This window comes from Amycolatopsis sp. 505, from assembly GCF_031625235.1.
Lineage (GTDB): Bacteria > Actinomycetota > Actinomycetes > Mycobacteriales > Pseudonocardiaceae > Amycolatopsis.
The window spans coordinates 285,668-340,518 of sequence record NZ_JACKQP010000007.1; the positions used below are offsets into that span (position 1 = coordinate 285,668).

Here is a 54,851-nt window from a genome sequence, read left to right on the forward strand (position 1 = left end):
TGGCTGCGCGGCCCGTCGGCGCAGCGGGCGATCATGGACCGGACGTTCCGGCGCCCGGCCGATCCGGCGGTGCCGCGCACCGGGCCGCTGGCGGCGCCGATCGGGAACCCGCTTTACTTCCCGGACCACCAGGAGGTGCTCGACCGGCTGCTGCAGGCCTACGACCGCGCGCGCACCGGCCGTCAGGTGATCTTCGTGCTGGACTACTCGCTGTCCATGGCCGGGCCGCGGGTGGCGGCGCTGCGCCGGGCGTTCGCGGCGCTGACCGGGTTCGACCGCTTCTACGCCGGCGAGACCGTGACGATCATCCGGTTCGCCGGCGAGGTCCTGGAGGAGCGCACGGTCACCGTGTCCCGCCGGGAAGACGCCGACGCGCTGCAGGCGGTCGTGGGTTCGGCGGACCTGCGGCCGTACACGGCGATCTGGGGTGCGCTCGAGCACGCCTACCGGATCGCGAAGCCGGGGGCGTCGATCGTGCTGATGACCGACGGCGAGAACAACGCCGGCCCGGGCCTGGACGGGTTCCTGGCCGGCCGGCACGACGCCGGGCCGGCGTTCGCAATCCGGTTCGGCGAGGCGAACCCGGCCGAGCTGGGCCGGGCCACCGCCGCGACCGGCGGGCGCGTCGTCGACGGCACCGCGGAATCGTTGACGGAGGCGGTGAGGGAGCTTCGTGGATGTCGATAGGGCCATGCTGTGGTCGGTGCTCGGCTGGTGGGGCGTGCTCTGGGTGGTGACCGCGCTGGCCGCGGTGCTGGCGCTCGTGGTGCTGGTGCTCGGGGTGCTGAGGCGCAGCCGCCCGGTGATCCTGCCCGGCCTGCCGTTCTACCTGGACGAGCCGCGGGTGATCGAGCTGTGCCAGCAGGGCGGCTACGGCGACATCGCCAAGCGGACGATCCGGGAGTTCGTCAACCGCAGCACCGACGGCTCGTTCGGGTTCACCAGCCAGTGGTTCAAGCTCGGCCGCGGCGCCAACCGCGGGCACGAGACGGAGACGAGCTACGACGTGCACGTCACCGCGAACACGCTGCTGGGCCTGGCGTTGCAGTCCCTGGAGGCGCAGCACGGCGTCGTGCACGCGAACCTGCCGGCCCGGTCGGTGCAGGGCGACCGGGCGTGGCGCCGGACGCGCTCGCCGCGGCTGTCGGAGATCCACGACGGTTACGTGGTCGTGCAGGGCAAGTTCACCGTGGCCGAGGAGTCCGGCGACGAGGTCGTGCTGCACGCGCGGATCGGCCGGCACGACGCGTGGGTCCGGGTGGCCTGCCACGACGGCCACCTGCGCCGCAAGGAGGTGCCGCGGGGCGAGTTCAACGCGCGCTGCCTCGGCAAGAGCCAGGCGTGGCGGCCGGACAGCGGCGAGCTGGTCATCCTGCCGATCGCCGTCCTCCAGTAGCCTCACGAAGGCGGCTGGAGGTCCTTGCAGAGTGCGGTGGGGAACTTCGGTTCGGCGGCCAGGATTTCGCCGCAGCCGCCACCCTTCGCCCCGGCGACGCTCGTCCAGCCGGTGCCCGCCCAGCGGTAGGCGACCCGGGTCGCGGGCTCGCCGCTGTGCCGTTGCAGGTCGTGGATCAGCCAGTTCTGGTCGCAGGCCCGGGTGGTGCCGGGGTACTCGGCTTCGGCGCTGAACTCCAGCTGCGCGATCCACGCCGGGTTGCAGTGATCGGCGGGCGGGTGGCAGCCGAGGCGCTCGTCGCACTTCTTCCAGGCGCCGGACACCAGCCCCCAGGTCTGGTTGACGTTGACGATGAACGGCCGGTCCCCGATCGGTGCCGCCGTCTTGACCGGGAAATCGGCCGGTGCCTGCGCGCAGCTCGTACCCTCCGGCGGCCGGAACAGGATCTCGGCATCGATGCGGTTGCCGTCCTCGGTGACCCGGGCGTGCGGTGCTCCGGCGCAGGTGGGCAGGTCGACGTGCAGGACGGCGCTGCGGTCGTCGGGACCCGGCCGGACGTCGGTGACCCACGCGAGCTGCTCCGCCGGCGGCGCGGGCACGGGCGGCTCCGAAGTGGCCGCCGGTGACGCGGGCGCCGGCGTGGCGGTGCTCTGGTACGGGATGTCCAGCGCCAGCAGCAGCCAGAACGCGAGCAGGCCGGTGGCGAGCACCCCGGCCGTCCACAGCGCAGGCTTGACGAATCGCGACATCGAAGCTCCCCCCTCAATGTTCCAGGGGGAGCCTAGCCGACGTCGGGCGCCCGGCTCAGCCGCCGTAGCCCTCGGTGGCGAGCATCTTCCCGATCTGGTCGTAGACCGCCTGGTCGTCCGGGGCCACCGTGGCGAGGCCGTCGACGTAGCGGTTGAACATGCAGAACGCCGCCGCGATCAGGACGGTGTCGTGCAGCTCGACGTCGGTCGCGCCTTCCGCGCGGGCCGCCTCGATCAGCTCGGGCGTCACCGCGCGCCCGGTTTCGCGGGTGGCGAGGGCGATCCGCAGGAGGGCCTTGAGCTTCGCCCCCACCGGTGCGTCGTCGATCCCCGCGCAGGCCGCGTCGACCACCGCGCGGCCGCCCTCGAGGGTTTCGGCCGCGGCGGCGGCGTGGCTGCCGTGGCAGAAGCGGCATTCGTTGCCGTGGGACACCACCGCCGCGATCAGTTCGCGCTCGCCGACGGTCAGGCTGCTCGGGCCGCGCAGGAGGGTCTGCGCCAGCTGGTTGAGCGGGACGGCGGTCTCGGGCCGGAACGCGAACAGCGACCGGATGCCGGGCGACTGCGGGTCGAGCGGGATGTGCGGCATCGGTTCCTCCAGGCGGGCGCGAAAGATCGTCCCGCGCAGTCTGGCGGCCGGCGGCGGCCCGGCCAACCTCCGTGTTGCGCAACCGGACCGCCGCCGAAAGCCTCAACCGACTGCGAAGTCGTCGGCGTAGACGGCACTTTGGCCGTACCAGCCGTGGACGTACACGGTCACCGCGCCCGACGCGCCGGTCGTGAACGGCACCGACAGCTTCGTCCAGCCGCTGCTGGAGGTCCACGCGCTCGCGGTGGCCCCGCCGCGGACGCCGACGTAGGCGTAGCTGCCCTGCACCCACGCCGTGAGCGTGTAGGCGTGGTTCGGGGCGAGCGTCACGTTCTGCGCGGCTTCGCCGGTGGCCGACGCCGTGGGCGTCACCTGCAGCGCGTGGGTGCCCGAGTGCGCCGGGGTGGCGACGATCGCGTCGCCGGGTGCGGTCCACGGGCTCAGTGCGCCGGTCTCGAAGCCGCCGTTGACCACGCCGCCGGCGGGCGGAGTGCCCTTGACGGTGAGGGTGAAGGTGGTGCTGTGGCTGCCGGAGGCGGCGGTGCCGGTCACGGTGAGCGGGTAGACGCCGGGGACGGCGGCCGCGGTGGTGCCCACCGAGAGCGACGCGCTGCCGCCCGCGGTCACCGTGCCGGGGCTGACGGCCGCGGTGACGCCGGCGGGTGCGCCGGTGACCGACAGGGTGACCTGCTGGGCGGAGCCGGACGTCACCGCGGTGCTCACCGTCGCCGAGGCCGAGCCGCCCGGGTCCACCGCGGCCGAGGCCGGGGTGGCGGCGAGGGAGAAGTCGTTGCCGGGTACGGACGTGCCGCCGGTGAAGGGTTCGAAGGCGTGGCTGAAGAACCAGGTGTCCTGGGCGATGCCGGAGCAGTTGTCGGCCGCGGCGCCGCCGGGGCAGCTGCCGTTGTCGCGTTGCAGCGCCCAGAACGACAGCGTGTTGATGCCCTTGGCCACGGCCCAGTCGTAGACGGTGGCCGCGTCGGCGGTGGTGAAGGTTTCGGCCGGGCCGAAGTCGTCGACGCCGATCATCTCGGTGACCCCGACCATCGCCCACAGCTGCGCCTGGGTCTTGCCCGGGTAGAGGGAGCCGAGCTGGGTGACCAGGCCGGCCGCGGCGGTCTGGGTGTCGGTGGCCATCTGGTGGGCGGCGTTGTCGTAGTAGTCGAAGGTCATCAGGTTGACGACGTCGACGCGGGTGCCGTTGGCGACGGCGTTGCGCAGGACGGCGAGGCCGCTGTCGGCGAGGCCGCGGGTGGTCGTGGGCAGGGTGTAGGAGATCTGCAGCGGGCGCCCGGAGGCCGCGGCCCAGTCCTGGACCTTCTTGAGGGCCTTGTTGCGGCGGTCGATCCCGGCGGAGTTGGTCAGCGAGTTGTCCTCGATGTCCATGTCGAGCCGCGGGACGTCGTAGGTGGTGAGCACCGACTGGTAGGCGGCGGCGATGGAGTCCACACTCGTGCAGCTGTCGGCTATTTCGGTGCCGGTGTTGTCGGCGGTGTAGCCGCCGAAGGACGGGATGACGTCGCCGCCGCGGGAACGGATGGTGGCGATGTCGGCCCCGAAGACGCCGGTGGAGATCGGCATCCCGGTGTCGCCGTTCCAGTACACCGTGCAGGAACCCTTGGTGGCGGCCTGCAGGAACGCCATCGTGAGGTGCTTGGCGCCGGACTGCTGGGCCAGCGCGGCCGGGCTCTCGCCGGTCCAGGCTTCGAAGTAGGGCGCGAAGACGTGCGCGGGCAGCGGCGTGGCGGCCTCGGCGGTCCCGGCCGCGGCGACCAGGGAACCGGCCGAGAACGCCGCCAGGGCAAGGGAAACGGACAATCGGGAAAAAGGTCTGCGTCGACGCATCTGCGCTCCTGAGCCGGCGGGAGCCGTGCGGCGGCGTGGCACGGCGGGAACGCTTGCTTTCAGGATTGGACCAGACCAATCGGCGCGTCAAGGTCCAGACCACTAAACCGGCCGGATGGCGGCGGCGATTGCGCGGGAAGGCAGCCCGGCGCGAGCCCACCGGGTGGGCAACGATCGTGACAAAAACGTTCCAACTCTCCGGGGCGGCCGGTAGCGTCCTGGTCCATGCGGGTGATGTGGGGGAAGAATGGACGACGCAGAGTGACCAAGCCGTGGCGAGCCGCCCCGAAGGCCGCCCTCTCCAGCCCGCTGACGCTGATCGTGGCGGCCGTGACCTCGCTGCTGGCGTGTTTCCTCGGCACCGCCGCGGTGCTGCAGGCGTCCGCGGCCGGCGGGGCCACCGTCGCCTACCAGACGGGCATCACCTGCCCGGACAGCTACGGCCCGATGTTCGGCAAGGGCAACATGCCGGTGCAGGACATCCCGGCGGTGACCGGCGCGATCCAGCGCCACGCCGCCGCGCACGGCTTCGGCGCGCCCGTCGTCGGCGAGTTCACCACCGTGTTGCGGGGCACCGAGTTCAACGGCGACCCGCACTACAAGGTCCGCTTCGGCTACCGCGACCAGGTCGGCCTGGACAACCTGACGCTGCAGCAGGGCACGCGGGCGCCGGGGCTGTGGCTGGGCAACGTGGTGGCCGACGCCGAGCACATCGGCCTCGGCACGAAGCCGAGCCTGCAGGGCGTGCCGCTGCCGCCGGTCACCGGCATCTACCGCGACCTGCTCGACCCGCCGCCGCGGTGGTGGTGCTCGCAGCAGTCCGGGGCCGTGATCGACCGGCTGGTCGACGACCCGATCGACTCGATCGTCTTCGCCACCGACCGCAAGACCTTCGACGACACGATCCAGGCCATCGGCCTGCCGACGATGCAATACTTCCACGTCTCCTTCTACGAGCCGGCGCCGACGACGCTGAGCGCCGCGGAAGACCTGCTGCAGCGCTCACAGGACCTGGTCGCCGACGTCCGCGCCGACCTGACCGCCCAGGGCCTCGGCTCGCTGATCGCCGCCGACGTCCCGACGTTCCAGCGCTCGGTGCAGATCGCCCGGCAGGCCCAGGAGAACGTGTTCGTCTCGATCCTGCCGCTGGCGCTGATCAGCGTCCTGGTCGGCTGCGCCGGCCTGGGCACGGTGGCCCTGCAGTGGTACCAGCGGCGGCACGCCCAGCTGCGGCTGCTGTCGGCGCGCGGCAGCGGCCCGGCGGCGCTCGGCGGGCTCGCCGTCGCCGAGCTGGGCCTGCCGATCCTGCTCGGCGGGGCGGCGGGCGCGGTGGCGGCGCGGCTGCTGCTCGGCGTGTACGGCCCGCCGGGCGCCCCGGACCCGGCCGCCGTGCTGACGGCTGTCGGCGTCGCGGCCGGGACGCTGGCGGTGTCGCTGGTGCTGCTGGCCCTGGTCGTCGCGGTGCGGGTGCACCGGGAGTTCGAGCTGGGCCGGGTGCGCCGCGGCGGCAAGCGGGTGCGGCTGCTGGCGTACTTCCCCTGGGAGCTGGCGACGGCCGGTATGGCCTGGCTGGGCTGGACGCGGCTGGCGCACTACGGCACGGCGTCCCGGCTGGGCAATCCCCTCCCCCAGGTGGATCCGCTGGCCCTGACCTACCCGGTGTTCGTGGTGCTGACGGTCGGGCTGCTGACCGCGCGGCTGGCGTGGCTGGCCCTGCACGCCTCGCACCGGGCCCGGTTCTGGTCGCGCCCGGCGCTGCAGCTGGCGATCCGGCGGCTGGCCGGCGCCCGCGCCCCGGTGACCGGGGTGCTGGTCATCGGAACCCTCGCCATCGGCACGCTGGCCACCGGGATCGGCATCGCCCGCGGCCAGGAGGAGGCGCTGGAAACCAAGTCGGCGATCTTCGTCGGCAGCAACGCCCGCCTCGACACCGACAGCCCGCTCGGCATGGGCCAGGTCGCGATGCCCCCGTCACTGGCCGGGACCAGCACCGTGGTCGGCGAGCTGACCGGGACCGGCAGCGTGGTGCTGGTGGTCGACCCGGCGACGTTCGCCCGCGGTGCCGCGGTCGAGCACATTCCGGGCGACGACCTGGCCGGGCTGCTGCAGAAGATCTCGCAGCCGGACCCGCGCGGCACGCCGGTGATCCGGGTCGGGCACACGGCCAAGCAGAACGCCAAGCTGCCCGACGACCTGCCCGACGCGGTCGTCGCCGGTGACCTGCCGGTGTTCCCGATGATCGGCACCTCCCCCGGCTACGTCGTCTCGCGCACGGTGCTCAGCCACGCGCAGCTGGACGGCATTCCGAAGTGGAGCGTGCTGACGACCGCGCCGATGGCGGAGGCGACCGCGGCGCTGCGCGCGGCGGGGGTGTTCATCCCGAACCGGATCAGCCGTGAGTCCGCTTTGGACGGTCTGCCGTTCTTCGTGGTGGCGTGGACGTTCTCGTTCGTGGCGTTGCTGGGCGCGGTGCTCGGCGTGGTGGCGGTCCTCGCGCTGCTGGTCGCGGTCGAGGTCCGGCGGCGGCAGAACGCCCTGGCCGGGGCGCTGGTGCTGCGGATGGGCATGCGGCCGCGGACGCTGCTGGCCAGTCACCTGATGGAGCTGGGGGCGCTGAGCGGGCTGGCGATCGTGGTCGGGGTGGTGTGCGGGGTTTCGGTGGCGGGGCTGTCGGTGCCCCGGTTCGACCCGGCGACGTTCCTCGCGCCGCGCTCGGAGCTGCCGGATCCGCTGCCGTTCGTGCTGACCGTCGTCGTGATCGGCGTGGCGGTGGTCGCGCTGGCCGGCTGGATCGCGGTGCGCTCGGTGCGCACCGCCCGGACCGCGGAGCTGATCCGTGCCTGAGAAGCCCATCTTTTCCCTGCGCGGCATCGGCGTGGACTACCCGACGCCGGCCGGGGTCGTCACCGGCGTCGACGACGTCAGCCTCGACGTGCCCGCGCGCGGGATGACCGTGCTGGCCGGGCCGTCGGGGTCGGGGAAGTCGACGCTGCTGCGCGTGCTGGGGCTGTTCGAGCAGCCCGCGCGCGGCACGCTGACGTTCCAGGGCGCCGACGTCCGCAAGCTCAAGCACCGCGAGCGGCGGGCGTTGCGGCGCCACCACCTGGGGCTGGTGTTCCAGAACCCGAGCGACAACCTGCTGGGCTACCTGACGGTCGCGGAGAACCTGCACGCCGCGGCCGAGGCCGCCGGGACCGAGTGCAACGCCGAGGACATCCTCGGGCAGCTGGGCCTGCACGGCACCGGCGGCTGGAAGATCGCCGCGCTCTCGGGCGGGCAGCAGCAGCGGCTGGCGTTCGGGTGCGTGCTGGCCGCGCGCTCGACGGTGATCCTCGCCGACGAGCCGACGTCGCAATTGGACGAAGCTTCGGCCGACCTGGTGCTGGACACCCTGCAGTACCTGGTGGACCAGGACTTCGCGGTCCTGGTCGCCTCGCACGACGAACGCCTGATCGACCTCGGCGCGCGGGTGGCCCGGCTGCACAAGGGCGTGCTCGAAGGCATCGAAGAACGGGAGCTGCCGGCATGACACTCGTGGAAGCGGTCGGGCTGCGCCGCAGTTTCGCCCACCCCAGCGGCGACATCGAGGTGCTGCGCGGGCTGGAACTGCGGGTGGGCGCGGGCGAGCTGGTGACGGTGTCGGGCCGGTCGGGTTCGGGCAAGAGCGCGCTGCTGGCCCTGCTGTGCGGCTTCGACTCCCCCGACTCCGGCTGCGTGCTCCTCGACGGTGTCCCGATCGACGGCGCGCCGCCGTGGCACACGTGCGCGGTGCTGCCGCAGGCGCTCGGGCTGGCCAACGAGCTGACGATCGCGGAGAACGTGGCCTTGCCGCTGCGGCTGCGGTCGGACGTGCCGCGCCCGTCGCCGTCGGCGATCGCCGAGCGGGTGGGTGGCCTGCTGGACGAGCTGGGCATCGGCGGCCTCGGCGACCGCTATCCCCTGGAGGTGTCGTTCGGGCAGCAGCAGCGGGTGGCGCTGGCCCGCGCGGTCGCCGGCCGCCCGCGGGTCCTGCTGACGGACGAGCCGACGGCGCACCTGGACGCCGGCTCGACACCCCGGGTCCTGCGGCTCCTGCGCCAATGCGCGACGGAAGGCGCGGCGGTGATCGTGGCCACCCACGACGAGGAGGTCCACCGCATCGCCGACCGCCGCGTCCGCCTGCTCGACGGGGTGCTCACGGCGCTGCTGGACTGACCGGCACGACCACGCTCAGCCGGCCCGCTCCCCGACGCCGCGAATGACTCATTCGCGGCGCCGGAGGTCCCGAATGAGTCATTCGCGACCTTCGTCACCCGGGCACCCCACGTCACCGGCCGTGCCCGCTCACGGCGCTGCTGGACTGACCCGCGCCCCCGAGTCCGGCACCCCCGCGTAGTCCGGCAGCTCGACGCCGTTGAGCGCGCGCTCGATCAGCGGCATGAGCGCTTCCATGTCGGGCTCGGCGTCCGCACCGGCCTCGCGGCTCTGCACGTGCAGCCGGCCGATCTCCTGGTTGGCCTCGACGAACGAGCGCATCCGCGTCTCGTAGCCGGCGAACCCCGCCTCCGGGTCCCACCCGGCCGCAGCCAGCTCGCCGGCCAGCAGGTAGGCACCGACCAAAGCCAGCCCGGTGCCGCCACCCGACATAGGCGACGAACAGAACGCCGCGTCACCGATCAGGCCCACGCGTCCCGACGACCAGCGGTCCAGCACCACCTGGGCAACCTGGTCGAGGTAGAAGTCCGGGGTGTCGTCCAGGTGCGCGAGGATCTCCTCCGTCCGCCAGCCCAGGCCGGCCATCCGCGCGCGCAGCAGGTCCTTCTGCGCGTCGATGTCGCGGTGGTCGACGTCGAAGCCGTCGGCGGGGAACGACAGCATGGCCATCGCCCGGGTGGGGTCCTTGAGCGGCCGCAGCCCGGCCGAGCGCCCCTCGTGCTGGTAGTCGATCATCCAGCGGTCGATCCCGAACTCGTTGGGCACGCTGTAGAAGGCCAGCACCATCCCGAGGTGGCGGACGAACCGCTCGCGCGGCCCGAAGACCATCCCGCGCAGCGCCGAGTGCAGCCCGTCGGCCCCGATCACCAGGTCGAAGCGCCGCCGGGCGCCGCTCGCGCAGGTGACGTCGACGCCGTCCGCGTCCTGGGCGAGCTCGGCGATCCGGTCGCCGAAGAGGTATTCGACGTGCTCGCGCGTGTCGTCGTAGATCACCTGGGACAGATCGCCGCGCAGGATCTCGATGTCCGCGATGTACCCGTCGCCGCCGTCGTCCTCGGCGCTGAAGGTCTCCAGCACGTTCCCGTCGGCGTCCACGGTGTGCGCGCCGGCGGTTTCGGTCCGGGCCGCGCGTACCGGCGCCTCCAGCCCCATCCGGCGGATGACGTCCTTGGCCACCCCGCGCGCGTCCACCGCCTGGCCGCCGGGACGCAGCCCGGGCGCCCGTTCCACGACGGTCACCTCGGCGCCCCGCCGCCGCAGGCAGTGGGCCAGCGCGGGCCCCGCGATGCTCGCCCCGGCCACCAGCACCCTGTTCCCGCTCACCGCGGTCCCCCCATCGCCGTCCGCATGCCGGTCCGGAGTGTAGCGGCGGTGGCCGCGCCAACCGATCAGGAATCGAGAAGCGCTGGTCAGCGGGTCGGCCATAGCGTTCACGACGTACCGCAGACCACGACTTCAGGAGCACCGAAGATGAGCACTCAGGGGATCAAGACCGTCCTGCACCCCGTCACCGACCTGGCCGCCGCCAAGGCCGTCTACACCGCCTTGCTGGGCGTCGAGCCGCAGGCCGACGCGCCCTACTACGTCGGCTACGACGTCGAAGGCCAGCACATCGGGCTGGTGCCGAACGGCGCGCAGCAGGGCATGACCGGGCCGGTGTCCTACTGGCACGTCGACGACATCGAGGCGAAGCTCGCCGAGGTGACCGCGGCGGGCGGGACGGTCAAGGACGAGCCGAAGGACGTCGGCAACGGCCGCCTGGTCGCGACCTTCACCGACGCCGACGGCAACGTCCTCGGCGTGCTGCAGGACCCCGCCCGGTCCTAGCCGAGCGCGGTGGCCCGGCTGACCTCCTCCCAGGCCGCCAGGTCCGCCGCGACCGCCTCGTGGTGGGCGCGGATGGCTTCGACGGCGTCCGCGCCCAGCGCGAGCCGCAGCGGGGCGTCGTCGCTGCCGACCGCCCGGACGATCGCCGCGGCGGCCTTGGCCGGGTCGCCGGGCTGGGTGCCGTCCATGTTCTCGACCGCTTCCCGCGTTCCGCCGGTCGACACCGCGTAGGCGTCGATCGTGCGGGAGCGGTGCATGCGGCCGCCGCCGAACTCGGTGCGGAAGGCGCCCGGCTCGACGATCAGCACCCGCACCCCGAACGGCGCCACCTCCGCGGCCAGGGCTTCGGAGATGCCTTCCAGCGCGAACTTCGTCGCGCAGTAGGCGCCGTAGCCGGGCGGGGACAGCTGCCCGCCCATCGAGCTGATCTGCACGACCGTGCCGCTGCCCTGCGCGCGCAGGTGCGGCAGCACGGCCTTGGTGACCGCGACCGCGCCGAAGAACATCACGTCCATCAGCGCGCGTAGTTCGTCCATGGTGAGTTCTTCGACCGCGCCGACCGAGCCGCTGCCGGCGTTGTTGACCACGACGTCGATCCGGCCGAACGCCTCGAGCGCGGCTTCCACCGCCGTGTCGATCTGCCCGGCGTCGGTGACGTCGAGGGCGGCGGTCCGGAGCCGGTCGCCGCCGCGGTCCTGCAGTTCGGTCAGGGTTTCCGGTCGGCGGGCGGTGGCCAGCACGCGGTCGCCCGCGGCGAGCGCGGCCAGCGCGATTTCCCGGCCGAAGCCGGCGGAGCAGCCGGTGATCAGCCAGACGCGGCCGTCGGTGTTCGTCATTTTCCGTGTCCTCCCAGTGCTTTCCTCCTTTCCATCCTGACGACGATCATGGGTGGGGCGCCAACACCGATGTCCTGGCGCGGCTACAGTCGGAGCCTGTGACCCCCGAGTTGCGGCAGCTCCGCTACTTCGTCGCCGTGGCCGAGGCGGGCAGCTTCACCCGCGCCGCCGCCGGGCTGCACCTCGCCCAGCAGTCGCTGTCCCAGCAGATCACCGTGCTGGAGCGGGCGCTCGGCGTCCGGCTGTTCGACCGGGACGCGCGGGGGACACGGCTCACCGCCGTCGGCCGGCTGTTCCTGCCCGAGGCCCGCGCGGTGCTCACCCGCGCCGAAGAAGCCGTCGCCACACTAGGGCGGGCGGTGCGCGGCGAGATCGGCGACGTCCGGCTCGTCTTCCTCGCCACGACGGCGAACTACCTGCTGCCGCCGGTGGTGCGGGCGGTCCGGGAGCAGCTGCCCGGGCTGGCGGTGACGACGGCCGAGGCGTCGATCGCCGAGCTGGTCGAGGGCCTGCGCGAGGGCCGGTTCGACCTGGCGTTCACCCGGCCGCCGCTGGTGGCCGGCCTGGTGACCCGGACGTTGCTGACCGAAGAGGTGTGTGCGGTGCTGCCCGTGGAGCACCCGCTCGCCGGTCGGGTGTCGCTGAAGCTGGCCGATCTGGCGGACGAGCCATGGGTGCTCACCCCGCGCGGCAGCTGGGAGCCGTGGCACCGCGGCTACGACGACGACTTCGCCGCGGCCGGCTTCACCCCGCGGGTGGTGCAGCGGGCCGCGACCGTGCAGGGCCTGCTCGGACTGGTCGCGGCCGGGGTCGGGGTGACCCGGCTGGCCCGCTCCTCGCACAGCCTGCGTCGCACCGGCGTGGCGTTCGTACCGTTGGAGGGCGAGGTCGCCCGCACGGAACTGGTGTGGCTGCCGGGCAACGACAACCCGGCGGTCCGGGCGATCGCCGAGGTGGCGGCCGGTCTCGCGGCGGCGACGGATCTGACTCAGGCGGGCTGACCGCTGCGCGGCGACCTGGCCGCTGTTGGCGCAGGCGGGGTTGGAGCAGCAGGTGACGATTTGGCGGCGACGTCGTCGGTGACCAGGTCGATGGTCTCGGTCATGGCGGGCCTTTCAGAAGGTCTTGGCGGTGTCGCGGGCGGCTTCATGGGCGATGCGGCCGAGTTCGGCGGCGTCGCCGGTGAGGGTGGGGTGGAAGCGGATCTCGGTGACGTCGTCGATGCCGGTCCAGTTGAGCCAGCCGGTGAAGAACGGCGCCTGGAAGTCCGCGCCGAACTCCGGGCCGAGCCCGGGCGCCCACACCGCGCTGGTGTAGATGACCGCGGCGCGCTTGCCGCGGCCGGCCAGGAGGTGCCGGTACCCGGTGGCCGGGTCGACACCGAAGACCCAGCCGGGCTGGGACACGACGTCGACGAACTGCTTGAGCACGTACGGCACGCCGGAGTTCCACATCGGCACGCTGAACAGGATCCGGTCGGCGGCGTCGAACCGGGCGAACGCCGCCTGCGCCGCGGCCCAGGCCTCGGCCTCCTCGCCCTGTGGGGTGCCGCCGCCGAAGACGGTCATCTTGGCGCGGGCGGCCGCGGGGCCGAACGCGGGCAGCGAGCCGTCCCAGAGGTCCCATTCGTCGATGTCGGCGTCCGGGTGCTGGTTGCGGTAGCTGTCCAGGAAAGTGGCTGCCAGACGCAGCGATTCGGATGCTTCCCCTCGTGGGGACGCGGAAATGTGCAGCAGATCGGGCATGGCGATGCTCCTCGGACGAGGCCCGGCTTTCGCCGGACGGCAAATCGGACTAGAGTCCGCTTATGTCCTCGAACCGTAGCGGACCGAAGTCCGTTTCGTCAACGCCGGCCGGGCTGCCGGTGCTCGGCGCCCCCGTCCGCGAGCGGGCCGACGCCGCCCGCAACCGGATCCGCGTCCTGGAAGCCGCCGAGAAGCTCTTCGCCGAACGCGGCGTCGACGCGGTCACCATGGACGACGTCGCGGGCGCGGCCGGCGTCGGCAAGGGCACGCTCTACCGCCGTTTCGGCGACAAGGGCGGCCTCGCCATGGCTCTGCTCGACGAGCGCGAACGGGAACTCCAGGAGCGGATCATCACCGGCCCGCCCCCGTTGGGCCCGGGCGCGGAGCCCGCCGACCGCGTCGGCGCGTTCATCGAGGCGTACCTGGAGCTCCTGGACCGGCAGCTGGACCTGGTGCTGCTGTCGGAGACCGCCACGACGGGCGCCCGCTTCCGCACCGGCGCGCACGCGTTGTGGCGCCGGCACTGCCGGCACCTCCTCGAAGCGGGCGGGGCGGAGGACGCCGAGATCGCCGCGGACGTCCTGCTCGCGGCGCTGTCGGCCGAGCAGGTGCGGCATTGGCGGCAGGAGCGCGAGATGTCGTCGGCGACACTGGCGGAGTCGCTCGTCCGGCTGGCGCGGACCTGGCTCCGGTGACGCACCGTGTCCGCCGCTGGGCCGGTCCGTAGAATCGACGGCGATGCGTCGTCTTCGGTGGTACTGGGGAGCCCTCGTCCTCGCGTGCGTGGCCCTGCTGGTCGGCTTCTTCGTCTTCTTCGGCTCCGAAAGCAAGCCCGGGCAGCCGCAGCCGCGGCAGGGTCCGCCCGGCACCGGGCCGCTCACCGTCGTCGCGATGGGTGACAGCACCGTCTCCGGCGAAGGGGCCGGCCAGTACACCGCCGCCACCAACGGGCAGGGCGGCAACTGGTGCCACCGCTCCCCCAACGCCTTCGTCGAGAAGATCGCCGCCCCGGGCGTCACCGCGCGGGTCAACCTCGGCTGTTCCGGCGCGCCCGCCGAGCAGGTCGCGCTCGGGGACGTCAAGCAATGGACCGAGGGTTCGCAGGCGCGGCAGCTCGCCGCGCTGGTGAAGGACCACCGGGTGGCGGTGGTGGTGATCGCGGTCGGCGCGAACGACGAGCCGAAGTTCTCCAACCAGGTCAACGACTGCTTCAAGGCCTGGTTCGACGCCGGCGGCCCGCCGTGCAGCACCGCGCTGAAGCAGACCTGGAAGTCCAAAGTGGACGCAATGGTGCCGAAGGTCGCGAAGGCCGTCTCGGACGTCAAAACCGTGCTGGCGCAGGCCGGCTACGTCCCGGCCGACTACCAGCTGATCCTGCAGTCCTACGCGGCCCCGATCGGCCCGGACCTCCCGGAGGACCTGCGCAGCCTCAACGGCTGCCCGTTCCGCACCGAAGACCTGCGCTGGATCGCCCAGACCGGCATCGGCGTCCTGTCCTCCGGCCTGAAAGCGGCCGCCCAGCAGTCCGGGGCGCGGTTCCTGGACCTGGCGAAGGCGGGCGTCAAGCACGAGGCCTGCAGCGGCGGCGCGAACCCGGCGACCGAGTGGTTCACCCGGCTGACGCTCCAGCTGGCCGACCTCGGCCGGGCCGAGCGGGCCGGGCACGCGCTGCAGGAATCGTTCCACCCCAACGCGACCGGCCACGCGGCGATCGCCAACTGCCTGACCGAGTTCATCGCGGCCAAGGACGGCAACGCCTCCTGCCTGGCCGGCGCGGACGGCAAGCTCCACGCGGTCCCGGAGGTCGTGGCCCGCTGACCGCTCAGGGCACTTTGCGCACGGACGTCGTGTCCACGTCGGCGCGGGTGCCGTCCGCCCCGGCCGGCTGCAGCGGCGGAAGCGGGACGCCGTGGGTGTCGACCAGCACCGAGTGGGCCTCGCCGGGCGCGAACGCGTGCCGTTCGCCCCACTGCCGCAGGGCCACGACGACCGTGAACAGGTCGCGCCCGGCCGGGGTCAGCTCGTAGACCTGCCGCCGGCCGGACGGCGCGGTCCGCCGGTCGAGGACGCCGCGGTCGACCAGGCGGCGGAGCCGGTCGGTGAGGATGTTGCGGGCGATCCCGGTGCGCTGCCGGAAGTCGGTGAACGACCGGGCGCCGTCCATCGCGTCGCGGACGACGAGCAGGCTCCAGCGGTCGCCGACGAGGTCGAGCGTGCGCGCCACCGGGCAGCTCGGGTCGGTCCAGTCCTCGGTCACCACACCTCCGGAAGAGTTGCTGTTCGCAACCATTCTGCCGTACGGTCGGATCAGTTGCAATCTGCTACCGATCGGAGGGCCATGGGCCGGAACACGCTGCTGGCGGCGGTGTGCGCCGTCGCGGTCGCGAGCATCTACGCCGCGCAGCCCGCGCTCGCCGGGATCGGCGCGGACCTGGACGTCCCGGCCGCGGACCTCGGCTGGATCGTCGCGGCCGGCCAGCTCGGCTACCTGGCGGGACTGGCCCTGCTCGTCCCCCTGGGTGACCTGCGGGACCGGCGCCGGCTCATCGCGGGCCACCTCGTCCTGACGGCGGCGGGCACGGTCGTCGCCGCCTCCGCGACCCGGCTCTGGGTGGCTGCTGGCCGGGTTGGCCGTCGCCGGGTTGTTCGCCGTCGTCGTGCAGACGACCGTCGCCTACGCCGCGGCGAGTGCCACGCCGGCCGAACGTGGCCGCACCCTCGGCGTGGTGACCTCTGGGGTGGTCCTCGGCATCCTCGGCGCCCGCGTCGCGGCCGGGGCGCTGGCCACGGCGTGGGGCTGGCGCAGCGTGTACGTCGTGCTCGCCGCGCTCCTGGTCACGCTGGCGGCGGTGGTCCTGAAGACACTCCCACCCGACCCGCGCCCCGCACGGTCGTCCTACCGGGACGTGCTGACGTCGCTGGGCGGGCTGTTCCGCGAGCGGCTGTTCGTTTCGCGCGGGCTGGTCGCGTTCTTCCTGTTCGCCTCGTTCGGCACGCTGTGGAGCGGCCTGGCGCTCCCCCTGTCCGCCGCGCCGTGGCGGCTGGACGCGGCGCGGATCGGCCTGTTCGGGCTCGCCGGGCTGGTCGGCGCGCTGGGCGCCGCCCGGGCGGGCCGCTGGGCCGACGCGGGGTTCGCGCGCACGGTCACGGTCGGCGCCCTCGCCCTGCTCGCCGTCTCATGGGCGGCGATCGGGCAGGCGTCGTGGTCACTCCCGCTCGTCGTCGCCGGTGTGGTGGTGCTCGACTTCGCCGTGCAGGCCGTGCACGTGAGCAACCAGCACCTGCTGACCACCGCGTATCCGGACGCGACCAGCACCGCCATCGGCGGCTACATGCTCTTCTACTCGCTCGGCTCGGCTCTGGGCGCGACCGCCACGACGGCCGCGTTCGCCGTCGCCGGCTGGGCGGGTTCCAGCGTCCTCGGCGCGGGATTCGCCTTGTGCGCCTCGGCGGCCGGCCTCACAGGTCGAGCGCGGCCCGCAGCGCGATGTCGATCCGTTCCTGGACGTCCTGGTCGATCTCGGCGATCCGCTCGTCGAACCACGGGCGGTAGAGCCGGGTGAGGTTGAGCGTCGACACCCAGTACCGGGCGTCGATCGCGACGCCGAGGATGTCCATCGGGTCGCGGTCGAGGAGTTCGGTGCCGAGCAGCCACGGCCGCTCGGACTCGTTCACCCCGTCCGAGGACAGCAGCACCACTGTGCGCTGCCGGGCCGGATCGGTCGGGGGGTGGTACGTCCAGACTTCACCCCTGCGCACGCAGATCCTTCTCCGCCGCGCTCAGCTCGGCCTCGTCCGATTCCGCGGCGGCCGGTTCCGGCTTCTGCGGGGTGTAACCCGTGCGCACCGCCTCGCGCCTGGCCGCCTTCGACAGCCAGGACGAGACCGAGATCCCGTGGGCTTTCGCGGCTCGTTCGGCGAATTCCAGCGCGCCGCTGTCCAGCGAAAGAGTGACCTTACGTGTTGCCATACCTTTTACCGTACCAGCGCCCCGGCCACCGGGCGGGGCGCCGGGGTCAGAACGTCGGCGAACGTCCCTCGAACGGCGTAGAGAGCACCACCGTCGTGCGGGTCGACACCTTTGCCGCCTCCCGGATCCGCCGCAGCAGGTCCTCCAGCGCCAGCGGCGACTGGACGCGCACCAGCAGGATGTAGGACTCGTCGCCGGCCACCGAGTAGCACGACTCGATCTCCTTGATGTGCTGGATCCGCTGCGGGTAGTCGTCCGGCGCGGCCGGGTCGTTCGGCGTCAGCGAGATCAGCGCCGTCAGCGGCAGGCCGATCTGCTCGCCGTCGAGCCGCGCGGTGTAGCCGAGGATGACCCCGCGCTGCTCGAGGCGGCGCACCCGCTGGTGCACCGCCGACACCGACAACCCGACCCGCTCGGCGAGGTCGGTGAAGCTGCGCCGCCCGTCCGCCGCGAGCTCCTGCACGATCGACTGGTCCAGCGGCTCCAGGCCGCCGGTCGTCATGCGTCCAGCACGACGAGCTCGTGCGGCTGGTTGTTGACGGCCTCGACGCCGTCTTCGGTGACGATGACGATGTCCTCGATCCGGGCGCCCCACCGGCCCGGCTGGTAGATGCCCGGCTCGACGCTGAAGGCCATGCCCGGCTCCAGCGGCAGCGCGTTCCCGGCGATGATGTACGGCTCCTCGTGCACGTCCAGGCCGATGCCGTGCCCGGTGCGGTGGATGAAGTACTCCCCGAACCCGGCCTCGGCGATGACGTCCCGCGCGGCGGCGTCGACGGCCTCGGCGGTCACGCCCGGCTTCACGGCGGCCACCGCGGCGGCCTGCGCGCGCTGCAGGACCGCGTAGGTCTCGGCCACGTCGGCGTCGCGCGGAGTACCCACGGCGTAGGTGCGGGTGGAGTCGGAGTTGTAGCCGGCCGGCAGCGGGCCGCCGATGTCGACGACCACGACGTCACCCTTCTCGATGACGCGCTCGGAGACGTCGTGGTGCGGGCTGGCCCCGTTCGGCCCCGACCCGACGATCACGAAGTCGGCCTGGACGTGGCCCTCCTCGACGATGGCCGCGGCGATGTCGGCCCCGACTTCGGCTTCGGTGCGACCGGGCCGCAGCCACTCGTGGACGCGGGCGTGCACCCGGTCGATCGCCGCACCGGCTTCGCGCAGCGACGCGATCTCGGCGGCGTCCTTGCGCATCCGCAGCTCCCGGACGACGGGACCGGCCAGCGTCTGCTCGGCGGTGTCGAGGGCGGCCCGCAGCGCGAGGACGTGCAGGGCCGGCGTGAAGTCGCTGACGGCGACCCGCCCGGGCTTGCCGAGCCGGTCGGCGACGAGCTTGTAGGGGTCGTCGCCGTCGACCCAGGTGAGCAGCTCGACGCCGAGCTCGTCGGTGGGGACGTCGGCGTACCCGGGCGCCTCCAGCTTCGGCACGACGAGCGCGGGCGTGCCGTCGGCGGGGACGACGAGGGTGGTGAGCCGCTCGAACGAGCCCCCGGCCTGCCCGAGCAGGTACCGCAGGTCGGAGCCGGGCGCGATCAGCAGGGCATCGGTCCCCGCGGCGGCCGCGGCAGCGCGGGCACGGTCCAGCCGCGCCCGGAGAGCGGCGGCATCGGGAGCGGGCGTGTGAAGGGATCGGCGCGACATGAAGGCGAGCCTAGTGGGGCGGCGGGCGAACCGAACGCGCCCGGGCCCACGACATGCCGGGCCGGGTGACCCGCGGCTCACCGCTCCCCCGCCGCGAGCCGCCCTGGCCCGCGGGGGCGCCCCCCGTTTTCCACGCTACCGGTCACCACCGACAATTCCGGGCCCCGCAAGCCGAACCCGATCAGCCACCCTCGTCGCCGCGAGCCCCGGCCCGCACCGCACCGCACCCCCGGCACCGGCGCCGCACTCCCCGGGCGACCCCGCCGCGTGGCTTGCCCCTCCTCCGCCCTCCGGACGTGGCAGGCTGTGCGGGTGACCGGATCCCTTGCCCTGCTCGACTCCGCGAGCCTGTACTTCCGCTCCTTCTTCGCCCTGCCCGACTCGATGCGTGCCGCCGATGGGACGCAGGTCAACGCCGTGCGGGGGTTTGCCGACACGATTGCGCGGATCCTCACCGACCGGCGGCCCGCGCGGCTCGTCTGCTGCCTCGACGCCGACTGGCGGCCGAAGTTCCGCACCGACCTGCTCCCGAGCTACAAGGCGCACCGGGTGGCCGAAGAGACCGGCAGCGGCCCCGATGTCGAAGAAGTCCCCGACACGCTCACCCCGCAGGTGCCGATCATCCTCGACCTGCTCGAGGCCTTCGGGTTCGCCACCGCCGAAGCCGCCGGGTACGAGGCCGACGACGTCATCGGGGCGCTCGCCACCCGGGAGAAGGCCGACCCCGTCGAGGTCATCACCGGCGACCGGGACCTGTTCCAGCTCGTGCGCACCGAACCCACCCCCACCTCCGTCATCTACGTCGGCAAGGGCTGGGCCAAGGCCGAGGTGCTGGGCCCGGCCGAGATCGCCGAGCGCTACAGCCTCCCCCGCGACACCGCCGGGCCCGCCTACGCGGACATGGCCGCCCTGCGCGGCGACCCGTCCGACGGGCTGCCCGGGGTCGCCGGCATCGGCGAGAAGACCGCCGCCAAGCTGATCACGCAGTTCGGGTCGCTCGAAGCCCTCGTCGCCGCGGGCGAAGCCGGGGACTCCGCGCTCCCGCTGAAGACCCGGCTGCGGCTGAAGGACGCCGCGGACTACCTCGCCGTCGCCCCCACCGTGGTCCGGGTGGCCGTCGACGCGCCGGTCGAGCAGTCCCGCCCCGACACCGTCCCCGCCACGCCCGCCGACCCCGAGCGGGTCGCCGAGCTCGCCGAACGGTGGAACCTCGGCAACTCCGTCGAACGGCTCCTCAAGGCCCTTCCCGGCGCCTAGAAGTGCGTGCCGCACCAGGGCGCGGCCGTCGTGGTGAACAGCTCGTCGGCCCGCCCGGGCGCCGCCGGGTCGCGGACGTCGAGGCGGCCCGCCTCCGCCAGCGTCGTCGCCGGCCAGTGCCCGAGGTAAAGCATGCCGAGCGTGTCGACGTCGAGGGCCAGGTCCGCCGCGGCGTCGGTGCGCCGGGCCCCGTCCGGGCCGACCTCGTAGTGCCCGGTGTTGGCCGGCAGCAGGCGGTCGGTCACCGCGAGCACCACCGGAGCGGCCGCCCGGTAGGTGCGGGCGGCGAGCGCGGCCGCGACGTCGACCGGCCGCAGCCACAGGTCGTCCTCGACGGCGGCGGTGGCCGCGTGCCGGTGGTCGGTCAGCATCAGCGCGAGGGGCTCGTCGACCGGGCGGTGCCGGGCGCGTACCTCCGAAACCAGGTCCACCGACAGCAGGTACCGCCAGAGTGCGGCCCGCGCGGCCGGGCCGGCGGCGTGCAGGTCGTGGACGTCCAGCGCGGCACCGTGGTCGGGTGAGTCGAACGACCGGCGGGTGATCGTGGCGTACACGACGAACCCGTCGTCACCGTCCGGTCCACTGTGGACGGCGACCAGGTGCCCGCCGTCCGGGCTCACCTGCCGGTTGTGCGAGATCGGCCACCACCGCTCCGGCCGCCCGATCATGCCCGGCCGGTGCAGCCCGATCCGCCGGTACAGCCCCGGGATCTCCTTCACCGCCTCCTCGGACGTCAGCAGCCGGACATCCCCCTCGGCCGCGACGCGCTCGTGCAGCCGCGCCGCCGGCCGCGCCACCCGCAGGGTCTTGCCGAGCGCGGCCGAACCGTAGCCGAACCGCCCGTAGATGGTGGGTTCGCTCGCGTGCAGGACGGCCAGCGGCAGCCCGCGGGCCGCGAAGTCCGCCAGCTGCGCCCGCATCATCGCGCTCAGCACCCCACGGCGGGTCCGGTCGGCGCGGACCCCGACCCCCTCCACCGCCGCGACCGCCACCGTCCGCCCGCCGGGGACGGCGATCTCGGTGTCGTAGGAGCTGACGATCCCGATCGGGCTCCCGCCCTCGAACGCGCCGAACTTGTGCCCGGCCGGCCAGGACTCCCCGATCCGCGCCCAGAGGTCGTCGGTGACGGGCGGGGCGTGCAACGCGCGGCGCAGCAGGTCGAACGTGCTGCGCCGCTCTTCTTCGGTGATCGGGCGGACGTCGAAGGCAGTCATCCTCCCGATCCTGCCGCGGGACGTCCGGACCGGCACCCGGTTTCAGAAGTGGCTGCCGCTCCAGGCCGCCACCCGGGTGCCGAACAGCACGTCCGCGGCCGCCGGAGCGGCCGGGTCCCGGACCTCGATCCGGCCCGCGTCCGCCAGCGCCGACGGCCGCCAGGTGCCGAGGTACACCATCGCCAGCGTGGTGACGTCCAGGCGCAGCCCGGCCGGCCGGTCCGTGCGCCCGGCGCCGTCCGGCGTCACCAGGTACGTGCCGCCGTTGCCGGGCAGCAGCGGATCGGTCACCTCGATCACCACCGGCTCGCCGGACCCGTACGCCCGGCCGGCCAAGGCGGCCGGGACGTCGACGAGCCGGATCCAGTGCTCGTCCCCGATCCGGTCGACGTTCCCGCGCCGGTGATCGGCCAGCAGCAGCTCGATCGGGTCGTCGAGCGGCCGCGACTCGACCGCGACCCGGTCCACCAGGTCGAGCCCCAGCAGGAACCGCCACAGCCCGGCGAACGCCGCCGGGGAACCGGCGAACAGGTCCGCCACCTCCAAGGTCTTCGTCCACGGGTGCGCCTGCGCCCCCGCCACGTGGTAGAAGGCGAACCCGTCCGGCCCGCCGGGACCGTGGTGCACCAGCGCCCTCACCGGCATCGTGTGCCGCCGCAGCTGCATCTCGTACAGCCGCCACAGCACCTCGGGCCGGGACATCATCCCCGGCCGGTGCTCGAGACCGTCGTACACCGCGGGACAGACCTCCAGGGCCCGGTCGAAGTCCAGCAGCTCCAGCTCCCCGCCCACCGGCGCGTCCGGCCGCAGCCGCGCCCGGTGCCGGTCGACGCTGTAGGCGCGGTACCGGGTGGCCAGGCCGTAGCCGAACCGGCCGTAGATCCCGGCTTCCGACGCCAGCAGGTTCGCGAACACCACCCCGCGCGCCGCGAAGTCCTCGAGCTGCGCCGTCATCATCGCCCGCAGCACCCCACGCCGCGTCCGGTCGGGCCGCACCCCGACCGAGGTGACCCCCACCATCGGCAGCGACGCCCCGCCCGGCACGGTCAGCTGCGCGTCGAACGAGCGGGCCGTGCCGATCAGCTCCGGATCGAACACCCCGACCGTGCCCCCGGGCTGGTAGTACCGCGCCGCGTACACCCACTCGGCGTCGTCGGAGGGCGGGAAGTGCACGGTCTCCCGGAACAGGTTGCTCGCCGCCCGGTGCTCCTCGGTGCCCAGCGTCCGGATCTCGAAGTCGCTCATGCCCGGATCATCCTCGGAAACGCCGAGGCCCGGCCACCGGAATTACCGACGGCCGGGCCCGAAACGTCGCGCGCTACTTGGTGACGGGCGGGGAAACCTCGTAATTGCCGCCGTCACCCTTCACCGTGATCGGCACCTGCTGCGGCTTCCCGGCGATGGTGGCGGTGCACTCGAACTTCGCCCCGTCCTCCACCTTCTGCTCCGCCGGACAGGTCACGTTGGTGACACCGTCGATCTTGTATGTCTCCGTCAGCAGCTTCTGCACGTCGGTCTGCATCTGGGTGTTGTTGAAGACCTGCGTCTTCAAGAACCCGGGCGCGACGAACCCCAGCACCAGGAACGCCGCGACGACCACGATCGCCGCGACCACCCCGATCAGCAGGCCCTTCTTCGACTTCGCCGGCTGCTCCCCCTCCGGGGCGGCCGCGCCGGGGAACTGCTGCTGGCCGTAGTCGTACTGGCCACCCGGCTGCTGCCCGTACTGCGGCTGCGCCTGGGGCCCGCTCTGCGGGTACCCCCCACCGGGCTGCTGCCCGTACTGCGGCTGGGCCTGCGGGCCGCTCTGCGGGTACCCGCCGCCGGGCTGCTGGCCGTACGGCGGCGGCTGCTGGCCCCACTGGGGCTGCTGCGGCGGGGCGTACCCGCCCGGCTGCTGGCCCCACTGCTGCGGTTGCTGCGGCTGGCCCCATTGCTGCTGCTGGTTCGGGTCGTAAGAAGGCTGCTGCGGCTGGCCCCACTGCGGCTGCTCCTGCGGGCCGCTCGGCGGGTACGCGCCGCCCGGCTGCTGCCCGTACTGGGGCTGCTGTGGGTCGTTGCCGCCATACGGCGTGCTCATCGTCTGCCTCCGCCTGCTTCACTCATCTCGCTGTCCACCCCGAAACACCGCCGAGCCGCGCACACACGGTGTCGCACGCGATCCAACCACAGGTCGGAGCCGAGCACACGCGCCCACGCTCACCGCTTCCGCCGCTTGGAGCAGGCCTGACACGGAGTTCACGCGGCTCCCGCGGCCACGACCCCGCGCCGCAGCGCCTTCACCGCCTCGGCCGCCGCCGCACCCACCGGATCCGCCTTGCCCAGCACGTCCCGGATCTGGTCGAGCAGGTCGATCACCTGCCGCGACCAGCGCACGAAGTCACCGGCCGACAGCTCCTGCCCGTTCGCCTCCGCCGCGGTCAGCACCTTCTCCAGGGATTCACCCCGCGCCCAGCGATAAACCGGCCACGCGAACCCGGCATCCGGCTCCCGCGTCCGATCCAGCCGGTGCCGCCGCTCGTCCTCGGTCAGCTCCACCCACAGCCGCGCCGTGTCCTGCCACGCCTCGGGCACCGCCCCGCCCGGCAGCCGCGCCTCCCCCGCGGTGTCCCGGCGCGCCTCGAACACCAGCGTCGACACGACCGCCGCCAGCTCGGCCGGGTTGAGCTTGCGCCACACCCCGTGCCGGATGCACTCCGCGGCCAGCAGATCCGACTCGCTGTAGAGCCGCGTCAGCCGCCGCCCGTGCTCGGTGACGCGGTCCTCGCCGTCCCCCGCCGACTCCGGCCCCAAGTACCCACGCTCACCCAGCAGAGCCAAGATCCGGTCGAACGCCCGCGCCAGCGAGTGCGTCGTCGCCGCGACCTTCCGCTCCAGCTGCTGCGTCTCCGCCGCGAGCCGCTGATACCGCTCCACCCAGCGCAGGTTCGCCTCGCGCTCGGCCAGCCCGTGACACGGGTGCGCCCGCAACGCCCGCCGCAACGCGGCCAGCTCCCCGTCCTCGTTCGCCCCCGACCGCCGCTTCTGCCGCCCCGGCAGCGAAATCCTGGCGTTCCGCAACGTCGACGCGATGTCCCGGCGCGTCCGCGGCGACCGCAGCTCGATGTGCTTGGGCAGCTTGATCCGCCCCAGCGCCTCCACCGGCGCCGGGAAGTCCGCCACCGACAACGGCCCCGACCACCGGTCCTCGGTCACCACCACCGGCCGCGGCTCCCGGATCGGGTCCAGCCCCGGATCGACCACCACGGCCAGCCCCGCCCGCCGGCCCGCCGGCACCGCGATCACGTCACCCTTGCGCAGCTTCTCCAGCGACTCCGCCGTCCCGGCCCGCCGCACGGCCGTGTTCTGCCGCGACAACGCCTTCTCCCGCGCCGAAATCTTCGCCCGCAGCTCGACGTACTCCAGCATCTCGTCGAAGTCGCCGGTCACCGCGGCCGTGTAGCCCTTCAGCGCCTCCTTGTTCCGCTCGATCCGGCGCGCGGTCCCCACCACCGACCGGTCGGCCTGGAACTGGGCGAACGACTGCTCCAGCAGCTCCCGCGCCTCCGCCGCGCCGACCTGCGCCACCAGGTTGACCGCCATGTTGTAGCCCGGCCGGAACGACGACCGCAGCGGATAGGTCCGCGTCGAGGCCAGCCCGGCCACCTGCTTCGGATCCACCCCCGGCTGCCACGCGACGACCGCATGCCCCTCGACGTCGATGCCGCGCCGCCCGGCCCGGCCGGTCAGCTGCGTGTACTCACCCGGCGTCAGGTCGACGTGCGCCTCGCCGTTGTACTTCACCAGCCGCTCGAGCACGACCGTGCGGGCCGGCATGTTGATCCCCAGCGCCAGGGTCTCGGTCGCGAACACGACCTTCACCAGGCCGCGGACGAACAGCTCCTCGACGGTTTCCTTGAACGCCGGCAGCAGCCCCGCGTGGTGCCCGGCGATCCCACGCTCCAGGGCCTCCCGCCACTCCCAGTAGCCGAGCACGCCCAGGTCGCCCTCCGGCAGGTCCGCCGTGCGCTCCTCGATGACCCGGCGGATCTCCTCGACCTCACCCGGCCCGTTCAGCCGCAGCCCCGACCGGACGCACTGCGCCACCGCGGCGTCACACCCCGCGCGCGAAAAGATGAACACGATCGCCGGCAGCAACCCGGCCCGGTCCAGCTGCTCCACGACGTCCACCCGCGACGGCGGCCGGAACCGCGGCATCCGCGGCGGCGCGCCCCGCCGGTTCCGCGGCCCCCGGAACCCCGCGGGCGCGTACTGGCGGCCGATCTCCTCGGTCCGCCGCAGCAGGGTCGGGTTGATCCGCAGCTCGGCGTTCGGCGCGTGCACGTCGTCCCCGGCGAACAGGTCCAGCAGCCGGTTCCCGACCAGCATGTGCTGCCACAGCGGCACCGGCCGGTGCTCGTCGACGACCACCGTCGTGTCGCCCCGCACCTCCACCAGCCACTCGCCGAACTCCTCGGCGTTGCTGACCGTCGCCGACAGCCCGACCACGCGGACGTGCTCCGGCAGGTGCAGGATCACCTCTTCCCACACCGCGCCCCGGAACCGGTCGGCCAGGTAGTGCACCTCGTCCATCACGACGTACCCGAGGTCGGTGATCGTCGACGAGCCCGCGTAGAGCATGTTGCGCAGCACCTCGGTGGTCATCACGACCACCTGCGCGCCGCCGTTGATCGAGGTGTCCCCGGTGAGGAGGCCGACGGCGTCGGATCCGTAGCGGGCCACGAGGTCGGCGTACTTCTGGTTCGACAGCGCCTTGATCGGCGTCGTGTAGAAGCACTTGCGGCCTTCGGCCAGCGCCAGGTGCACCGCGAACTCGCCGACGACGGTCTTGCCCGCCCCGGTGGGCGCACAGACCAGCACGCCGTGGCCGTCCTCGAGGGCTTGGCACCCGCGGATCTGGAACTCGTCGAACTCGAAGGACACCTCCGCGGCGAAGCGCGTCAGCTGGGGGTGCTTCCCGCGGCGCGCGGAGGCCGCATAGGCCTCGGCCGGGGACGGAGAAGGGCTACTGGCCACCTCCTCAGCGTTTCACATCCCCCCGGCGTTCCGCACGCCGCGTGATCGATGGCGTGATCTGCGCGGCGGTATAGGCCGTTATACACCTGGATCGGCCGCGGAACCGGAGTGCGGGCGGGCGCGTCAGAGCGGCCGAAGGAGGTCCCGATGACCGAACCGTGCCCGAGCTGCGGGCAGCTGGACCAGGTGCAGCACGTGCCGGCGGTCTACCGCAGCGGGCACTCCTACTTCCGCGGCCAGGGTCCGGCGGTGGCCGTCCCCGCCGGAGACGGCGTCGTCGTCACGAGCAGCCAGGTGAGTGGGGTCTCGGTCACGGCGGTGGCCCGCTCCCTCGACCCCTTTCCCCCGCCGCGCCGCAACGGCGGTCTGTTGGCGGCGGTGATCCTGCTCGCCCTGGTCGGCAGCTGCTTCCTCCTGCTGCCGTTCTCGGCAGCCGACGACCCGCCACCCGGTGGCGCCGGGGCGAAGGCGCTGGGTTTCGCGGTGCTCGCGCTGCCGGCGTTCGCGGTGTACCTCGCCGCCGGCGTCCTGGTCTGGCTGTACGTGCGGCGGGCGCGGGCACACCGGCGGCAGCGGCGGGGTGTCCCGGCGGCGCAGCAGGTGTGGGAGCAGGGGTGGTTCTGCCACCGCTGCGGCGGCGTCTACTTCGCCGACTCGGGCCGGCTGCTGACCCCGGCCCACTTCCGGCACCTGGTGGCCCGGGCGGGCGGGTACGACCGTTAGGCCAGCACGGTGAGCGCGCCCGGCACGCAGCTGGCCGTCACCGGCACCGCGCCCTGCGGTTCCCCGTCGGCGTAGGCCGGCCACGTGTTGCCGGCCAGGGTCACCGAGCGGGCGCGCAACGTGCGGACCGCGGGGTGGGTCACGTGGTTGCCGGTGCGCAGGCCGGGAAGCATGCGGATCAGGCCGCGGCGGGTGGCGTGCCCGATGATCGTGACGTCGAAGACGCCGTCCTCGGGGTCGGCCGTGGGGCAGATCGGGACGCCCCCGCCGTAGAACCGGGTGTTGCCGATCGCCACGAGCGTCGCGTCGAGTTCGAGGCGGCCGGTGCCGGTGTCGACGACCACCGGGCGGGGCCGGAACGACGCCAGCTCGGCCAGGATCGCCACGTCGTAGCGGCGGGGTCCGGACGGCCAGCGCATCCGGTTGGCGCGTTCGTTGACGCTCGCGTCGAACCCCGCGCACAGCACCGTCGCGAACCACGTGTCGCCCACGCGGCCGAGGTCGATGCGCCGGCGGGCGCCCGAGCGCAGGGCCGCGACCAGCGCGTCGACCGCCGGGAGCGGCTCGCCCGGGATGCCGAGGGCGCGGGCGAAGTCGTTGCCGGTGCCCGCCGGGACGAGGCCGAGCGCGACGTCGTGGTTCGCGCAGAACTGGACGCCCTGGTGGGCGGCGCCGTCCCCGCCGAGCACGATCAGGACGTCCAGCCCGGCGGCGTGGGACGACCGCATCAGCGCGCGGGACTCCTCGACGGAGTGGGCGACCAGCACGTCGAGCCGGTCGACCGCCGCGCGCAGCCGCTCGGCGACGGTGCCGGCGATCCGGGCGGCCGCGCCGTGCCCCGACGCCGGGTGCACGGCGAGCGCGGCGTGGATCCCCACTAGGTGACGTCGTCGGTGCTCGACCGGCCGCCGGACGCGGTCGGGGCGGACGGCTCGTCGTCGATGGTGCTCGGCGTGTAGTCGAAGGGGGCGGCTTCGTCGTCGGCGAGGGAGTCCCAGCCCTCGTCGGAGCGGGCCTTGTCGAGCTTGCGGTCGTGGAAGCGGGCCATCTGCACGGCGATCTCGAACAGCACGGTGAGCGCGCCGGCCAGACCGAGCATGGAGAACGGGTCCGAGCCCGGGGTGGCGAAGGCGGCGAAGACGAAGAGCGCGAACACGATGCCGCGCCGCCACTTCTTCAGCTGCACGTACTTCACGACGCCGACGCGGTTGAGCATCACCACGAGCAGCGGGAGCTCGAAGCTGATCCCGAAGATGATCAGCAGCGACAGGAGGAACGAGATGTACTTGTCCGCGGTCAGCGCGGTGACGAACGCGTCCTGCCCGAAGCCCATGAGCAGCTGCAGCGCGTGCGGGAAGAGGATGTAGGCGAGCACGGCGCCCGCGGCGAACAGCACCGACGCGAACCCGACGAACGTCAGCGCGTACTTGCGTTCCTTGCTGTACAGGCCCGGCGCGATGAACGCCCAGAGCTGGTACAGCCACGCCGGCGAGAGGAGCACGGCCCCGGCCGCGATGCCGACCTTCAGCTGCGTCATGAAGGCCTCGAACGGCACGGTCTGCAGCAGCCGGCACCCTTCGGCGCTGTCGAGCCGGCGCTCCGGCGGGATCGCGCAGTACGGGTCCTTGACGAGGTCGCCCAGCGACGGGATCGGACCGATCTTGGTGCCGAACCAGATGAAGCCGAGGATCCCGCCGATCACCACCGCGAGCAGCGCGAAGCCGAGACGGCGGCGGAACTCGTAGATGTGCTCGATGAGCGTCATCGTGCCGTCGGGATTGGCCCGACGGCTGCGCTTGCGCCGCTTCGACCGGCGGCTGTCACCGTTTCCGGAGGCGGATTCCGCCACGGGTTGTTCCGTTCTCGTCGGAGTCCGCCGGAGCGCGCCGGGTGCGGCGCGCTCCGTGGACGGGGGACCGGGTGTGGCCTAGCCGCTCAGCTGACGTTCTTCTGCGGCTGCTCGGCGGCCTGCTGCTTCTTCAGCTCGTCGAGCTGACGCTGCAGGTCGGCGACCTGCTGGTCGGTCGAAGCGGGCGTGGCGGGCTTGGCCGGGAGCTGCTTCGTCTCGGCGGGCTCGGCGTCTTCGTGCGCCGCGGCCTTGTCGCCGGTGAGGTCCTTGGTCTCGGCCTTGAAGATCTTCATGGACTTGCCGATGGACCGGGCCGCGTCGGGAAGCCTCTTGGCCCCGAACAGCAGCACGACGACGAGCACCAAGATGATCAAATGCCACGGCTGCAATCCGTTCAGCATGGTGGCCTCCTATCTGCGTCTGGTAGGGATGTTACTGGTTTTCCGCTTTGCGGCGGCGCTGCGCGAACGCGACGCGCAACCCCGCGGCCCTGGCCCGGACGAGCCCCGCCCGGTCCTGGGTGTTCGTCACCACCATGCTTGTGGTTTGCCGGAAGGCACGCAAGACCTTGACGGTCCGCACCAGCAGGACCACGAGCAGCGCGAGGCCGAGCACGATGAGCACAGCGGTGGGCAGGTACGGCACGCCGTCAGCCTAGTGGTCGCAGGTTGACGGAAGGTGACGGGCTCGGGCCACCGCGTCGGCCGCCCGGCGACCGACGTCGGACGCGAGGTCCGCCGGGCTCTCCACCAGCGCTTCCCCGCCCAGGCTGAGCACCAGGCGCACCATCCACGACTGGTCGGCGTAGCGCATCCGGATGCGCAGCCGGCCCCCGTCGAGCTCGTCGAGCTCCTCGCACGGGTAGTACTCGGCTACCCAGCGTGCGTCCGGGTCGAGGACCAGGACGGCCTCCCGCTGGTCGGGACGTTCGCGGAAGACGCCGTCGGAGACGTCGGTGGGGTGCGCGTGGGCGGGCGGCCGCGACGGCTCCTCGAGCACGGTCAGCTCGTCGATCCGGTCGAGCCGGAACAGCCGGACGCCCTCGGCGCGGCGGCACCAGGCTTCGAGGTAGCCGACGGCCTGGACGATCAGCAGCCGCATCGGGTCGACCGTGCGCTCGGTGATCTGGTCCTTCGAGGCGGTGTAGTAGCGGATCCGCAGGGCGCGTCCGCCCTGCAGCGCCCGGGCGACCTCCTCGCGGGTGCGCGCGGTCTTCTTGCCCTCGCGCACTCCCCCGCCGACCACCACACCGGCCGGCTGGGCCTGCCCGGCGGCGGCCTCGATCTTGGCGATGGAGCGGCGGACGGCGTCGCCGTCGACCACGCCCGGCGTCTCGGCCAGCGCCCGCAGCGCCACCAGCAGCGCGGTCGCCTCGCCGCCGGTCAGCCGGAGCGGGCGGCTCATCCCGGCGTCGTGGGTGACGACGATCGTGTCGCCCTCGAAGGACAGGTCGATCAGGTCGCCGGGGCCGTAGCCGGGCAGCCCGCACATCCAGAGCAGCTCGAGGTCCTTGCGCAGCTGCCTCGGCGTGACGTCGAAGTCCTGCGCCGCGTCGTCGATGCGGACGCCGGGGCGCGCCAGCAGGTACGGCACGAGCGCGAGCAGCCTCGGCATCCGGTCGGTGGACCCGCTCACCGGGCGCTCACCTGCCGGGCGACGACGGCTTCGAGGCGGTCCTGCACGCTCTTGGCCAGCACGTCGGGTTCGAGCACGACGACGTCCGGGCCCTGCGCGCTGATCCAGTCGGCGGCCGATTCGGGGTAGAGCAGGCCGATCTCCACGAGATCGCCCTCTTCGCCGTCGATGCTGCTGCGCCCGACGACGGTGCCGCGGCGGCGGACCCCGGCCGCGCGGCCGTCGGCGACCCACAGCCGGGCGGTGGTGACCGGCGCCGGTTCGCTGTCGCCGGTGGCCGTGACGAGCTTGAGCAGGTTGACGCCCTCGGGGCGCCGGACCTCGCCGGGCTTGCCCACCGGGCGCACCTGCCCGGTGACGCGGGAAAGCCGGAAGCAGCGGGTGGCGCCGCGGTCGCGGTCGTGCCCGACGACGTACCAGCGGGCCCGCCAGGACACCACGCCCCACGGTTCGAGGGTGCGCATGATCCGCTCCGGGGAGCCGCTGCGGCGGTACTCGAAGCGCACGGCCTGGCCGTTCTGGACCGCGGCCAGCAGCGGCCCGAACGCTGGCTCGGCGCGCACCCGCGGCTCGACCACGGTGGGTGCCTGGTCGTCGACCTCCAGGCCGGCGGCGCGCAGTTTGACGAGCGCGCCCTGCGCCTGGCCGGTCAGCTCCGGGGAGTCCCACAGCCGGGAGGCGAGCGCGACGGCGGCGGCTTCGTCGGGGGCGAGGTCGATCTCGCCGAGTTCGTAGTCGCGGCGGGCGATGCGGTAGCCCTCGATGGCGTCGAACGCGCCGTTGCGGCCGGTCTCCAGCGGGATGCCGAGCTCGCGCAGTTCGGTCTTGTCCCGCTCGAACATCCGGAAGTAGGCGTCGTCGCTCGCCGCGTCGCCGTATCCGGGCACGATGCCGCGGATCTTCTCGGCCGTGAGGTACTGCCGGGTGGACAACAGGGCCAGCACCAGATTGACCAGTCGTTCGGCGCGTGCGGTGGACACCGGTAGAGCCTAGCCCGCGCCGCCCGGCCCGATCGTGAGGTCCGGGGTACGCGCGTCGTAATCGCTTCGCGCGGCGTCGACGGCTTCGAAGTTCGCTTCGGCCCAGTCCTTGAACCCGGCCATCAAGGCACGCAGCGACTCCCCCAGTGGCGTAAGGGAATAGTCGACGCGGACGGGCACCGCCGGGGTGACCTCGCGGCGGACGAGGCCGTCCCGCTCGAGCACCCGCAGGGTCTGGGTGAGCATCTTCTGGCTGACCCCGGCGATCCGCCGCGAAAGGTCGCTGTAGCGCTGCGGCCCGTCACCGAGCGCGACGAGGATCAGGCTGACCCACTTGCCGGCGATCTCGTCGAGCAGCTTCCGGGTCGGGCACGCGGCCAGGTAGGCGTCGTAGGCGGCCTTTTCGGCCTGCCGCCGCTGTTCCGCCGTGCGCGTGGGCACCGGGCGAACCTCCTCGTCGGGTAGGCACCTGCGAGTGCGTACTTCCCAATGGAGAGTAGCTCCCCATACGGTCGCCGGGAAGGAGGTTCGGATGCGTGCGATGGTGATCCGCCGGTTCGGCGGGCCGGAAGTGCTGGAGTTCGCCGAGGTCCCGGTGCCGGAGCCGGGCCCGGGGCAGGTCCGGATCCGGGTGGCGGCGGCCGCGGTGAACCCGGTGGACCTGGCGACCCGCAGCGGGGTGCTGAGCTCGGCCGGGGTGGTGCCGCCGCGGGAGGTGCTCGGCCTGGGCTGGGACGTCGCGGGCGAGATCGACGACCCCGGCGACACCGGGTTCCGGGCCGGCGAAGCCGTGATCGGCCTGCGCGACCGGATCGCCACGCCGCTCGGCGCCTACGCCGAGCGGATCGTGCTCGACGCCTCGGCCGTCGCCCCCGCTCCGGCCGGCGTCTCCCCCGCCGAAGCCGCCACCCTGCCGCTGAACGCGCTGACCGCCGCCCAGGCCCTGGACCTGGTCGGCACCACGGGAACCGTCCTGGTCACCGGCGCGGCCGGGGCCGTCGGCGGGTACGCCGTCGCGCTGGCGCACGCGCGGAAGCTGCGGGTCGTCGCGGTGGCGTCCGAAGCCGACGAAGCCCAGGTCAGGGCGTCCGGCGCGGACGAGTTCGTGCCGCGCGGGCCGTCGCTGGCCGACCGGGTCCGCGCGGTGGTCCCGGGCGGCGTGGACGCGGCTCTCGACCCCGCGCTCCTCGGCTTGGACGCGCTCGACGCGGTCCGCGGCGGCGGCGAATTCGTGGCCTTCGCCGCGGGCGCCGCCCCGATCCCCCTGCGCGGCGTCCGCGTCCGCACCGTCTGGATCCGCGCCGACGGCGGCCGCCTGGCCGAGCTGGCCCGCCTGGCGGAGAACGGGACGCTCCCCCTGCGTGTCGCCGGAGTCCTGCCCCTGGCCGAGGCGGCGGCCGCCCACGAGCGGCTCGCCGCGGGCGCGTTGCGCGGCCGGCTCGTCCTGACTCCCTAGCCTGGAAGGCATGGATGATCGCGTTCTCCTCATCACCGGCGCTTCCCGCGGCCTCGGCGCCGCGACCGCACGCCTGGCCGCGGCGGCCGGCTTCAAGGTCGCCCTCGTCGCCCGCCAGGCCGAGTCCGTCACGCCCCTGGCCACCGAACTCGGCGAGGACCGGGCCCTCGCGCTCGGCGCCGACGTCGGCGACTGGCCGGGCATCTCCGGAGCCGTCGCCGAGACGGTCGCGAAGTTCGGGCGGCTCGACGCGGCCTTCGCCAACGCCGGCATCGGCGTCGGGACGTCCTTCTTCGGCGACGACGACCCCGATCCGACGGCGTGGGAGCCCATGGTCCGCACGAACGTCCTCGGCGCGGCCTACACCGCCCGCGCGGCCCTCCCGGCGCTGAAGGAAACCGCCGGCCACCTGCTGATCACCGGCTCGGTCGCCGGCCGGTACATCCGCAACGCGAGCCTGTACTCGGTGACGAAGTGGGCCGTCACCGGCATGGCCGGCGCGATCCGCGAGGAAGCCGTCGGCACCGGCGTGCGGGTCACGCTGATCAACCCGGGCATCACCGACACCGACATCCTCACCGACGAGCAGCGCACGAAGCCCCACCTCGAGCCCGCCGACATCGGCCGCGCGGTGCTCTACGCCCTCCAGCAGCCGCCCTCGGTCGACGTCAACGAGATCCTGGTCCGCCCGACCGGCCAGGTCCTCTAGCGGAGCCGGGCGACCCGGCCGCCGGCGCCGCTGGCCCAGCAGGCGGCCCCGGCGCAGGCCACGCTGTCGAAGCTGCCGGTGTCGAACGACGTCCAGTGCCGGCCGCCGTCGGGGCTGTAGTCGCTGCCGCCCGGGCCGACCGCCAGCACCGTCCCGCCGCGCCAGGCCAGCCCGGAGCGGTACCCGGCCGGGTACTGGCCGGGGGTGGCCCAGGTGCGGCCGCGGTCCCGGGTGAGCGCCACGGCCGGGCCGGGTGCCGTCGGGTTCGCGAAGTCGCCGCCGATCGCGATGCCCTGGAACGGCGTGCGGAAGGCCAGCGCGAACACGCCCGCCGACGGGCTGCTCGGCAACGGCGTGTCCGACGCCGTCCAGTGCCGGCCGCCGTCGCCGGAGTGCAGGACGCGGGCGGTCGCGCCGCCACCGGTCGCGAGCCAGGCGTCGAACGGCCCGGCCGTCGTGACGCACTGGCCGCTGGCCGCGAACCCGGCCTCGCCGGGCAGGGCCGGTGGGAAGCCGCTGTCGGGCACCGGGCGCCAGCTGCGGCCGCCGTCGAAGGTGGCCTGGACCCGGAACCGGCCGTCGACCGGGTCGCTCATCGCCAGGCCGCGCCACGGGTCGAAGAAGGCCAGGCAGTCGTAGAAGGCCGCCGCGTCGGTGTTCTGGAACGTCTGGCGCCAGTGCGTGCCGCCGTCGTCGGTCCGGTAGACGCGGGAGTCGGTCCCCGGCCCGATCGAGAGGATCACGGCGTGCTGGGCGTCGAAGGCCTCGATGTCGCGGAACTGCAGCGTCTCGGTGCCCTGCGGCCCCACGGACTTCCAGGTGGCCCCGCCGTCGGTCGTGCGCAGGACCGTCCCCTGGGTGCCGCTGACCCACGCGACCCGCGCGCTGACGGCGGACAGGCCGCGGAACTGGGCGGTGACTCCGGTCGGCGTGAGCTCCCACGTCGGCGGGCGCTCCCCCGCCGACGCCGGGGCGGCGATCGAGACCAGCAGGGCGAGCACCAGCAGCACGACACGCATGCCGCGATCCTGCCGCACCCGCCCGGCGACTTTCGTAGGAAAACGCCGGGCGGGCGGCGGTCTAGAGCGAGCTGATCAGGCGTTCCACCCGCTCGTCGACCGAGCGGAACGGGTCCTTGCACAGGACCGTGCGCTGGGCCTGGTCGTTCAGCTTCAGGTGCACCCAGTCGACGGTGAAGTCCCGGCCCGCGGCCTGGGCGGCGGCGATGAAGTCGCCGCGCAGCTTGGCCCGGGTCGTCTGGGGCGGGGTGTCCTTGGCGGCCTCGATCTCGCCGTCGTCGGTGACCCGGCGGACCAGGCCCTTGCGCTGGAGCAGGTCGAAGATGCCCCGGCCCCGGCGGATGTCGTGGTAGGCCAGGTCGAGCTGGGCGATGCGCGGGCTGGACAGGTCCAGGTCGTGCTTGTGCCGGTAGCGCTCGACCAGCCGGTGCTTGATCGCCCAGTCGATCTCGGTGTCGATCTTGCCGAAGTCCTGCTGCTCGACCGCTTCGAGGGCCCGGCCCCACAGCTCGACGACGCGCTCGTTCGCCGCGGTCGTGCCGTTGTCCTTGATGTGCTGGACCGCGCGGGCGTGGTACTCGCGCTGGATGTCCAGCGCCGAGGCCTCGCGCCCGCCGGCCAGCCGCACCTGGCGGCGGCCGGTGAGGTCGTGGCTGATCTCGCGGATCGCCCGGATCGGGTTGTCCAGGGTGAAGTCGCGGAACTGGACGCCGGCCTCGATCATCTCCAGCACCAGGTTCGCCGAGCCGACCTTGAGCATGGTCGTCGGCTCGGCCATGTTCGAGTCGCCCACGATGACGTGCAGCCGCCGGTAGCGCTCGGCGTCGGCGTGCGGCTCGTCGCGGGTGTTGATGATCGGCCGCGAGCGGGTGGTGGCGCTGGAGACGCCCTCCCAGATGTGCTCGGCCCGCTGGGAGAGGCAGTAGACCGCGCCGCGCGGGGTCTGCAGCACCTTGCCGGCCCCGCAGATGAGCTGGCGGGTCACCAGGAACGGGAGCAGCACGTCCGCGATCCGGGAGAACTCCCCCGCCCGGGTCACCAGGTAGTTCTCGTGACAACCGTAGGAGTTGCCCGCGGAGTCGGTGTTGTTCTTGAACAGGAAGATGTCGCCGCCGATGCCCTCGTCGGCGAGCCGCCGCTCGGCGTCGACCAGCAGGTCCTCGAGGATCCGCTCCCCGGCCTTGTCGTGCGTGACCAGCTGCACGAGGTCGTCGCACTCGGCCGTCGCGTACTCGGGGTGCGAGCCGACGTCCAGGTAGAGCCGGGAGCCGTTCGACAGGAAGACGTTCGATGAGCGTCCCCAGGACACGACCCGCCGGAAGAGGTAACGCGCCACCTCGTCGGGCGAGAGCCTGCGCTGTCCGTGGAAGGTGCACGTGACCCCGAACTCGGTCTCGATGCCAAAGATCCGCCGCTGCATTCCACCAGAGTAGGCGCTGGACCCCCTCCCACGGTGCGCCGTTCGGGCGTCGACACGCCCCCAGTAGGCCACAGACGGTGAATTCACCCGGAATACGGCACGATTGGAGCACGGCCCTTGACGTCATGCGGAAGGCGGACTCCCTTGTCACACCAGCTCATCCGGGCCTTCCGGCGGGTCGGCCGGACCGACCGCGCCCTGATGCGCCGCACTGCCTCGCTGCCCGCCTCGAAGGCCGACGACGCGCTGAGGACGCTGTCGAGGTCGGCGAACAAGTCGCGCCTGTGGTGGGGCGTCGCGGCCCTGCTGGCCGCCCGTCCCGGCGAGACCCGCCGGGCCGCCCTGCGCGGGGTCGTCGCGATCGCCGGGGCCAGCGCCGCCGCGAACCTCATCGGCAAGCCGGTGTTCCCCCGCCGCCGCCCGGCCGAGGAAGAGACGCCGATGCACCGCCGCCTGCGGAAACGTCCCACGTCGTCGTCGTTCCCGTCCGGGCACTCCGCCTCCGCGGCCGCCTTCGCCACCGCGGTGGCGATGGAGTCGCCGCGGGCCGGGCTCGCCGTCGCGCCGCTGGCGCTGGCCGTCGCCTACTCGCGGGTCCACACCGGCGTGCACTGGCCCTCCGACGTCGGCGTCGGCCTGGGCATCGGCGTCGGCGTCGGCCTGGCCACCCGGCACTGGTGGCCGCTGCACGACGACGTCCCGGGCCGCACGGCCCACGACGCGGACGCCCCCGAGATGGTCGACGGCGAGGACATGCTCGCGGTCGTCAACCCGAACTCGGGCGTCGCCGGCCAGGACCCGACCGAGGACGTCAAGTTCGCCTGGCCGAAGGCCGCGCTGCTCTACCCGGACCCGAAGCAGGACCTGCGCACCCAGCTCGAAGCCGAGATCGACGCCCGCGGCACGATCCGCGCGCTCGGCGTCGCGGGCGGCGACGGCACGGTCGCCGCGGTGGCCTCCGTGGCCGCCGAACGCGACCTGCCGCTCGCCCTGGTCCCGGCGGGCACCCTCAACCACTTCGCCCGCGACGTCGGCGTCAACTCGATGCCCGACGCCGACGCGGCGACCGAGGTCGGCAACGCCGTCCGCGTCGACCTGGGCGAAGTCGAGATCGACGGCGCCGGCGAGCCGGCCCACCGCTGGTTCGTCAACACGGCCAGCCTCGGCGGCTACCCCGAGATGGTCCGGCTGCGCGAGAAGCTGCAGGAAAAGCACCCCAAGTGGCCCTCGGCGGCGATCGCGCTGGCCCGGACGCTACGCCACGCCAAGCCGCTGACCGTCCGGCTCAACGGCAAGAAGACGCAGGTCTGGCTGCTGTTCGTCGGCAACGGCACGTACGCGCCGAAGGGGTTCGCCCCGAGCCGCCGGCCCGCGCTGGACACCGGCCTGCTCGACATCCGCTACCTGCGCGCCGACCTGCCCTACTCCCGCGCCCGGTTCCTGCTGGCGATGATCACCCGCAGCCTCGCCGCCAGCCACGTCTACCAGGAACTCGACCTGCCGGAGCTGGACGTCGAGCTGCTCGACGGCAACCGCCGCGTCGCCACCGACGGCGAGGTCGGCCCGCTCGGCAACCGGTTCCGCTTCCGGTCCCGGCCCAGCGCCCTGACGCTCTACCGGCTCTAAAGGTTGCTTTACCGTCTCTCAACGTACCCACAGCGACCGCTCGCTAGCTTCGCGACCGAGTCGCGGGCCCTCCGGCCCGCGGCCGGACGAGCGGGGAGTCGATGGACGGCCACGGCCTGGCGAGCGTCATCCACCGGGCGGCGAGCGACCCGGTGCTGCCGGGCGACGTCACCGCCCGTGCCCGCGACCTGGGCCCGCTCGAGTCCCCGCTGATCTGGCTCGGCTTCGCTTCGGCAGCGGTGGCGGTCCTCGCCGTCGTGGTCGCGCTCTGGTACCGCCGCCGCGTCCGCCGCTGGGGCTTCACGGCGTTCGGCGTGCTGCTGCTGGTGGCGGCGGTGACCGCGCTGAACAGCTACGTGGGGTATGTGCGGACTTCGGACGACCTGGCGCGGCTTCTCCAGCGCGGTCCCGGGGTCGTCAACTTCGCCGGGCGGCTGCTCGACGACGGGAGTGAGGCTCCATCTGCTTCGTCCGCTGCTCCGCGGCCTGCTGCGGGTGCCGCGGCCGCGGGTCAGCGGATCGACGTCGTGAACCTTCCGGATCCGGCGCACGGGGTGCCGTCGGGAAGCAACTACGTCATCCTGCCGCCCGGGTACGACAGTGACCCGGCTCGGCGGTACCCGGTCGTGTATCTCATCCACGGGTATCCGTTCGGGGGTCCGCGGGACTGGCTCACCTCCGGGGATGCCCCGGGGACGCTGCAGGCGTTGGAGAAGGCCAATGTCATCGCGCCGATGATCGTGGTCAGTGTCGACATGACCGCCGGTAATCCGAGTACCGACTGGGAGTGCCTGAACGTTCCCGGTGGGCCCCAGCTGGAGAGCTACCTGGCCGGGACCGTGGTTCCCGGGATCGACCAGCGGTACCGGACGTTGGCTGATCGGACCCATCGGGCGCTGGGTGGGATGTCGGGTGGCGGGTTCGGGGCGCTGAACATCGGGCTGCACCATGTCGACGAGTTCGCGACGCTGGTGATCGCCCTGCCCTACGACGATCTGAACGACTCCGTGGGGATCCTCGACGGGAACCGGGCGGCGATCGCGGCCAACACCCCTCGGCGGTATCTGCCGACCATGCGGTTCTCGGCGCCGATCTCGGTGATGCTGGCGGTGGGGACCGGGGCGCCCACGGACGTTGCCACGGCTCGGCGGATCGCCGACGCGCTGCATGCTCGGGGGCAGGAGGCTGTGGTTCATGCCGAGCGGGGGTTCAACCACACCTGGCACACCGCTCGGGCTACTTTGCCGTACTTGCTGGCTTTTGCCGATCAGGAGTTTCGGACTTCTCCTGCTGCGTCTTGAGGTCGTGGGGGTTTGGTCCGCGCCCTCGCGAGTGGTTCCCGCCGGCCCGAACGCTTGATTGTTCAACGGCCGACAGACCGCGTCAAGGCGGGAAAGCGTGCCTTGACCCGGACTGTCGGCCGCTGGCTCGGCTGCGTATCGGGTCGGCAGGGGGGTGTGGCCGGGGCGGTCCCCGTGTGGATCCGCCGTTCGGCCCTGCGGGCCGTCGGCACGAGCCGCGGGGCCCGTAGCCGGCCGTCCTGCCTTAAGCAAAAGCGGGGCGCGGCCGCCGGCCCCGCCCCGCTTCTGTCACGAAACCTACTCGCCTTCGGGCTTGCTCTCCGGCTCCTCGCCCTGCGGGTCCGGGACCGGCAGGAGCGTGTCCAGTGCTGCTCCCGTCAAACGGCGGAACATGCGCCTCGGGCGGTCGCGGTCCAGGACCGCCACCTCCAGCTTGATCGGGTCCGCCTCGCCGTTGCCGTTCGCCGATGCGTTCGCCGCCGACGACGAAGACGACGAACCCGACGTCGGCTGGCTCGGCGTCCTCAAGGCCGCCACCGCCACGCCCAGGGCCGCCTGGAGGTCCAGGCCGTCCTCGAACGTCTCCTTCAGCTTGGCCGAGATCTTGTCCGTCTGGCCGCCCATCACCACGTACTGCGGCTCGTCGAAGATCGAACCGTCGTACGTCAGGCGGTACAGCTGGTCCTCCGCCGAGCTCGCTCCCACCTCCGCCACGCAGATCTCCACCTCGAACGGCTTCAGCTGCTCGGTGAAGATGCTGCCCAGCGTCGCCGCGTAGGCGTTCGCCAGCGCCCGGGCGCTCACGTCACGCCGGTCGTACTGGTAGCCCTTCAGGTCCGCGTGGCGGATGCCCGCCACGCGGAGGTTCTCGAACTCGCTGTAGCGCCCGACCGCCGCGAAACCGATGCGGTCGTAGATCTCGGAGACCTTGTGCAGCGTCGCCGACGGGTTCTCCGCCACGAACAGGACGCCGCCCGAGTACTTCAGGACCACCACGCTCCGGCCGCGCGCGATGCCCTTGCGCGCCAGCTCGGAACGCTCCCGCATCAGTTGCTCGGGAGAGGCATACAACGGCATCGTCACGGTGTGCGCTCCAGGTCTTTCGGTGTTCCAACGTTCACTGGTTCAGGCCCCGGGTCAGGACAGCCGGCGCTGCTGGCGCTCGATCCGCCCCGCCACCACGGCTTCGGCCACCGCCGCCGTCTCCGACTCCGACAGCTGGACCGCGCCGTGCTCGGCGGTGATCGTCACGACGCTCGGGAAAATCCTGCGCACCAGGTCCGGGCCGCCCGATGCCGTGTCGTCGTCCGCCGCGTCGTACAGGGCCTCCACCGCGACGCGGACCGCGCCCTCGGCGTCGGCGTCCGGGTCGTGCAGCTTCTTCAACGCCGATTTCGCGAACAGCGAACCCGAGCCGATGCCCGCGTAGCCGCCGTTCTCCTCGTAGCGGCCGCCCGCGGCGTCGTACGACACGATCCGGCCCGCGTGCTTCGCGTCTTCGGCCTCCAGGTCGTAGCCCACGAACAACGGGATCGCCGCCAGCCCGGCCATCGCCATCTCGAGGTTGGCCTTGACCATCCCGGCCAGCTTGTTCGTCTTGCCGTCCAGCGACAGCGAAACGCCCTCGATCTTCTCGTAGTGCGCCAGCTCGACCGCGTACAACCGCACCATCTCCACGGCCAGCCCCGCCGTGCCCGCGATGCCGACCGCCGAATACTCGTCGGTGACGTGCACCTTCTCGATGTCGCGGCTCGCGATCAGGTTCCCCGACGTCGCCCGCCGGTCACCCGCGATCAGCACCCCGCCGGCGAAGGTGCACGCGACGATCGTCGTCCCGTGCGGCACGCCCAGCTCGGCCGCGCCCGGCGTCACCCGCCGCTCGGGCAGCAGCTCCGGCGCCTGCACGCGCAGGAAGTCCGAAAACGACGACGTCGCCGAAGAGAAGTACGGCGCAGGCAGCGCGGGACCCGAGATGCCCCTGGTGTTGTCCATACGTGCTCAAAAATCCCATCTGTGCGGGCCGGAGCCCCGCGCGGGCACGGACGCCGCGCGGAGCCCCGGCCGCCGGCTGAACGGTCGGCAAGGGCGCAGTGCCCTCGACAGCGGCTATTCGCCGCCCTTCTGCACGTAGGCCCGGACGAAGTCCTCGGCGTTCTCCTCGAGCACGTCGTCGATCTCGTCGAGGATCGTGTCGACGTCCTCGCCGAGCTTCTCGCGCCGCTCCTGACCCGCCGCGCCGGTGTCGTCGAACTCCTCGTCGGAGTCACCACCGCCGTGCTTTTCGATCTTTTCCTGGGCCATCTCGCCTCCCGGTGTGGCTGATGTTTCCTAGCCTACCCAGCGGCCCCGACATTCGGGGTCACGCCGCGATCGCTGGTGCGTCCCGCCTAGTCCGAACCGGTGAGCGCCTCCACGAGCTCCTCCGCCGTCGCCGCGTTGTCCAGCAGCTTGCCGACGTGCGCCTTCGTCCCCCGCAGCGGCTCCAGGGTCGGGATCCGCACCAGCGACTCCTTGCCCACGTCGAAGATGACCGAATCCCACGAAGCCGCCGCGATCGACGTCGCGTACTTCTCCAGCGCCCGGCCGCGGAAGTAGGCGCGGGTGTCCGACGGCGGCGTCGTCACCGCGGCCAGCACCTCCTCCTCGGTGACCAGGCGCTTCATCGACCCGCGGGTGACGAGCCGGTTGTACAGGCCCTTCGCCAGCCGCACGTCCGAATACTGCAGGTCGACCAGCCGCAGCCGGGGCGCGCCCCAGGCCAGCTGGTCGCGCTGCCGGTAGCCCTCGAGCAGCCGCAGCTTGGCCGGCCAGTCCAGCCGGTCCGCGCACTCCTGCGGGTCGCGGGCCAGCGCGTCCAGGATCTCGCCCCAGACCCGCAGGACCTCCTTCGACGCCTGGTCGGCGCCGGTCCGCTCGAGGTTCTGCGACGCGATCTCGTGGTAGGCGAACTGCAGGTCCAGCCCGGTGTACTTCTTGCCGTTCGCCAGCGCGACCTGCGTCTTCAGCGTCGGGTCGTGGCTGATCTGGTGGACGGCCTTGACCGGTTCGTCCAGCTTCAGGTCGTCGAACCGGATACCGGACTCGATCAGGTCCAGCACCAGCGCCGTCGTCCCGACCTTGAGGTACGTCGAGTACTCCGACATGTTCGCGTCGCCGATGATGACGTGCAGCCGCCGGTACTTGTCCGCGTCCGCGTGCGGCTCGTCGCGGGTGTTGATGATCCCGCGCTTGAGCGTGGTCTCCAGGCCGACCTCGACCTCGATGTAGTCCGCACGCTGGGAGAGCTGGAACCCGGCCTCTTCACTCTGCTGGCCGATCCCGAGCCGGCCCGAGCCGGTGACGACCTGCCGCGAGACGAAGAACGGCGTCAGCCCGGCGATCACCGCGGTGAACGGCGTCGACCGCGCCATCAGGTAGTTCTCGTGCGTGCCGTAGCTCGCGCCCTTGCCGTCGACGTTGTTCTTGTACAGCTGCAGCTGCGGCTGGCCCGGCACGGAAGCGGCCTTCATCGCCGCCTCCTCCATCACCCGCTCGCCCGCCTTGTCCCAGATGACCGCGTCACGCGCGTTCGTCACCTCGGGCGCCGAGTACTCCGGGTGCGCGTGGTCGACGTACAGCCGTGCCCCGTTGGTCAGGATGACGTTCGCCGCGCCCAGGTCCTCGACGTCCGGGTCGTGCCCCGGGCCGCCCGGGCCGGTCAGGTCGAACCCGCGCGCGTCCCGCAGCGGGCTCTCCACCTCGTAGTCCCACCGCGCCCGGCGGGCGCGCGGGATGTCGGCCGCCGCCGCGTACGCCAGCACGACCTGGGTGGAGGTGAGTACCGGGTTCGCCGTCGCGTCGCCCGGCACGGAGATGCCGTACTCGACTTCGGTTCCCATGATCCGCCGCATGTCCCCACCCTACGGGGTCGTCCTAGTGGAACGATGCACCCATGCCAGGCAGTGACGAACTCGTTGCCCTCTATGACCAGGCCGGTGCGGTGGTCGGCCGCACCACCCGCGCCGCCGTCCGCGCCGGCGCGTTGTGGCACGCCGCGGGCGTCGTGCTGGTCCGTTCGGGTGACGGAGCCGCGGTCTACGTGCACCTGCGCACTCCCGGTAAGGACGTGTTCCCCTCGACCTGGGACTGCTGGGCCGGTGGGGTGGTGGCCGCGGGCGAGACCCCGGCCGAATGCGCCCGCCGCGAACTCGCCGAAGAACTCGGCGTCCAGGGAGTGGAACCCGTTCCCCTGTTCACCAAGGTCTACGACGACGGCCGCAACCGCTGCCACAACTTCGCCTTCGAGGTCCGCTGGGACGGCCCGATCCGCCATCAGGCCGAAGAGATCGTCGAAGGCCGCTGGATCAGCCTGGACGAGCTGCGGGCCTGGGTCGACGACCCGGCCCCCGAGCTGCCCTTCATCCCCGACGGCCGCGAAGGCGTCCAGGAATGGTTCCGCCGTTACGGCTGAGCCGCGAGCTTCGCCGTCATCGCCGGCAGCAAGCGCTTCGCCGCGTCCACCGCCCGGGCCTCCGTGCTCGCCGAGACGGTCAGCCCCGACACGAGCATGCCCTTCGCCAGCAACACCGTGCAGGTCTTGCCCTCGCACCACGCCCGCTGGACCTCGACCCCGGACTGGGCGGGCACGGTGACCTCACGGCCCGCGCACTCGGCGCTCGCCACGGCCTGGGCCGCCGCCGGCTCCGGATACGCGGCCACGCGGTGGCTCAGCACCGAGCCGCTGGGATAGCGCCAGGACGCCGTCCGGCTGGTCGCCGACACCGCCGCCGTCAGGCACCCCGAAGCTTCACCGGCCCCCGGCTGCACGCCTTCTTCCGCGACGTCGGCGTCGGTCAGCAGCGCCCGCTCCGCGAGCGGCCCGAGATCGGGGGCCGGCGGTTTCACCGGCGCGGCCTGCGCCTGGCTCACCCGCGCCTCCGCGGGGGCCGGGGCCGGGGCCGACGTGGTCACCGGATCGTCGTAGTACGTCTCGAGGTTGTTCGGATCCGGCCCTTCGCAGCCCGTGAGGCCGACCAACGCGACCGCGGCCAACGCGATCGCCTGCCGATGACGCACCTGATCCGGCCTCCCAACGTGCTCTTGTGCCTGCGAAGGGTAGTGCAGCGGCTCACCGCCACGCCAAGGAGGACCGGTGTCGCCAGTACTGCTCCGGATTCTCCGCCAGGCCCGCGAGGACGGCCTCCTCTTCCGTGCTCAGCGAAAGCGTGGCGCCCCGCAGGTTCGCCGCCAGCTGCGCCGGGCTCGCCGGGCCGAGGACCGCCCGGTCCACCCAGGCGTTGGCCAGCACCGCGGCCACCGCGACCGCGTCCGGCCCGGTCCCGTGCGCGGTCGCGAGCTCGCGGACCCCGGCCGGAGCTTCGACCGCCAGCCTGCCGTTGGCCAGGGTTTCCTTGACCAGCACCCGCTTCCCGGCCGCGTGCGCCGCGGCCAGGGCCGGGCCCGCGGACGGTTCCAGGACGTTCCACGTCGACTGCACCGCCGAAAACACCGGGCGTCCGGCCACTTCCAGCGCGAACGCCCGCTCGATCGCGGCCGCCTGGGCCGGCCCGGACGTGGAAAACCCGACCGCGACCCCGTTCGCGGACAGCTCCGCGAGCGCTTCGAGCAACGGCTCGTCGGTGAACAGCGGACTGTCCACAGTGAGCGAATGCACCTGGTAGAGCCCGACCCGATCCCCCAGCAGCGCCAGGGTTTCCGCCCACTGCGCCGCGAACCGAGCCGCCGAATGCTCCTTCACCTCGTGCACGTCGGCGTCGAGCCGCCACTCGCCCACGTAGGCGTAGCCCCACTTGCTGGAGACCTCGATCCCCGCGTGCCCGCGCTCGGCGAGCCAGCCGGCCAGGAACTCCTCGGACCGCCCGTAGGAGCGCGCGACGTCGACGTGCCGGATACCCGCGGCGTAGGCGTCGTCGAGCACCGCGAACGTCGCCGCGCGCATCGAAGCGACGTCCCGCACCGCCGGCAGCGCCCCTTCGCTGCCCAGGTTGATGTACGCGGGACGGCCCAGCGCCGCCAGTCCGAGGGCGATGCGCGTACTCATGCGGTCTGCTTGTGCCGCAGGATGGCGAGCCACTGCCCCGCGGTCTGCGCTTGGCGGTGCAGCTTCTCGAGGCGCGCGGCGGGGGCCCGGACGTAGCCCTTGCCGAAGACGGGCGCGATCTGGCGGAGGCTGGCGCCGCCTTCGCGGGCCGCGAGCAGCAGCCAGTCCGAGGCGTCGGCGCAGGCCGCGGACGCCCGGCGCAGTTCGCCGAGCATGTCGATGAGTTCCTGGGCACTCACCTCTCCCGCTTCGACGGCGGCCGCCGTCGTCTCCAGCCAGGCCAGGACGTCGGCTTCGGTGATGGGTGCGCGAGGCCGGGATTCTTCGGTCACGCCCGTGAGTATAGGTCGTTATACGCGCGGCGCCGGGGAGTACACGCCGGGGGCGGTTATGCTGATCTCGAGGCCCATGACTGCGCACACCGAACCCGAAGCCGATGTCGAGCAGCTGCTCGACGTGTTCAAGGCGCTCGCGAACCCGGTGCGGTTGCAGGTGCTGCGGTGGCTGCGGGAGCCGGTGCGGCACTTCGCGGTGGAGCGGGCCATCGCCGATCCGGTCGAGGTCGGTGTGTGCGTGACGCACATCCAGGAGAAGACCGGGCTCGCGCAGTCGACCGTCTCGGCGTACATGGCCGAGCTGCAGCGTGCCGGGCTGGTGCGGGCGACGCGCGTCGGCAAGTGGACGCACTACAAGCGGGACGAAGCCCGGATCGCCGAGCTCGTCGCCACTCTCGGCGACATCCTCTGACCTGCTCCTCCCCTCGGTCCGCCGGCCCGCGCATTGCTTCATATCGAAAATCTGCGATACTTCGATTTATGGGTATGATCGAGAACATGCGGCTCGGCCGCTACGGGATCTGGACGTTCGACTTCGAGGACCAGCCGGCCGGCCTGATCCGGGATTCGGTGCGGGAGCTGGAAGAACTCGGCTGGCCGGCGATCTGGATCCCGGAAAGCCAGGGCCGGGAGGCCCTCACGCACGCCGGGTTCCTCCTCGCCGCCACCGAACGCCTCACCGTCGTCAACGGCATCGCGCAGATCTGGTCCCGCGAGGCGCAGTGGACCCGCGGCGCGGCCCTGCTGCTGGCCGATGCCTACCCCGGCCGCCACCTGCTGGGCCTGGGTTTCGGCGCCGGAAAGCCCGGCGCGAAGCCGCTTCGGGCGATGAACGACTACCTCGACGCCCTGGACATCGACCCGAAGGTCAACCCCGCCCCACGCGCGCCGATGCGCCGGATCCTCGCCGCGTACGGCCCGAAGATGCTGGAGCTGGCCCGCGACCGCTCGGCGGGCGCGCACACATACCACGTCACCCCGGAACACACGGCCCAGGCGCGCGAGATCCTCGGCGCGGAACCGTTCCTCGGTGTCGAGCACGCCGTGTTGTTCGAGACGGACGCGGCCAAGGCGCGCGAGATCGCCCGCAAGCACCTGCACCCGTACCTCACCACGCCGTACAACATCGCGAAGTTCCTCCGGCTCGGCTACACCGGACAAGACATCGACGGCGGCAGCGACCGGCTCGTCGACGACCTCGTGTTCTGGGGCGACCTCGAGACCATCACCGCGAAGCTGCAGCAGCACCTCGACGCGGGCGCCGACCACGTCGGCGTCCAGGTCATCGGCGTCGAACCGGGTACTTCGGCGATGCCGCACTGGCGGCGGCTGACCGAGGCGCTGCTACCCGCGTAGCCCGAACCGCGCGGTGCAGTGCCACACGCGCTTGAGCACCTGGTGATCGTGCCGGCCGGCGCGGACGGCGTCGCCGATGACGCGGGCGTCCAGCCACCCGTCTTCGGCGATGTCTTCGCCGGCCCGCACGACGTCCGCGCCGCGGTAGTCCGCGTGCTCGGCGAGGGTCGTCACGGCGAGCCGGAACCCGTGGTGCCAGCGGGTGGGGAACGGAAACGCCGCGGCCGCGGCTTCGACGTCGGTGCCGCGGAACGACGGGTCGAGCACCAGGGCCGCGACGTCGTCCGGCAGCCGGAGCGGGCCGTGGACGTGGGCTTCGATGTAGTCGTCGAGTTCGTCGGGGGTGTCCGCTTCGACGAGCGGGAGCAGCGGGAAGCGGGCGCGGGTGCCGAAGTGCACCGGCTCGTGGAAGCTGTCCGGGTAGCAGAACGTCGTGCGGTCCAGCACTTCGCGCTCGAGCCGGAAGTGCGCCGACCCGAACCGGACCGAGCCGCCCGCCGGACGGCGGCGGTGGTCGAGCGAACCGTACTTCGGGCGCTCCGACGGCGGCAGCCCGTCGTAGACACCGCCGAACATCCGGTGTTCCCAGTGCCACCGGGCCCCGCCGGGGTGCGCGGTCAGGCCGCCGTTGCTCGTCCCCGTCTCGAACTGCGAGCGGTAGACCCCGTCGGCCAGCCAGTGCCGCAGCAGCGGCACCTCCCCCACCAGCCGGTCCGGGTGGAAGTGGATCGTGACGTCGAGCCCCTCCGGCAGCGGCGGCCCGCCGGCGCGGGTTTCCACGTACTCGACCGCTGCCTGCCATTCCTGCCCCATGGTATAGAACGTTATACACAACGCGGCGTCGGAAAACCACTGGCTTCGCGTGGGTCCGGCGGTTTGACTGCGGCCATGCGACGGGCGGAGTTCGGGGTCACGGTGCGGTTCGCGCTGCTGGCGATCGTGTGGGGTGCGAGTTTCCTGTTCATCAAGGTGGGCCTCGGTGGGCTCTCCCCCGGTCAGGTCGCGCTCGCCCGCGTCGCGCTGGGCGCCTTGGCGCTGGGCGGGATCCTGCTGGTGCGCCGGCGGCCGCTGCCCCGTGATCCGGTGCTGTGGGGGCACCTCGCGGCCGTGTCGGTGTTGCTGTGCGTGGTGCCGTTCCTGCTGTTCTCGTGGGCGGAGCAGTACATTTCGTCGGGTTTGGCCAGCATCTTCAACGCGACGACGCCGCTGATCACGATGCTGCTGGCGGCCGCGGCGCTGCCCGAGGAGCGGTTCACGCCGCCGCGGGTGCTCGGCCTGTTACTGGGCTTCCTGGGCGTGCTCACGATCGTCGGCGTGTGGCACGGCATCGACGTGTCCCACCAGCTGACCGCCCAGCTCGCCTGCCTCGGCGCAACGACGTGCTACGGCGCGTGTTTCGTGTACCTGCGCCGGTTTGTCTCACCTCGTGGGACGGACCCGGTGGTCGTCGCGTTCGGGCAGACGGCGTCGGCGACGGTGATCCTGGGCCTGCTGACCCCGGCGATCGCGGCGACACCGGTGCACCTGAACCTGCCGGTGGTGGCGAGCATGATCGCGCTCGGCGTGTTCGGCACGGGCATCGCCTACGCCTGGAACACCCGGATCATCGCGGCCTGGGGCGCGGCCAACGCCTCCGCGGTGACGTACCTGACGCCGGTGGTGGGCGTGCTGCTCGGGGTGCTCGTGCTGGGTGAGCCGGTGAGCTGGAACCAGCCGGCTGGGGCGCTGCTCGTGGTGCTGGGGATCCTCGCGGCCCACGGGCGGCTCCGGCTGCGCAAGGGCGAGCCCGAGCTCGTCCGCCGTTAGACACGCCGATGGGGCGGCCGCCGAAGCGAGCCGCCCCACCGAGCGCCGGAACTACAGGTACTGACCGGTGTTCGTGGCGGTGTCGATCGCCCGCCCCGAGTCCTGGTTCTTGCCGGTGACGAGCGTGCGGATGTAGACGATCCGCTCGCCCTTCTTGCCGGAGATCCGGGCCCAGTCGTCCGGGTTGGTGGTGTTCGGGAGGTCCTCGTTCTCCGCGAACTCGTCGACGATCGCGTCGAGCAGGTGCTGCACGCGCAGACCCGGCTGCTTCGTCTCGAGCACCGACTTGATCGCCGACTTCTTCGCCCGGTCCACGATGTTCTGGATCATCGCGCCCGAGTTGAAGTCGCGGAAGTACAGGACTTCCTTGTCCCCGTTGGCGTAGGTCACCTCGAGGAACCGGTTCTCGTCGCTCTCCTCGTACATCCGCTCGACCGTGTGCTGGATCATCGCGTCGAACGTCGCCTTGGCGTCGCCGCCGAACTCGGCGAGGTCGTCCGCGTGGATCGGCAGGCCTTCGGCCAGGTACTTGGAGAAGATGTCCTTCGCGCCTTCGGCGTCCGGACGCTCGATCTTGATCTTGACGTCGAGCCGGCCCGGCCGCAGGATCGCCGGGTCGATCATGTCCTCGCGGTTGGAGGCGCCGATGACGATGACGTTCTCCAGGCCTTCGACACCGTCGATCTCCGACAGCAGCTGCGGCACGATCGTGGTCTCCACGTCGGACGACACGCCCGAACCACGGGTCCGGAAGATCGAGTCCATCTCGTCGAAGAACACGATCACCGGGGTGCCCTCGGAGGCCTTCTCCCGCGCCCGCTGGAAGATCAGGCGGATGTGCCGCTCGGTCTCCCCGACGAACTTGTTCAGCAGCTCGGGACCCTTGATGTTCAGGAAGTAGGACTTCCCGTCCGCCGCGTCGCCCCGCGCTTCGGCCACCTTCTTGGCCAGCGAGTTCGCCACCGCCTTGGCGATGAGCGTCTTGCCGCAGCCCGGCGGGCCGTAGAGCAGGACGCCCTTGGGCGGCCGCAGCTGGTACTCCTGGTACAGGTCGGCGTGCAGGAACGGCAGCTCGACCGCGTCCCTGATCTGCTCGATCTGCCGGGTGAGGCCACCGATGTCCTCGTAGCGGACGTCGGGCACCTCCTCCAGCACCAGGTCCTCGACCTCCGCCTTCGGCACGCGCTCGTACGCGTAGCCGGCCTTGGAGTCGACCAGCAGCGAGTCGCCCGGCTTGAGCGGCTGCTCGGCCAGCAGGTCGGAGAGCAGGACCACCCGCTCTTCGTCCGCGTGCCCGACCACCAGGGCGCGGGGGCTGCCGCCCTCGACGTCCGGGGCCAGCACCTCACGCAGCGCGCACACCTCACCGGTGCGTTCGAACCCGCCGCCCTCGACCACGGTGAGCGCCTCGTTGAGCCGCAGCGCCTGGCCGCGGCGCAGGGACGAGATCTCGACCGCGGGCGAAACCGACACCCGCATCTTCCGGCCGGCCGTGAAGACGTCCACCGTGTTGTCCTCGTAGGCCTCGACGAAGACGCCGTAGCCGGAGGGTGGCTGGGCCAGCCTGTCGACCTCTTCACGGAGAGCGAGGAGCTGTCCTCGCGCTTCGCGCAGGGTTTCGACCAGTTTGGTGTTGCGTTCGGTGAGCTGGCTCACCCTTTCCGAGGCCTCGGCGAGCCGCTGTTCGAGAACCCGGTTCTGCCGTGGCGAGTCCGTCAGTTTGCGGCGCAGCAGCGCCACTTCTTCCTCGAGAAAACGGATCTGCCGAGCCTGCTCGTCCGCCGTCGTCCCAGCTCCGGATGTTGCTGAAGGGTCGGCCTCCTCGCGCCGACCTCCGGGAAGGTCATGATGCATCGGGCACCTCCTCGGAGTGCTTTTCATTCCACGGTACCGGCGATCACCGACAAGAAAAGGCCTTTCCGGATCACAAGATCGGCGCGTCGCGGTTTGCCGGCCCCCTCCAGCACGGACATTCCCGCAGCGCAAGCGGCCATTTCGGTGCCGTGGCGCCGGTGTGTCGCGGGTCCGTCCGGGCCGGGACGAAGCAAGCAGGCTCGAAGTACCCCGCCTGTGACGCCGCCAACCCTCCCCCGGGATCCGGGCAATTCCGGCCAGTTCCGCCCTAACCGCGCGGCGGCCCGGCCCGGTGGCTAGCATCGGGCGACGCTGTACCGGCCCGGACGGCCGGGCGCCACCGGAGGAACGCTAGGGGGCACCACTCATGACCTACCCGCCGCAGCAACCGGGCGGCTACGGCCAGCAGCCCGGCGGCTACGGGCAGCAGCCCGGGCCGTACGGCCAGCCCCAGCAGGGCGGTTACCCCCAGAGCGGCCCCCAGCCCCAGCCCGGTTACGGCGGGACCCAGCAGTTCGGCCAACCCGGCCCGTACGACGGCACGCAGCAGTACGGGCAGCCCGGCGGGTACGACGGCGGCCAGCAGTACGGCCAGGGCGGGTACGACAGCACGCAGCAGTACGGCCAGGGTGGGTACGACGGCACCCAGCAGTACGGGCAGGGCGGTTACCCGCCCCAGACGGGCCCTCAGCCCCAGCAGGGCCACCCCCAGTACGGCCAGCAGGACCAGTGGGGCCAGCCGCCCCAGTCCTTCGGCGGCTACGACTCCTACGGCGGCTTCGGCGAAGCGCCCCCGCCCCCGAAGAAGAAGACCGGCCTGATCGTCGGCATCGCGGTGGCCGCGGTGGTGCTCGTCGGCGGCGGCGTGACCGCGGTGGTCCTGATGAACCGCGACGACGAGCAGACCGCCGCACCGCCCGCGAGCAGCAGCTCGGCGGCGCCGACCGCGCCCTCGACGGCGCCGAAGGCGTCCACCCCGAAGCCCAAGAGCACGTCGCCGACCAGCCCGACGTCGAAGAGCAAGCCCGCGGGCGGCCCCGCACCCGGCGGCAAGGCCAGCGCCCAGGAGCTGTTCGACTCGACCATCTCGGCCTACAACGCCAGCGACGAGGACGCGCTCGGCGACACCATCTGCCGCAGCGTCTACGAGGGCACCACGGGCGACATCCCGAAGGTCACGGTGAAGCTGACCGGCACGCCGGAGGAGACCGGCGACAAGGCCACCGTCCGCTACTCCGCCACCGACGGCAGCAAGACCAAGGTCGGCACGATGTCCGCGCAGAAGGAATCCGGGCTCTGGTGCCTGTCCAACGTCCGGGCGGACGGCTCGTGAGCACCCGGCGGCGGTGAACCGCCCGCTCGCCGCCGGGCTGGTCCTGCTCGGCGTGGCCGGCGCGGGCGTGGTGCTGGGCCTGCTGCTGGTCGCCCCGGCCGGCTCCCCGCCCCCGGCCACGGCGACGCCGTCACCCCCGGCCCGCCCGACGCTGTCCCCGGCCCCGGACGAGGCCGACACGGCCGCGGTGGCCGTGCTGGCCCAGTCGATCGTGGACGCGATCGCCCGCCACGACTCGGCGGCGTTCGGGAAGCTCACCTGCCGCCCGCAGACCGCGGAGGCCCTGGCCGGCCTCCAGCGGATGTGGGACGCGGCCGGTCCGGTCACGGTGAAGCTGCTGGCACCCCCCGAGCTGCGCGGCGAGTCGGCGACGGCGAAGGTGCACGTCGAAGCCGCGGGCGGGATCAAGGACACGCCCTTCCCGCTGCACAAGGAGAACGGCCGCTGGTGCGTACCGGGCTAGCCGGGCGGGGTGAACCCCTCGGGCCAGCGCGTGGCCGCGTCCGTGCGGACGCCGGTCAGGTCCGTGGCCTCCAGGACCGCCGCGGTCAGGTCCGCCCCGCGCAGATCCGCGCCCCGCAGGAGCGCGCCCGACAGCGTCGCGCCGGTCAAGTTCGCGTTCCGCAGCATCGCGACCTCGAGGTTCGACCCGCGAAACACACCCGCGGGATCGCCAGGCCGGTCGGATCGGCGCCCCGGAGATCGACGCGTTCCAGCTCGGACGGCGCGTCCGGTTCGATCATCCCGCCACGGCCCAGTGCCGCGATCGCGGCCGCCACGTCGTTGGCCGTGCCGCCTTCACGACGCGGCGTCGTTTCGCCCCGCCACGGTGCCCGGGTGCCGACGAACGAGGTGAGCAGCGCGTGGACGTGCCCGCGGTAGCGGGGATCGAGCTCCGCCAGCTGTTCCAGCGCGTAGACGGCGCCCTGCCGGGTCGGCTCCTGCTCCCCGCCGAGCTGGTCGATCGCCTTGGTGAACAGGTCGATCGACCGGCTTTCGCGGTTGAGCAGCAGCTGCCGGGACGTGAGGACGGCGCCGAGCCCGACGCCGGCCAGCGCCAGGAGGCCGCCGAGCTCCTGCAGCAACGTGGCGCGGACGTCGTTCACGGCCTTCAGCCGGTCCGCCGCGCCGAGCCCGGGTGCGTGGCCGACCAGCCACGACGGCGCAAAACCCACGCACAGCACGACCAGGACGGCGACGACGACCGCCGCCACCGCGAAGCCGGCCTTCCGGCGCGGCGGCACTCCCTCAGCCTTTGCCCTTGGACGGCCGGCGGGACACCCGCGGGGACACGGTCCCGTCCGCCAGCCGCCGCGCGGTGAGCAGGAACGCCGTGTGCGCCACCATCCGGTGGTCCGGGCGGACCGCCAGGCCCACCACGTGCCACGGGCGCATCAGCGTCTCCCACGACTCGGGCTCGGTCCAGCACTGCTGCTCCCGCAGCGACTCCGTGACGCGCGAGAGCTGCGTCACCGTCGCCACGTAGACCGTCAGCACGCCGCCCGGCACCAGGTGGGCGGCCACGTTCGGCAGCTGGTCCCACGGCGCCAGCATGTCCAGCACGACCCGGTCGACCTCGCCCTCATGCGAGGCCAGGTCGGCGACCGTGAGCGACCAGTTGGCCGGCTTCTCGCCGAAGAACTTCACCACGTTGCGCTCGGCGTGTTCGGCGTGGTCGTCGCGGATCTCGTAGGAGTGCACGTGACCGGCCGGGCCGACCGCGCGCAGCAGCGAGCACGTCAACGCGCCGGACCCGGCGCCCGCCTCGAGCACGCGCGCGCCGGGGAAGATGTCGCCCCACATCACGATCTGCGCCGCGTCCTTCGGGTAGATCACCTGCGCGCCGCGGGGCATCGAGAGGACGTAGTCCGGCAGCAGCGGGCGCAGCGCGAGGTAGGTCGACCCGCCCGCGGACGTCACCACCGAGCCCTCGGGGCGGCCGATCAGGTCGTCGTGGGCCAGGGCACCGCGGTGGGTGTGGTACTCACCACCGGCGGCCAGCGTCAGGGTGTAGTGCCGCCCCTTCGAGTCGGTCAACTGCACCCGATCACCCGCGCGAAACGGTCCGCTGACCGACAACACTTCCTCCTGTAACCCGTTTGGCCGACGCCAGATCTTCGCAGGCCGCGCGGGCGCCGGGCTCAGCGGGTACGGCGGTTGAGAGCGGCCCGCAGGTCGTCCCGGCGCAGCACGCCTGCCGGGCGGCCCTCGTCGTCGACGACGAGGAACTGCCACGCCGCCGTTTCGCGGACTCGCTCGACGACGTCCTCCCCCGGCTCCGACGCCAGCAGCACCGTCTCGGCCCGGATCGGCTCGGCCGCGAACTCGGCCGGGGCGTGCGGGGTGGCGCTCGCGAGCCGCTCCGCCTCGCCGACGTCCAGGAGCCCGGCCGCCACGCCGTCGGCGCGGACCAGGACCACGCCCCGGCCGGCCGACGCGGCCAGCGCATCCGAAACCGGGCTCTCGGCGGGCAGCTGCAGCACCGGCCGGACCAGTTCGCCGAGGCTCAGGCCCTCCGGCCAGCTTCGGCGCGCTTCGGCGGCCAGCTCCGAGCGCGCGCCGAGGATCACGAACCACGCCGTCACGACGCAGACGCCCAGCCGCAGCCAGCGGTCCGGGCTCGCGGTCGCCAGGCCCCACAGGGCCCAGACCAGCAGTCCCGCGGCCACGACCGCGCCGCCGGCGACCGCGGCGCGGGTGCCCTTGGCGCGGATCCCGGTGGCCGCCCAGACCCCGGCGCGGACCAGCCGGCCGCCGTCCAGCGGCAGCCCGGGCAGCAGGTTGAACACGCCGACGGCGAGGTTGGCCACCGCGCATTCGGCGACCAGGAGCCAGACCGCACCGTCCGGCGGGACGGCGAACATCAGCAGGCCGCAGAAGCCGCCGAGCAGCAGCGACACCGCGGGCCCGGCCGCGGCGACCAGGCCTTCGTCGCCGGGGCGCTTGGGCGTGCGGGCCACTTCGGACAGGCCGCCGAGCAGGAACAGGCGCAGCCGCCGCACCGGGATCCCCAGCCGCAGCGCGACCAGGCAGTGCCCGAGTTCGTGGGCGAGCACGGACAGGCCCAGCAGCAGCGCGAAGGCCCCGGCCAGCAGCCACGACGTCGTGGTCGAGGCCTCCGGGAGCAGCC

Annotated in this window: 59 protein-coding genes (2 of these 59 running past the window's edge); 22 read left to right on the forward strand and 37 right to left on the reverse strand. The window is 72.8% G+C overall.

What is annotated here, in order from left to right; translation table 11 throughout:
- Both H5965_RS26225 and H5965_RS26230 read left to right on the forward strand, forming a co-directional pair.
- Positions 1-687: the 3' portion of a substrate-binding domain-containing protein gene (locus H5965_RS26225; protein ID WP_310972906.1), read on the forward strand. The gene continues 744 nt to the left of window position 1, outside the view; the window shows 687 of its 1,431 coding nt (coding positions 745-1,431); its start codon lies beyond the left edge, outside the window; it ends in the stop codon at positions 685-687.
- Positions 674-1,396 (forward strand): hypothetical protein, encoded by a 723-nt coding sequence (locus H5965_RS26230; protein ID WP_310972907.1) that lies wholly within the window; start codon positions 674-676, stop codon positions 1,394-1,396. The genes H5965_RS26225 and H5965_RS26230 overlap by 14 nt, the downstream gene beginning before the upstream one ends.
- A gap of 2 nt (positions 1,397-1,398) precedes the next feature.
- Here H5965_RS26230 and H5965_RS26235 read toward each other — a convergent pair whose 3' ends face one another.
- From H5965_RS26235 to H5965_RS26245, 3 genes are all read right to left on the reverse strand, one after another.
- Positions 1,399-2,145 (reverse strand): hypothetical protein, encoded by a 747-nt coding sequence (locus H5965_RS26235; RefSeq protein ID WP_310972908.1) that lies wholly within the window; start codon positions 2,143-2,145, stop codon positions 1,399-1,401.
- 55 nt (positions 2,146-2,200) lie between these two features.
- The gene (locus H5965_RS26240) at positions 2,201-2,734 is read right to left on the reverse strand and encodes a carboxymuconolactone decarboxylase family protein (protein ID WP_310972909.1); all 534 of its coding nucleotides are present in this window, start codon (positions 2,732-2,734) and stop codon (positions 2,201-2,203) included.
- A gap of 102 nt (positions 2,735-2,836) precedes the next feature.
- Positions 2,837-4,552 carry a glycosyl hydrolase family 18 protein gene (locus tag H5965_RS26245; RefSeq protein ID WP_310972910.1) on the reverse strand — a complete coding sequence of 572 codons (1,716 nt, stop codon included), beginning with the start codon at positions 4,550-4,552 and terminating at the stop codon, positions 2,837-2,839.
- 288 nt (positions 4,553-4,840) lie between these two features.
- Here H5965_RS26245 and H5965_RS26250 point away from each other — a divergent pair, with 288 nt between their 5' ends.
- From H5965_RS26250 to H5965_RS26260, 3 genes are read left to right on the forward strand one after another with little or no spacing between them, the layout of a single operon-like run.
- Complete coding sequence (locus tag H5965_RS26250) at positions 4,841-7,423, forward strand: FtsX-like permease family protein (protein WP_310972911.1); 2,583 nt, start codon at positions 4,841-4,843, stop codon at positions 7,421-7,423.
- On the forward strand, positions 7,416-8,108 hold the full coding sequence (locus H5965_RS26255; protein ID WP_310972912.1) for an ATP-binding cassette domain-containing protein: 693 nt from the start codon (positions 7,416-7,418) through the stop codon (positions 8,106-8,108). The genes H5965_RS26250 and H5965_RS26255 overlap by 8 nt, the downstream gene beginning before the upstream one ends.
- Positions 8,105-8,773, forward strand: coding sequence for an ATP-binding cassette domain-containing protein (locus tag H5965_RS26260; protein WP_310972913.1), 669 nt, complete (start codon positions 8,105-8,107; stop codon positions 8,771-8,773). Before H5965_RS26255 ends, H5965_RS26260 begins: the two co-directional genes overlap by 4 nt.
- Positions 8,774-8,902: 129 nt before the next feature.
- On the opposite strand, the gene H5965_RS26265 is transcribed toward H5965_RS26260, so the two are convergent.
- Positions 8,903-10,096, reverse strand: a complete 1,194-nt coding sequence (locus tag H5965_RS26265; protein WP_310972914.1) for an FAD-dependent monooxygenase — start codon at positions 10,094-10,096, stop codon at positions 8,903-8,905.
- 147 nt (positions 10,097-10,243) lie between these two features.
- On the opposite strand from H5965_RS26265, the gene H5965_RS26270 reads away from it, so the two are divergent.
- Positions 10,244-10,600, forward strand: a complete 357-nt coding sequence (locus H5965_RS26270) for a VOC family protein (protein ID WP_310972915.1) — start codon at positions 10,244-10,246, stop codon at positions 10,598-10,600.
- On the opposite strand, the gene H5965_RS26275 is transcribed toward H5965_RS26270, so the two are convergent.
- A complete protein-coding gene (locus H5965_RS26275; RefSeq protein ID WP_310972916.1) occupies positions 10,597-11,436 on the reverse strand; it encodes an oxidoreductase in 840 nt (279 codons plus the stop codon). The genes H5965_RS26270 and H5965_RS26275 overlap by 4 nt on opposite strands.
- A 98-nt stretch (positions 11,437-11,534) precedes the next feature.
- Here H5965_RS26275 and H5965_RS26280 point away from each other — a divergent pair, with 98 nt between their 5' ends.
- Entirely contained in the window at positions 11,535-12,437 is a 903-nt protein-coding gene (locus H5965_RS26280; protein WP_310972917.1) for a LysR family transcriptional regulator, read from the forward strand.
- Between the two features lie 114 nt (positions 12,438-12,551).
- Here the strand turns inward: H5965_RS26280 and H5965_RS26285 are convergent, their stop codons facing one another.
- The gene (locus H5965_RS26285) at positions 12,552-13,181 is read right to left on the reverse strand and encodes an NAD(P)H-dependent oxidoreductase (RefSeq protein WP_310972918.1); all 630 of its coding nucleotides are present in this window, start codon (positions 13,179-13,181) and stop codon (positions 12,552-12,554) included.
- A 62-nt stretch (positions 13,182-13,243) separates the two neighbouring features.
- Between H5965_RS26285 and H5965_RS26290 the strand changes: the two genes are divergently transcribed.
- Entirely contained in the window at positions 13,244-13,876 is a 633-nt protein-coding gene (locus tag H5965_RS26290; RefSeq protein ID WP_310972919.1) for a helix-turn-helix domain-containing protein, read from the forward strand.
- Positions 13,877-13,919: 43 nt separating this feature from the next.
- Entirely contained in the window at positions 13,920-14,999 is a 1,080-nt protein-coding gene (locus tag H5965_RS26295; protein ID WP_310972920.1) for a GDSL-type esterase/lipase family protein, read from the forward strand.
- 4 nt (positions 15,000-15,003) lie between these two features.
- Here the strand turns inward: H5965_RS26295 and H5965_RS26300 are convergent, their stop codons facing one another.
- Entirely contained in the window at positions 15,004-15,471 is a 468-nt protein-coding gene (locus tag H5965_RS26300) for a winged helix-turn-helix transcriptional regulator (protein ID WP_396136947.1), read from the reverse strand.
- Positions 15,472-15,808: 337 nt separating this feature from the next.
- On the opposite strand from H5965_RS26300, the gene H5965_RS26305 reads away from it, so the two are divergent.
- The gene (locus tag H5965_RS26305; RefSeq protein ID WP_310972922.1) at positions 15,809-16,744 is read left to right on the forward strand and encodes an MFS transporter; all 936 of its coding nucleotides are present in this window, start codon (positions 15,809-15,811) and stop codon (positions 16,742-16,744) included.
- On the opposite strand, the gene H5965_RS26310 is transcribed toward H5965_RS26305, so the two are convergent.
- The 4 genes from H5965_RS26310 to H5965_RS26325 are packed head-to-tail and all read right to left on the reverse strand — an operon-like array spanning position 16,641 to position 18,792.
- A complete protein-coding gene (locus H5965_RS26310; RefSeq protein WP_310972923.1) occupies positions 16,641-16,940 on the reverse strand; it encodes a hypothetical protein in 300 nt (99 codons plus the stop codon). The two genes, H5965_RS26305 and H5965_RS26310, sit on opposite strands and share 104 nt — an antisense overlap.
- On the reverse strand, positions 16,927-17,151 hold the full coding sequence (locus H5965_RS26315; RefSeq protein WP_191306170.1) for a hypothetical protein: 225 nt from the start codon (positions 17,149-17,151) through the stop codon (positions 16,927-16,929). The genes H5965_RS26310 and H5965_RS26315 overlap by 14 nt, the downstream gene beginning before the upstream one ends.
- Positions 17,152-17,197: 46 nt before the next feature.
- Complete coding sequence (locus H5965_RS26320; protein WP_043786019.1) at positions 17,198-17,653, reverse strand: Lrp/AsnC family transcriptional regulator; 456 nt, start codon at positions 17,651-17,653, stop codon at positions 17,198-17,200.
- Positions 17,650-18,792, reverse strand: a complete 1,143-nt coding sequence (locus H5965_RS26325) for a Xaa-Pro peptidase family protein (RefSeq protein WP_310972924.1) — start codon at positions 18,790-18,792, stop codon at positions 17,650-17,652. Before H5965_RS26325 ends, H5965_RS26320 begins: the two co-directional genes overlap by 4 nt.
- A 312-nt stretch (positions 18,793-19,104) precedes the next feature.
- Between H5965_RS26325 and H5965_RS26330 the strand changes: the two genes are divergently transcribed.
- Positions 19,105-20,049: a 5'-3' exonuclease gene (locus tag H5965_RS26330; protein ID WP_310972925.1), complete on the forward strand. Its 945-nt coding sequence runs from the start codon at positions 19,105-19,107 to the stop codon at positions 20,047-20,049.
- On the opposite strand, the gene H5965_RS26335 is transcribed toward H5965_RS26330, so the two are convergent.
- The 4 genes from H5965_RS26335 to H5965_RS26350 form a co-directional block, all read right to left on the reverse strand.
- Positions 20,046-21,263 (reverse strand): GNAT family N-acetyltransferase, encoded by a 1,218-nt coding sequence (locus tag H5965_RS26335; RefSeq protein WP_310972926.1) that lies wholly within the window; start codon positions 21,261-21,263, stop codon positions 20,046-20,048. The genes H5965_RS26330 and H5965_RS26335 overlap by 4 nt on opposite strands.
- A 42-nt stretch (positions 21,264-21,305) precedes the next feature.
- Positions 21,306-22,508, reverse strand: a complete 1,203-nt coding sequence (locus H5965_RS26340) for a GNAT family N-acetyltransferase (RefSeq protein ID WP_310972927.1) — start codon at positions 22,506-22,508, stop codon at positions 21,306-21,308.
- Between the two features lie 73 nt (positions 22,509-22,581).
- Positions 22,582-23,343, reverse strand: coding sequence for a DUF4333 domain-containing protein (locus tag H5965_RS26345; protein ID WP_310972928.1), 762 nt, complete (start codon positions 23,341-23,343; stop codon positions 22,582-22,584).
- Positions 23,344-23,501: 158 nt separating this feature from the next.
- Positions 23,502-26,279, reverse strand: coding sequence for a DEAD/DEAH box helicase (locus H5965_RS26350; RefSeq protein ID WP_310972929.1), 2,778 nt, complete (start codon positions 26,277-26,279; stop codon positions 23,502-23,504).
- Between the two features lie 147 nt (positions 26,280-26,426).
- Here H5965_RS26350 and H5965_RS26355 point away from each other — a divergent pair, with 147 nt between their 5' ends.
- Complete coding sequence (locus H5965_RS26355; RefSeq protein WP_310972930.1) at positions 26,427-27,002, forward strand: hypothetical protein; 576 nt, start codon at positions 26,427-26,429, stop codon at positions 27,000-27,002.
- Here the strand turns inward: H5965_RS26355 and H5965_RS26360 are convergent.
- The 7 genes from H5965_RS26360 to H5965_RS26390 form a co-directional block, all read right to left on the reverse strand.
- Complete coding sequence (locus tag H5965_RS26360; RefSeq protein WP_310972931.1) at positions 26,999-27,880, reverse strand: YegS/Rv2252/BmrU family lipid kinase; 882 nt, start codon at positions 27,878-27,880, stop codon at positions 26,999-27,001. The genes H5965_RS26355 and H5965_RS26360 overlap by 4 nt on opposite strands.
- The gene (tatC, locus tag H5965_RS26365) at positions 27,880-28,851 is read right to left on the reverse strand and encodes a twin-arginine translocase subunit TatC (protein ID WP_310972932.1); all 972 of its coding nucleotides are present in this window, start codon (positions 28,849-28,851) and stop codon (positions 27,880-27,882) included. Before tatC ends, H5965_RS26360 begins: the two co-directional genes overlap by 1 nt.
- A gap of 86 nt (positions 28,852-28,937) precedes the next feature.
- Entirely contained in the window at positions 28,938-29,252 is a 315-nt protein-coding gene (gene tatA, locus H5965_RS26370) for a Sec-independent protein translocase subunit TatA (protein WP_176169496.1), read from the reverse strand.
- Between the two features lie 31 nt (positions 29,253-29,283).
- Entirely contained in the window at positions 29,284-29,496 is a 213-nt protein-coding gene (locus H5965_RS26375; protein ID WP_310972933.1) for a bacteriophage holin, read from the reverse strand.
- 9 nt (positions 29,497-29,505) lie between these two features.
- Positions 29,506-30,486 carry a WYL domain-containing protein gene (locus H5965_RS26380; protein WP_310972934.1) on the reverse strand — a complete coding sequence of 327 codons (981 nt, stop codon included), beginning with the start codon at positions 30,484-30,486 and terminating at the stop codon, positions 29,506-29,508.
- Positions 30,483-31,466: a WYL domain-containing protein gene (locus tag H5965_RS26385; protein WP_310972935.1), complete on the reverse strand. Its 984-nt coding sequence runs from the start codon at positions 31,464-31,466 to the stop codon at positions 30,483-30,485. The genes H5965_RS26380 and H5965_RS26385 overlap by 4 nt, the downstream gene beginning before the upstream one ends.
- Positions 31,467-31,475: 9 nt before the next feature.
- Positions 31,476-31,907, reverse strand: coding sequence for a helix-turn-helix domain-containing protein (locus tag H5965_RS26390; protein WP_086842651.1), 432 nt, complete (start codon positions 31,905-31,907; stop codon positions 31,476-31,478).
- Positions 31,908-31,998: 91 nt separating this feature from the next.
- On the opposite strand from H5965_RS26390, the gene H5965_RS26395 reads away from it, so the two are divergent.
- A complete protein-coding gene (locus H5965_RS26395; protein WP_310972936.1) occupies positions 31,999-32,922 on the forward strand; it encodes an NADP-dependent oxidoreductase in 924 nt (307 codons plus the stop codon).
- Between the two features lie 10 nt (positions 32,923-32,932).
- On the forward strand, positions 32,933-33,631 hold the full coding sequence (locus tag H5965_RS26400) for an SDR family oxidoreductase (protein ID WP_310972937.1): 699 nt from the start codon (positions 32,933-32,935) through the stop codon (positions 33,629-33,631).
- Here H5965_RS26400 and H5965_RS26405 read toward each other — a convergent pair.
- Entirely contained in the window at positions 33,628-34,650 is a 1,023-nt protein-coding gene (locus H5965_RS26405) for an oxidoreductase (RefSeq protein WP_310972938.1), read from the reverse strand. The genes H5965_RS26400 and H5965_RS26405 overlap by 4 nt on opposite strands.
- A 61-nt stretch (positions 34,651-34,711) precedes the next feature.
- Positions 34,712-36,070: a Pup--protein ligase gene (pafA, locus tag H5965_RS26410; protein WP_013226720.1), complete on the reverse strand. Its 1,359-nt coding sequence runs from the start codon at positions 36,068-36,070 to the stop codon at positions 34,712-34,714.
- Between the two features lie 144 nt (positions 36,071-36,214).
- Here pafA and H5965_RS26415 point away from each other — a divergent pair, with 144 nt between their 5' ends.
- Positions 36,215-37,696, forward strand: a complete 1,482-nt coding sequence (locus H5965_RS26415; protein ID WP_310972939.1) for a phosphatase PAP2 family protein — start codon at positions 36,215-36,217, stop codon at positions 37,694-37,696.
- Between the two features lie 101 nt (positions 37,697-37,797).
- Positions 37,798-38,997, forward strand: a complete 1,200-nt coding sequence (locus H5965_RS26420; protein WP_310972940.1) for an alpha/beta hydrolase-fold protein — start codon at positions 37,798-37,800, stop codon at positions 38,995-38,997.
- A 297-nt stretch (positions 38,998-39,294) separates the two neighbouring features.
- On the opposite strand, the gene prcA is transcribed toward H5965_RS26420, so the two are convergent.
- From prcA to dop, 4 genes are all read right to left on the reverse strand, one after another.
- A complete protein-coding gene (gene prcA / locus H5965_RS26425; protein WP_310972941.1) occupies positions 39,295-40,080 on the reverse strand; it encodes a proteasome subunit alpha in 786 nt (261 codons plus the stop codon).
- Between the two features lie 54 nt (positions 40,081-40,134).
- A complete protein-coding gene (gene prcB, locus H5965_RS26430) occupies positions 40,135-40,989 on the reverse strand; it encodes a proteasome subunit beta (RefSeq protein ID WP_310972942.1) in 855 nt (284 codons plus the stop codon).
- Positions 40,990-41,103: 114 nt separating this feature from the next.
- Positions 41,104-41,298, reverse strand: a complete 195-nt coding sequence (locus tag H5965_RS26435) for a ubiquitin-like protein Pup (protein ID WP_013226725.1) — start codon at positions 41,296-41,298, stop codon at positions 41,104-41,106.
- An 86-nt stretch (positions 41,299-41,384) separates the two neighbouring features.
- Complete coding sequence (gene dop, locus H5965_RS26440) at positions 41,385-42,887, reverse strand: depupylase/deamidase Dop (protein WP_310972943.1); 1,503 nt, start codon at positions 42,885-42,887, stop codon at positions 41,385-41,387.
- A 41-nt stretch (positions 42,888-42,928) separates the two neighbouring features.
- Between dop and H5965_RS26445 the strand changes: the two genes are divergently transcribed.
- Positions 42,929-43,447: an NUDIX domain-containing protein gene (locus tag H5965_RS26445; protein ID WP_310972944.1), complete on the forward strand. Its 519-nt coding sequence runs from the start codon at positions 42,929-42,931 to the stop codon at positions 43,445-43,447.
- On the opposite strand, the gene H5965_RS26450 is transcribed toward H5965_RS26445, so the two are convergent.
- From H5965_RS26450 to H5965_RS26460, 3 genes are read right to left on the reverse strand one after another with little or no spacing between them, the layout of a single operon-like run.
- Entirely contained in the window at positions 43,438-44,052 is a 615-nt protein-coding gene (locus H5965_RS26450; protein ID WP_310972945.1) for a hypothetical protein, read from the reverse strand. The two genes, H5965_RS26445 and H5965_RS26450, sit on opposite strands and share 10 nt — an antisense overlap.
- Before the next feature lie 52 nt (positions 44,053-44,104).
- On the reverse strand, positions 44,105-45,037 hold the full coding sequence (locus tag H5965_RS26455) for an aldo/keto reductase (protein ID WP_310972946.1): 933 nt from the start codon (positions 45,035-45,037) through the stop codon (positions 44,105-44,107).
- Complete coding sequence (locus tag H5965_RS26460) at positions 45,034-45,369, reverse strand: hypothetical protein (protein WP_091311461.1); 336 nt, start codon at positions 45,367-45,369, stop codon at positions 45,034-45,036. The genes H5965_RS26455 and H5965_RS26460 overlap by 4 nt, the downstream gene beginning before the upstream one ends.
- 76 nt (positions 45,370-45,445) lie before the next feature.
- On the opposite strand from H5965_RS26460, the gene H5965_RS26465 reads away from it, so the two are divergent.
- Together H5965_RS26465 and H5965_RS26470 are read left to right on the forward strand one after the other, a co-directional pair.
- Positions 45,446-45,784, forward strand: a complete 339-nt coding sequence (locus tag H5965_RS26465) for a metalloregulator ArsR/SmtB family transcription factor (RefSeq protein ID WP_310972947.1) — start codon at positions 45,446-45,448, stop codon at positions 45,782-45,784.
- 68 nt (positions 45,785-45,852) lie between these two features.
- On the forward strand, positions 45,853-46,728 hold the full coding sequence (locus tag H5965_RS26470; protein ID WP_396136948.1) for a TIGR03620 family F420-dependent LLM class oxidoreductase: 876 nt from the start codon (positions 45,853-45,855) through the stop codon (positions 46,726-46,728).
- Here H5965_RS26470 and H5965_RS26475 read toward each other — a convergent pair.
- A complete protein-coding gene (locus tag H5965_RS26475; RefSeq protein ID WP_310972948.1) occupies positions 46,717-47,541 on the reverse strand; it encodes a DUF3626 domain-containing protein in 825 nt (274 codons plus the stop codon). The genes H5965_RS26470 and H5965_RS26475 overlap by 12 nt on opposite strands.
- 75 nt (positions 47,542-47,616) lie before the next feature.
- On the opposite strand from H5965_RS26475, the gene H5965_RS26480 reads away from it, so the two are divergent.
- Positions 47,617-48,534: a DMT family transporter gene (locus H5965_RS26480; protein WP_310972949.1), complete on the forward strand. Its 918-nt coding sequence runs from the start codon at positions 47,617-47,619 to the stop codon at positions 48,532-48,534.
- 51 nt (positions 48,535-48,585) lie between these two features.
- On the opposite strand, the gene arc is transcribed toward H5965_RS26480, so the two are convergent.
- Positions 48,586-50,388 (reverse strand): proteasome ATPase, encoded by a 1,803-nt coding sequence (gene arc / locus H5965_RS26485; protein ID WP_176169477.1) that lies wholly within the window; start codon positions 50,386-50,388, stop codon positions 48,586-48,588.
- Positions 50,389-50,755: 367 nt separating this feature from the next.
- On the opposite strand from arc, the gene H5965_RS26490 reads away from it, so the two are divergent.
- Positions 50,756-51,721, forward strand: coding sequence for a hypothetical protein (locus H5965_RS26490; protein ID WP_310972950.1), 966 nt, complete (start codon positions 50,756-50,758; stop codon positions 51,719-51,721).
- Between the two features lie 13 nt (positions 51,722-51,734).
- The gene (locus H5965_RS26495; protein WP_310972951.1) at positions 51,735-52,184 is read left to right on the forward strand and encodes a hypothetical protein; all 450 of its coding nucleotides are present in this window, start codon (positions 51,735-51,737) and stop codon (positions 52,182-52,184) included.
- Here H5965_RS26495 and H5965_RS26500 read toward each other — a convergent pair.
- The 4 genes from H5965_RS26500 to H5965_RS26515 all read right to left on the reverse strand — a co-directional run.
- Entirely contained in the window at positions 52,181-52,351 is a 171-nt protein-coding gene (locus H5965_RS26500; RefSeq protein WP_310972952.1) for a pentapeptide repeat-containing protein, read from the reverse strand. The genes H5965_RS26495 and H5965_RS26500 overlap by 4 nt on opposite strands.
- Positions 52,330-52,965, reverse strand: coding sequence for a pentapeptide repeat-containing protein (locus tag H5965_RS26505; RefSeq protein WP_310972953.1), 636 nt, complete (start codon positions 52,963-52,965; stop codon positions 52,330-52,332). The genes H5965_RS26500 and H5965_RS26505 overlap by 22 nt, the downstream gene beginning before the upstream one ends.
- Before the next feature lie 4 nt (positions 52,966-52,969).
- Positions 52,970-53,800, reverse strand: coding sequence for a tRNA (adenine-N1)-methyltransferase (locus H5965_RS26510; RefSeq protein WP_310972954.1), 831 nt, complete (start codon positions 53,798-53,800; stop codon positions 52,970-52,972).
- Between the two features lie 62 nt (positions 53,801-53,862).
- On the reverse strand, positions 53,863-54,851 hold the 3' portion of the coding sequence (locus H5965_RS26515; RefSeq protein ID WP_310972955.1) for a site-2 protease family protein. It continues 163 nt past the right edge of the window; only the last 989 of its 1,152 coding nucleotides appear in the window; its start codon lies off the right edge, out of view; the stop codon is at positions 53,863-53,865.

Coding starts and splice junctions, on each gene's coding strand:
- H5965_RS26400 (WP_310972937.1), top strand. CDS start 32,933: ATGGATGATCGCGTTCTCCTCATCACCGGCGCTTCCCGCGGCCTCGGC.
- H5965_RS26325 (WP_310972924.1), bottom strand. CDS start 18,792: ATGTCGCGCCGATCCCTTCACACGCCCGCTCCCGATGCCGCCGCTCTC.
- H5965_RS26270 (WP_310972915.1), top strand. CDS start 10,244: ATGAGCACTCAGGGGATCAAGACCGTCCTGCACCCCGTCACCGACCTG.
- tatA (WP_176169496.1), bottom strand. CDS start 29,252: ATGCTGAACGGATTGCAGCCGTGGCATTTGATCATCTTGGTGCTCGTC.
- H5965_RS26480 (WP_310972949.1), top strand. CDS start 47,617: ATGCGACGGGCGGAGTTCGGGGTCACGGTGCGGTTCGCGCTGCTGGCG.
- H5965_RS26290 (WP_310972919.1), top strand. CDS start 13,244: ATGTCCTCGAACCGTAGCGGACCGAAGTCCGTTTCGTCAACGCCGGCC.
- H5965_RS26285 (WP_310972918.1), bottom strand. CDS start 13,181: ATGCCCGATCTGCTGCACATTTCCGCGTCCCCACGAGGGGAAGCATCC.
- H5965_RS26435 (WP_013226725.1), bottom strand. CDS start 41,298: ATGGCCCAGGAAAAGATCGAAAAGCACGGCGGTGGTGACTCCGACGAG.
- H5965_RS26320 (WP_043786019.1), bottom strand. CDS start 17,653: ATGACGACCGGCGGCCTGGAGCCGCTGGACCAGTCGATCGTGCAGGAG.
- dop (WP_310972943.1), bottom strand. CDS start 42,887: ATGCGGCGGATCATGGGAACCGAAGTCGAGTACGGCATCTCCGTGCCG.
- H5965_RS26295 (WP_310972920.1), top strand. CDS start 13,920: ATGCGTCGTCTTCGGTGGTACTGGGGAGCCCTCGTCCTCGCGTGCGTG.
- H5965_RS26235 (WP_310972908.1), bottom strand. CDS start 2,145: ATGTCGCGATTCGTCAAGCCTGCGCTGTGGACGGCCGGGGTGCTCGCC.
- H5965_RS26340 (WP_310972927.1), bottom strand. CDS start 22,508: ATGAGCGACTTCGAGATCCGGACGCTGGGCACCGAGGAGCACCGGGCG.
- H5965_RS26315 (WP_191306170.1), bottom strand. CDS start 17,151: ATGGCAACACGTAAGGTCACTCTTTCGCTGGACAGCGGCGCGCTGGAA.
- H5965_RS26475 (WP_310972948.1), bottom strand. CDS start 47,541: ATGGGGCAGGAATGGCAGGCAGCGGTCGAGTACGTGGAAACCCGCGCC.
- H5965_RS26455 (WP_310972946.1), bottom strand. CDS start 45,037: ATGAGTACGCGCATCGCCCTCGGACTGGCGGCGCTGGGCCGTCCCGCG.
- H5965_RS26445 (WP_310972944.1), top strand. CDS start 42,929: ATGCCAGGCAGTGACGAACTCGTTGCCCTCTATGACCAGGCCGGTGCG.
- H5965_RS26405 (WP_310972938.1), bottom strand. CDS start 34,650: ATGCGTGTCGTGCTGCTGGTGCTCGCCCTGCTGGTCTCGATCGCCGCC.
- H5965_RS26465 (WP_310972947.1), top strand. CDS start 45,446: ATGACTGCGCACACCGAACCCGAAGCCGATGTCGAGCAGCTGCTCGAC.
- H5965_RS26300 (WP_396136947.1), bottom strand. CDS start 15,471: ATGGTTGCGAACAGCAACTCTTCCGGAGGTGTGGTGACCGAGGACTGG.
- H5965_RS26260 (WP_310972913.1), top strand. CDS start 8,105: ATGACACTCGTGGAAGCGGTCGGGCTGCGCCGCAGTTTCGCCCACCCC.
- H5965_RS26395 (WP_310972936.1), top strand. CDS start 31,999: ATGCGTGCGATGGTGATCCGCCGGTTCGGCGGGCCGGAAGTGCTGGAG.
- H5965_RS26240 (WP_310972909.1), bottom strand. CDS start 2,734: ATGCCGCACATCCCGCTCGACCCGCAGTCGCCCGGCATCCGGTCGCTG.
- pafA (WP_013226720.1), bottom strand. CDS start 36,070: ATGCAGCGGCGGATCTTTGGCATCGAGACCGAGTTCGGGGTCACGTGC.
- H5965_RS26345 (WP_310972928.1), bottom strand. CDS start 23,343: ATGAGCACGCCGTATGGCGGCAACGACCCACAGCAGCCCCAGTACGGG.
- H5965_RS26355 (WP_310972930.1), top strand. CDS start 26,427: ATGACCGAACCGTGCCCGAGCTGCGGGCAGCTGGACCAGGTGCAGCAC.
- H5965_RS26490 (WP_310972950.1), top strand. CDS start 50,756: ATGACCTACCCGCCGCAGCAACCGGGCGGCTACGGCCAGCAGCCCGGC.
- H5965_RS26420 (WP_310972940.1), top strand. CDS start 37,798: ATGGACGGCCACGGCCTGGCGAGCGTCATCCACCGGGCGGCGAGCGAC.
- arc (WP_176169477.1), bottom strand. CDS start 50,388: ATGCATCATGACCTTCCCGGAGGTCGGCGCGAGGAGGCCGACCCTTCA.
- H5965_RS26335 (WP_310972926.1), bottom strand. CDS start 21,263: ATGACTGCCTTCGACGTCCGCCCGATCACCGAAGAAGAGCGGCGCAGC.
- prcB (WP_310972942.1), bottom strand. CDS start 40,989: ATGGACAACACCAGGGGCATCTCGGGTCCCGCGCTGCCTGCGCCGTAC.
- H5965_RS26470 (WP_396136948.1), top strand. CDS start 45,853: ATGGGTATGATCGAGAACATGCGGCTCGGCCGCTACGGGATCTGGACG.
- H5965_RS26500 (WP_310972952.1), bottom strand. CDS start 52,351: ATGCTGCGGAACGCGAACTTGACCGGCGCGACGCTGTCGGGCGCGCTC.
- H5965_RS26275 (WP_310972916.1), bottom strand. CDS start 11,436: ATGACGAACACCGACGGCCGCGTCTGGCTGATCACCGGCTGCTCCGCC.